The organism is Methylorubrum suomiense, assembly GCF_022179765.1.
GTDB lineage: Bacteria > Pseudomonadota > Alphaproteobacteria > Rhizobiales > Beijerinckiaceae > Methylobacterium > Methylobacterium suomiense.
Map to the genome: position 1 here is coordinate 277749 of NZ_BPRE01000002.1, position 54548 is coordinate 332296.

At 67.4% G+C, this 54548-nt stretch carries 59 protein-coding genes (2 of these 59 cut by a window edge); 26 read left to right on the forward strand and 33 right to left on the reverse strand.

All coding sequences use genetic code 11. The annotated features are described in order from the left end of the window. From flgK to MFF26_RS04675, 6 genes are all read right to left on the reverse strand, one after another. Positions 1–836: the 5' portion of a flagellar hook-associated protein FlgK gene (flgK, locus tag MFF26_RS04650; protein WP_238307654.1), read on the reverse strand. The gene continues 634 nt to the left of window position 1, outside the view; only the first 836 of its 1470 coding nucleotides appear in the window; its start codon is at positions 834–836; its stop codon lies beyond the left edge, outside the window. An 84-nt stretch (positions 837–920) separates the two neighbouring features. After that, the gene (locus tag MFF26_RS04655; protein ID WP_137830176.1) at positions 921–2144 is read right to left on the reverse strand and encodes a flagellar hook protein FlgE; all 1224 of its coding nucleotides are present in this window, start codon (positions 2142–2144) and stop codon (positions 921–923) included. 79 nt (positions 2145–2223) lie between these two features. Next, complete coding sequence (fliI, locus tag MFF26_RS04660) at positions 2224–3549, reverse strand: flagellar protein export ATPase FliI (RefSeq protein WP_238307655.1); 1326 nt, start codon at positions 3547–3549, stop codon at positions 2224–2226. A 4-nt stretch (positions 3550–3553) separates the two neighbouring features. After that, on the reverse strand, positions 3554–4279 hold the full coding sequence (gene flgF, locus MFF26_RS04665) for a flagellar basal-body rod protein FlgF (protein ID WP_137830178.1): 726 nt from the start codon (positions 4277–4279) through the stop codon (positions 3554–3556). 3 nt (positions 4280–4282) lie between these two features. Continuing rightward, entirely contained in the window at positions 4283–5545 is a 1263-nt protein-coding gene (locus MFF26_RS04670) for a DUF1217 domain-containing protein (RefSeq protein WP_137830179.1), read from the reverse strand. 105 nt (positions 5546–5650) lie between these two features. Continuing rightward, the gene (locus MFF26_RS04675) at positions 5651–6232 is read right to left on the reverse strand and encodes a hypothetical protein (RefSeq protein WP_238307657.1); all 582 of its coding nucleotides are present in this window, start codon (positions 6230–6232) and stop codon (positions 5651–5653) included. Between the two features lie 147 nt (positions 6233–6379). Here MFF26_RS04675 and MFF26_RS04680 point away from each other — a divergent pair, with 147 nt between their 5' ends. Further along, entirely contained in the window at positions 6380–6673 is a 294-nt protein-coding gene (locus tag MFF26_RS04680) for a PilZ domain-containing protein (protein ID WP_137830180.1), read from the forward strand. 406 nt (positions 6674–7079) lie between these two features. Continuing rightward, positions 7080–8483, forward strand: a complete 1404-nt coding sequence (locus MFF26_RS04685; protein ID WP_137830181.1) for a flagellin N-terminal helical domain-containing protein — start codon at positions 7080–7082, stop codon at positions 8481–8483. A gap of 354 nt (positions 8484–8837) precedes the next feature. On the opposite strand, the gene MFF26_RS04690 is transcribed toward MFF26_RS04685, so the two are convergent. Beyond that, a complete protein-coding gene (locus tag MFF26_RS04690; protein WP_137830182.1) occupies positions 8838–9518 on the reverse strand; it encodes a response regulator transcription factor in 681 nt (226 codons plus the stop codon). A gap of 389 nt (positions 9519–9907) precedes the next feature. Between MFF26_RS04690 and MFF26_RS04695 the strand changes: the two genes are divergently transcribed. Then, on the forward strand, positions 9908–11176 hold the full coding sequence (locus tag MFF26_RS04695; protein ID WP_137830183.1) for an aspartate aminotransferase type Ic: 1269 nt from the start codon (positions 9908–9910) through the stop codon (positions 11174–11176). A gap of 55 nt (positions 11177–11231) precedes the next feature. Here MFF26_RS04695 and MFF26_RS04700 read toward each other — a convergent pair whose 3' ends face one another. The 6 genes from MFF26_RS04700 to MFF26_RS04725 all read right to left on the reverse strand — a co-directional run bounded on the left by MFF26_RS04700 (position 11232) and on the right by MFF26_RS04725 (position 17412). After that, positions 11232–12353: an ATP-dependent DNA helicase gene (locus tag MFF26_RS04700; RefSeq protein ID WP_137830184.1), complete on the reverse strand. Its 1122-nt coding sequence runs from the start codon at positions 12351–12353 to the stop codon at positions 11232–11234. A gap of 12 nt (positions 12354–12365) precedes the next feature. Beyond that, positions 12366–13301, reverse strand: coding sequence for an oxygen-dependent coproporphyrinogen oxidase (gene hemF, locus MFF26_RS04705; protein ID WP_137830185.1), 936 nt, complete (start codon positions 13299–13301; stop codon positions 12366–12368). Between the two features lie 31 nt (positions 13302–13332). Beyond that, positions 13333–15039, reverse strand: a complete 1707-nt coding sequence (locus tag MFF26_RS04710) for a flotillin family protein (protein ID WP_137830186.1) — start codon at positions 15037–15039, stop codon at positions 13333–13335. A 43-nt stretch (positions 15040–15082) separates the two neighbouring features. Further along, a complete protein-coding gene (locus MFF26_RS04715; protein WP_238307658.1) occupies positions 15083–15721 on the reverse strand; it encodes an OB-fold-containig protein in 639 nt (212 codons plus the stop codon). Further along, on the reverse strand, positions 15718–16830 hold the full coding sequence (locus tag MFF26_RS04720) for a PspA/IM30 family protein (RefSeq protein ID WP_238307660.1): 1113 nt from the start codon (positions 16828–16830) through the stop codon (positions 15718–15720). Before MFF26_RS04720 ends, MFF26_RS04715 begins: the two co-directional genes overlap by 4 nt. A 132-nt stretch (positions 16831–16962) precedes the next feature. Beyond that, positions 16963–17412, reverse strand: coding sequence for a tRNA (cytidine(34)-2'-O)-methyltransferase (locus MFF26_RS04725; protein ID WP_137830189.1), 450 nt, complete (start codon positions 17410–17412; stop codon positions 16963–16965). 116 nt (positions 17413–17528) lie between these two features. On the opposite strand from MFF26_RS04725, the gene MFF26_RS04730 reads away from it, so the two are divergent. The 5 genes from MFF26_RS04730 to MFF26_RS04750 all read left to right on the forward strand — a co-directional run bounded on the left by MFF26_RS04730 (position 17529) and on the right by MFF26_RS04750 (position 23145). Beyond that, complete coding sequence (locus MFF26_RS04730; RefSeq protein WP_238307662.1) at positions 17529–19385, forward strand: ABC transporter ATP-binding protein; 1857 nt, start codon at positions 17529–17531, stop codon at positions 19383–19385. A gap of 207 nt (positions 19386–19592) precedes the next feature. Continuing rightward, positions 19593–20990 (forward strand): MATE family efflux transporter, encoded by a 1398-nt coding sequence (locus tag MFF26_RS04735; protein ID WP_238307664.1) that lies wholly within the window; start codon positions 19593–19595, stop codon positions 20988–20990. A gap of 83 nt (positions 20991–21073) precedes the next feature. Further along, entirely contained in the window at positions 21074–21421 is a 348-nt protein-coding gene (locus MFF26_RS04740) for a DUF3140 domain-containing protein (protein WP_137829040.1), read from the forward strand. A gap of 286 nt (positions 21422–21707) precedes the next feature. Next, entirely contained in the window at positions 21708–22253 is a 546-nt protein-coding gene (locus MFF26_RS04745) for a flavin reductase (RefSeq protein ID WP_238307665.1), read from the forward strand. Between the two features lie 130 nt (positions 22254–22383). Beyond that, positions 22384–23145, forward strand: a complete 762-nt coding sequence (locus tag MFF26_RS04750; protein WP_238307666.1) for a hypothetical protein — start codon at positions 22384–22386, stop codon at positions 23143–23145. Between the two features lie 144 nt (positions 23146–23289). On the opposite strand, the gene MFF26_RS04755 is transcribed toward MFF26_RS04750, so the two are convergent. Continuing rightward, positions 23290–23523, reverse strand: coding sequence for a hypothetical protein (locus MFF26_RS04755; protein WP_137829043.1), 234 nt, complete (start codon positions 23521–23523; stop codon positions 23290–23292). Positions 23524–23883: 360 nt separating this feature from the next. Between MFF26_RS04755 and MFF26_RS04760 the strand changes: the two genes are divergently transcribed. Together MFF26_RS04760 and MFF26_RS04765 are read left to right on the forward strand one after the other, a co-directional pair. Next, a complete protein-coding gene (locus MFF26_RS04760) occupies positions 23884–24897 on the forward strand; it encodes an NAD-dependent epimerase/dehydratase family protein (protein WP_137829044.1) in 1014 nt (337 codons plus the stop codon). A 194-nt stretch (positions 24898–25091) separates the two neighbouring features. Further along, positions 25092–26408, forward strand: a complete 1317-nt coding sequence (locus tag MFF26_RS04765; RefSeq protein WP_137829045.1) for a UDP-glucose dehydrogenase family protein — start codon at positions 25092–25094, stop codon at positions 26406–26408. A gap of 44 nt (positions 26409–26452) precedes the next feature. Here MFF26_RS04765 and MFF26_RS04770 read toward each other — a convergent pair whose 3' ends face one another. Further along, entirely contained in the window at positions 26453–26824 is a 372-nt protein-coding gene (locus MFF26_RS04770; protein WP_238307714.1) for a VanZ family protein, read from the reverse strand. 308 nt (positions 26825–27132) lie between these two features. Between MFF26_RS04770 and MFF26_RS04775 the strand changes: the two genes are divergently transcribed. Both MFF26_RS04775 and MFF26_RS04780 read left to right on the forward strand, forming a co-directional pair. After that, complete coding sequence (locus MFF26_RS04775; RefSeq protein ID WP_238307668.1) at positions 27133–27321, forward strand: hypothetical protein; 189 nt, start codon at positions 27133–27135, stop codon at positions 27319–27321. 411 nt (positions 27322–27732) lie between these two features. Continuing rightward, positions 27733–28002 (forward strand): hypothetical protein, encoded by a 270-nt coding sequence (locus MFF26_RS04780; protein ID WP_137829047.1) that lies wholly within the window; start codon positions 27733–27735, stop codon positions 28000–28002. Positions 28003–28255: 253 nt separating this feature from the next. Here the strand turns inward: MFF26_RS04780 and ilvA are convergent, their stop codons facing one another. Next, positions 28256–29779, reverse strand: a complete 1524-nt coding sequence (gene ilvA / locus MFF26_RS04785; protein ID WP_137829048.1) for a threonine ammonia-lyase, biosynthetic — start codon at positions 29777–29779, stop codon at positions 28256–28258. Positions 29780–30003: 224 nt separating this feature from the next. On the opposite strand from ilvA, the gene MFF26_RS04790 reads away from it, so the two are divergent. Beyond that, positions 30004–30222 carry a SlyX family protein gene (locus MFF26_RS04790; RefSeq protein WP_137829049.1) on the forward strand — a complete coding sequence of 73 codons (219 nt, stop codon included), beginning with the start codon at positions 30004–30006 and terminating at the stop codon, positions 30220–30222. Positions 30223–30364: 142 nt separating this feature from the next. Then, a complete protein-coding gene (locus tag MFF26_RS04795; protein ID WP_238307670.1) occupies positions 30365–30658 on the forward strand; it encodes a porin in 294 nt (97 codons plus the stop codon). A 33-nt stretch (positions 30659–30691) separates the two neighbouring features. Here MFF26_RS04795 and dksA read toward each other — a convergent pair whose 3' ends face one another. From dksA to MFF26_RS04810, 3 genes are all read right to left on the reverse strand, one after another. Further along, positions 30692–31111: an RNA polymerase-binding protein DksA gene (gene dksA / locus MFF26_RS04800; protein WP_137829051.1), complete on the reverse strand. Its 420-nt coding sequence runs from the start codon at positions 31109–31111 to the stop codon at positions 30692–30694. 154 nt (positions 31112–31265) lie between these two features. Continuing rightward, positions 31266–32306, reverse strand: a complete 1041-nt coding sequence (locus MFF26_RS04805; RefSeq protein ID WP_137829052.1) for a hypothetical protein — start codon at positions 32304–32306, stop codon at positions 31266–31268. A 2-nt stretch (positions 32307–32308) separates the two neighbouring features. Further along, entirely contained in the window at positions 32309–33682 is a 1374-nt protein-coding gene (locus tag MFF26_RS04810; RefSeq protein WP_137829053.1) for an MBOAT family O-acyltransferase, read from the reverse strand. 203 nt (positions 33683–33885) lie between these two features. Between MFF26_RS04810 and MFF26_RS04815 the strand changes: the two genes are divergently transcribed. Beyond that, on the forward strand, positions 33886–34212 hold the full coding sequence (locus MFF26_RS04815; protein ID WP_137829054.1) for a GCG_CRPN prefix-to-repeats domain-containing protein: 327 nt from the start codon (positions 33886–33888) through the stop codon (positions 34210–34212). Between the two features lie 39 nt (positions 34213–34251). Here the strand turns inward: MFF26_RS04815 and MFF26_RS04820 are convergent, their stop codons facing one another. After that, positions 34252–34686, reverse strand: a complete 435-nt coding sequence (locus MFF26_RS04820; protein ID WP_137829055.1) for a flagellar assembly protein FliX — start codon at positions 34684–34686, stop codon at positions 34252–34254. A 231-nt stretch (positions 34687–34917) separates the two neighbouring features. On the opposite strand from MFF26_RS04820, the gene MFF26_RS04825 reads away from it, so the two are divergent. The 4 genes from MFF26_RS04825 (at position 34918) to MFF26_RS04840 (ending at position 37301) form a co-directional block, all read left to right on the forward strand. Then, entirely contained in the window at positions 34918–36045 is a 1128-nt protein-coding gene (locus MFF26_RS04825) for a flagellar basal body P-ring protein FlgI (protein ID WP_137829056.1), read from the forward strand. Between the two features lie 26 nt (positions 36046–36071). Next, on the forward strand, positions 36072–36428 hold the full coding sequence (locus MFF26_RS04830) for a rod-binding protein (RefSeq protein ID WP_137829057.1): 357 nt from the start codon (positions 36072–36074) through the stop codon (positions 36426–36428). Continuing rightward, positions 36415–36894, forward strand: a complete 480-nt coding sequence (locus tag MFF26_RS04835) for a hypothetical protein (protein ID WP_238307671.1) — start codon at positions 36415–36417, stop codon at positions 36892–36894. Before MFF26_RS04830 ends, MFF26_RS04835 begins: the two co-directional genes overlap by 14 nt. Before the next feature lie 230 nt (positions 36895–37124). Beyond that, positions 37125–37301 carry a hypothetical protein gene (locus MFF26_RS04840; RefSeq protein WP_171015450.1) on the forward strand — a complete coding sequence of 59 codons (177 nt, stop codon included), beginning with the start codon at positions 37125–37127 and terminating at the stop codon, positions 37299–37301. Between the two features lie 84 nt (positions 37302–37385). On the opposite strand, the gene MFF26_RS04845 is transcribed toward MFF26_RS04840, so the two are convergent. From MFF26_RS04845 to MFF26_RS04865, 5 genes are all read right to left on the reverse strand, one after another. Further along, positions 37386–38261, reverse strand: a complete 876-nt coding sequence (locus MFF26_RS04845) for a 4-(cytidine 5'-diphospho)-2-C-methyl-D-erythritol kinase (RefSeq protein WP_137829059.1) — start codon at positions 38259–38261, stop codon at positions 37386–37388. 120 nt (positions 38262–38381) lie between these two features. Next, the gene (locus MFF26_RS04850; RefSeq protein WP_137829060.1) at positions 38382–38714 is read right to left on the reverse strand and encodes a GCG_CRPN prefix-to-repeats domain-containing protein; all 333 of its coding nucleotides are present in this window, start codon (positions 38712–38714) and stop codon (positions 38382–38384) included. Between the two features lie 703 nt (positions 38715–39417). Next, positions 39418–41307 carry a tetratricopeptide repeat protein gene (locus MFF26_RS04855; protein ID WP_137829061.1) on the reverse strand — a complete coding sequence of 630 codons (1890 nt, stop codon included), beginning with the start codon at positions 41305–41307 and terminating at the stop codon, positions 39418–39420. 142 nt (positions 41308–41449) lie between these two features. Further along, a complete protein-coding gene (locus tag MFF26_RS04860) occupies positions 41450–41752 on the reverse strand; it encodes a hypothetical protein (protein WP_137829062.1) in 303 nt (100 codons plus the stop codon). A 19-nt stretch (positions 41753–41771) separates the two neighbouring features. Continuing rightward, entirely contained in the window at positions 41772–41981 is a 210-nt protein-coding gene (locus MFF26_RS04865; protein ID WP_137829063.1) for a hypothetical protein, read from the reverse strand. Positions 41982–42334: 353 nt separating this feature from the next. Between MFF26_RS04865 and MFF26_RS04870 the strand changes: the two genes are divergently transcribed. Together MFF26_RS04870 and MFF26_RS04875 are read left to right on the forward strand one after the other, a co-directional pair. Beyond that, positions 42335–42577: a hypothetical protein gene (locus MFF26_RS04870; RefSeq protein ID WP_137829064.1), complete on the forward strand. Its 243-nt coding sequence runs from the start codon at positions 42335–42337 to the stop codon at positions 42575–42577. Positions 42578–42647: 70 nt separating this feature from the next. Beyond that, positions 42648–42971, forward strand: coding sequence for a hypothetical protein (locus MFF26_RS04875; RefSeq protein ID WP_137829065.1), 324 nt, complete (start codon positions 42648–42650; stop codon positions 42969–42971). Between the two features lie 7 nt (positions 42972–42978). Here MFF26_RS04875 and MFF26_RS04880 read toward each other — a convergent pair whose 3' ends face one another. Continuing rightward, complete coding sequence (locus MFF26_RS04880; RefSeq protein ID WP_238307715.1) at positions 42979–44274, reverse strand: LLM class flavin-dependent oxidoreductase; 1296 nt, start codon at positions 44272–44274, stop codon at positions 42979–42981. 299 nt (positions 44275–44573) lie between these two features. Beyond that, positions 44574–46637, reverse strand: a complete 2064-nt coding sequence (gene parE, locus MFF26_RS04885; RefSeq protein WP_137829067.1) for a DNA topoisomerase IV subunit B — start codon at positions 46635–46637, stop codon at positions 44574–44576. A 287-nt stretch (positions 46638–46924) separates the two neighbouring features. Between parE and MFF26_RS04890 the strand changes: the two genes are divergently transcribed. Continuing rightward, on the forward strand, positions 46925–47110 hold the full coding sequence (locus MFF26_RS04890) for a hypothetical protein (RefSeq protein WP_137829068.1): 186 nt from the start codon (positions 46925–46927) through the stop codon (positions 47108–47110). Between the two features lie 266 nt (positions 47111–47376). Here MFF26_RS04890 and MFF26_RS04895 read toward each other — a convergent pair whose 3' ends face one another. The 3 genes from MFF26_RS04895 to MFF26_RS04905 form a co-directional block, all read right to left on the reverse strand. After that, positions 47377–47730 (reverse strand): hypothetical protein, encoded by a 354-nt coding sequence (locus MFF26_RS04895; RefSeq protein WP_137829069.1) that lies wholly within the window; start codon positions 47728–47730, stop codon positions 47377–47379. A gap of 363 nt (positions 47731–48093) precedes the next feature. Then, a complete protein-coding gene (locus tag MFF26_RS04900) occupies positions 48094–48552 on the reverse strand; it encodes a hypothetical protein (protein ID WP_137829070.1) in 459 nt (152 codons plus the stop codon). Positions 48553–48653: 101 nt separating this feature from the next. Continuing rightward, positions 48654–49868, reverse strand: a complete 1215-nt coding sequence (locus MFF26_RS04905; protein ID WP_137829071.1) for a trans-sulfuration enzyme family protein — start codon at positions 49866–49868, stop codon at positions 48654–48656. A gap of 108 nt (positions 49869–49976) precedes the next feature. On the opposite strand from MFF26_RS04905, the gene MFF26_RS04910 reads away from it, so the two are divergent. Continuing rightward, complete coding sequence (locus MFF26_RS04910) at positions 49977–50492, forward strand: TspO/MBR family protein (protein WP_137829072.1); 516 nt, start codon at positions 49977–49979, stop codon at positions 50490–50492. A gap of 4 nt (positions 50493–50496) precedes the next feature. Here MFF26_RS04910 and MFF26_RS04915 read toward each other — a convergent pair whose 3' ends face one another. The 3 genes from MFF26_RS04915 to MFF26_RS04925 all read right to left on the reverse strand — a co-directional run bounded on the left by MFF26_RS04915 (position 50497) and on the right by MFF26_RS04925 (position 52438). Beyond that, complete coding sequence (locus MFF26_RS04915; protein ID WP_056243292.1) at positions 50497–50862, reverse strand: response regulator; 366 nt, start codon at positions 50860–50862, stop codon at positions 50497–50499. Between the two features lie 155 nt (positions 50863–51017). Beyond that, on the reverse strand, positions 51018–51587 hold the full coding sequence (hpt, locus tag MFF26_RS04920; RefSeq protein ID WP_137829073.1) for a hypoxanthine phosphoribosyltransferase: 570 nt from the start codon (positions 51585–51587) through the stop codon (positions 51018–51020). A gap of 98 nt (positions 51588–51685) precedes the next feature. Continuing rightward, the gene (locus MFF26_RS04925) at positions 51686–52438 is read right to left on the reverse strand and encodes a zinc-ribbon domain-containing protein (protein ID WP_137829074.1); all 753 of its coding nucleotides are present in this window, start codon (positions 52436–52438) and stop codon (positions 51686–51688) included. 174 nt (positions 52439–52612) lie between these two features. Between MFF26_RS04925 and ftsE the strand changes: the two genes are divergently transcribed. From ftsE to MFF26_RS04940, 3 genes are all read left to right on the forward strand, one after another. Then, positions 52613–53323, forward strand: coding sequence for a cell division ATP-binding protein FtsE (gene ftsE, locus MFF26_RS04930; RefSeq protein WP_137829075.1), 711 nt, complete (start codon positions 52613–52615; stop codon positions 53321–53323). Then, positions 53323–54285, forward strand: a complete 963-nt coding sequence (locus MFF26_RS04935) for a cell division protein FtsX (protein ID WP_137829076.1) — start codon at positions 53323–53325, stop codon at positions 54283–54285. The genes ftsE and MFF26_RS04935 overlap by 1 nt, the downstream gene beginning before the upstream one ends. A gap of 193 nt (positions 54286–54478) precedes the next feature. After that, positions 54479–54548, forward strand: partial view of a YdcF family protein gene (locus MFF26_RS04940; protein WP_137829077.1) — the beginning only. It continues 632 nt past the right edge of the window; the window shows 70 of its 702 coding nt (coding positions 1–70); the start codon lies at positions 54479–54481; the stop codon falls past the right edge of the window.

The following is a 54548-nucleotide window of genomic DNA, read 5'->3' on the forward strand; positions in this document are numbered from 1 at the left end:
AAAGCCGCGAGCCCGGCGAGCCGACCCGAGGCCAGCGGCATGGGCGAGCCGACCCCCGTCACCGCTACGCCGTCGATCACGACGACGGCACCGACCGTATCGGCGGCAAAGGTGTGGGTGGGGGAGAAGCTGACCGTGCGCGCGCCGCGGTCGTAGAGGGGCACGCCGCTATCGGTGTAGAGGGCGACGTCTCCGCCGTCACGGACGATGGCGGTGACGCCGATATCCGCCGACAGGGCGGGGAGGATGCGGTCGCGATCGTCCAGGGCATCGGTGGCGTCGGCACCGATGGCGAGATTCCGCCGGACCGCCGCGTTGGCACGGTCGAACTGGCCCAGGAGATCGTTGATGCGGCTGACCGCTTCCGCCATGCCGGCATCGGCCTGGGCCCGGGCCGCGTGTACGGTGTTCGCCGCCGCGTTCAGGCTGCCCGCTAGGGCCTTGGCGGCCTCGATGGCGGCGCGAGCGAGGGCGTCGGAATCCGGCTGATTGGCGGCCGCCTGCAGAGCCGCCTCCAGGCTCGCGAAGCGCGCGGCAGGCGAATCGGCGTCTTCCGTGTCGCCGATCGTGCGGGAGAGATTCGTCACGCCCTCGAGCAGGGCCTCGCCGCGGCCCGCGGCCGATTGGGCCGCCAAGGTCCGGGCGTAGAGCGCCGCATCGGTGGCGCGCGTGATGCTCACCGTCGCGCCGCCATTCCCGCTGGCCACGAGGGCGGCGATCTTGCGCGAGTACCCCGGATCGCTCGCGCCCGCGACGTTTCGGGCCGATACCGCGATCTGGGTCGACGTGGCAGCCAACGAGGCGCGCGCGGTGTTGAGGGCGAGGGAGAGACCCATCGGTCGTATCCGGATCGTTCTTCGGCAGGGGCGCGCGCCGCCGATCGCCGTCGGCGCGCTTCGTCAGCGGACGTGCGAGACCCGTCAGCGCTTGAGGTTCACCAAGGTCTCGATCATCTCGTTTCCGGTCATGAACACCTTGGAATTGGCAGTGTAGACCGTCTGCGATTCGATCATCGACGTCAGTTCGGCACCGACATCGACGTTCGACTGCTCAAGGGCGCGAGACTTAATGGTACCCCGGCCGCTCTGCCCGGCGAACCCGACTTGAATCTCGCCGGAATCGACGCTGGTGGTGAAGACGTTGCCGGCACGGGGACTGAGATTGTCCGGACTCGCGACGTCGGCGAGCGGTACTTTGAAGACCGCCTTCTTGGTGTTGTTGGAGTAGAGTGCGTAGACGGTGCCGTCGCTCCCGAAGGTGGTGCCGGTGACGGAGATCGGTGACGAGCCGTTGGCGGTGCCGGACAGGTTGAAATCGCCCGAGAGCTGGGTGATGCCCGACAGGTCGATTTTCATTGCTTGGCCGTTCGGGACGGTCACGGTGGCGATCGGCGTTCCCAAGGTCTGGCCCATGCTGTCGAATTTGACCGTCGTCGTCGTCAGCGGCGTGGCCGGGTAGGTCGCGGGGTTTGCCTGGTCGTAGAAGCTGACCGACCATTCCTTGGTGCCGGTCTTGGTCATCACGACGTCGAGGACCTTGGCTTGACCGACATTGTCGTAGACTTTGAGCGAACTCTTCTTGGAATAGGTCGCGACGGCGGGCGGTGCGCTGGCGGCCACCGGAGTCTCGTCGGAGAGGTTGCCCGAGACCGAGCCGGCGGAGGACGGCTGCGCTTCCTGCCCCATGCGTTTGATGTTGATGGTTTGAAGATCGGTGATGCCGTTGAGCATCGGGGCCGGCTCGCCGTCGGCGAGGCTGTAGCCCATCAGGGTGAAGCCGCCCTTATTGACGAGATTGCCGGTCGGACCGTCGATCATGAAGCTCCCGGCGCGTGTCAGGTACGGCAACCCGCCCTGATCTCGAACGACGAAGAAGCCGTTTCCGGTGATGGCGAGGTCGCTGTCCGATGACGTGCCGGCGTGCGCTCCGTTCTCGCTGATGGAGCGCCGGATCGTTGTTTCGACCGCGCCGGAATTGTACGCGCCGCGATCCGCGGATTCGAGGAGCAGCGACGAGAACTCCGTCGAGGTGCGCTTGTAGCCGGTGGTGCTGGCATTCTGGATGTTCTCCGCCACCGTCGCGATGCGGTTCGACTGGGCGTTCATTCCAGAGACGCTGGTGCGGAGCACGCCGTTGAGACTCATACGGACACCTCGGTGATCGATGCTGTTCGGTGCAGTTGACACCCGGTCGCTTGCGTGGGGCTGGACGGGCGGGCCGCGCTCATCCCCGCAGTGATTGGGCGAGTTCCAGGAAGGCGTCCCGGCTCGGCTCCTGACCGGGTTCCTGGCGCATCGCCTCGTAGATGCGCGGCACCAGGGTGATGGCCTGATCGAGTTCGGGATCGCTGCCGGCGCGGTAGCCGCCCATCAGCCGCAGATCCCGGGTCTCCTCGTACCGGGCCATCATGCCCTTGAGCTTGCGCACCAATTCGCGCTGATCCCCGGTCCAGACCTCGCCCGAGAGCCGGGAAATCGACGCGAGCAGGTCCATCGCCGGATAGCGGCCCTGCTCGGCGATGGCCCGGTCGAGCACGATGTGGCCGTCCAGCGTGCCGCGGATGGAATCGGCGACCGGATCGTTGTGATCGTCGCCATCGACGAGAACCGAGAAGATGCCGGTGATCGTTCCGGACCCCTCGGCGCCGGGACCGGCCCGCTCCAACAGCCGAGGGAGATCGGAGAAGACGCTCGGCGGGTAGCCGCGCGCCACCGCCGGTTCACCGGCCGCGAGGGCGACGTCGCGGGCGGCATGGGCGTAGCGGGTCACCGAATCGATGATCAGCAGCACCGATTCGCCCTGATCGCGGAACGCTTCGGCGACCGCGAGGGCGACTTTCGGGGCTTGGCGACGCATCATCGGGCTCTCGTCCCCGGTCGAGACGACGATGACGGCCCGGTCGCGGGCGGCGGCGATCGGCCCTTCGAGAAACTCGCGCACCTCGCGTCCGCGTTCGCCCACCAAAGCCACCACGACGCTGTCGAAGCCCTGGGCCCCGGCTAACATGGCGAGCAGGGTCGATTTGCCGACGCCGGACCCGGCGAAGATGCCAATGCGCTGCCCGGCGCAGAGCGGTGTGAACAGGTCCATCGCCCGAACCCCCGTGGGCAGGGACTTGTCCACCCGGGCGCGGGTCATCGCGGCGGGCGGATCGGCGTCGAGGGGCCGTTCGACGTCACCTTCGATGAGGGGGCCGCGCCCGTCAGCGGGCCGTCCGAGGGCGTCGATCATTCGGCCCTTCCACGCGGGCGAGGGCCGCAGGCGGGCGGCGCCGATGCGGTGGGCGCGGGCGCCGATGCCGACCGCGATGCGGGCCTCGAACGGCTTCACGGTCGCGTCCCCGGCGTCGATGCAGACGACCTCGCCGATCTGGGTACGACCCTCGGCGGTGAAGCCGACGCGGTCGCCGAGGCGCAGGAACGCCGAGATGCCGCAGACGCGCGCCGTGCTCGCGGTGATCTCGTGCACCGGCCCGCTGACTCGCGCCAGAGCGAGGTCGCGGCGGCCGGCCTCCATTGCCTGTTCCAGGCGCTCGATGGCGTTCGTCATCGGCTCAGCCCTGCGGCCCCAGCGTCTTGATCGCGCCGGTCAGGGTGTTCTCGGCCTCCGAGGTCTGGGTGGCGGCACTCTCGAAGGCGCGCTGGATCGCGATGAGGCGGGTCATCTCGAGGATCGGCTTGACGTTCGCGCCCTCGACGTAGCCCTGGACGATCCCGTGCCGGGTGAAATCCTGGACGGGCCGACCGGGGAGGCTCGACGCGACCGCGTTATCGGCCGCGCGCGAAATTTTCGCCTGCGGTTCGAGGGTGAAGAGGCCGAGTGCGCCGACCTGCTGGCGGTTCTGGGTAAGGCTGCCGTCGCGCCCGATCGTCGGTGGACCGGCCTGCGGGTCGAGGGTGACGGGGCCGCCGCCGGGATCGACCACGGCCCGTCCGGTGACGGTGCGCAACTGCCCGTTGGCATCCATCGTCAGCCGTCCGTCCCGCGTATAGGTGACGCCGTTCGGACCGGAGATTCCGAGCCACGCATCGCCCTGGATAGCCACGTCGAGGGGCGAATCGGTCTTCGTGATGGGGCCGGTCGCACGGGAGATCCCGGTCGTGCCCGGACTGACGAAGGCGACCTCGCCGCGGGTCGAGCGCGCCACGAGTTCGGCGAACTTCACCTCTTCGGCGCGGTAGCCCGCCGTCGCCATGTTGGCGACGTTGCTGGCCGTGGTGGTCAGACGCTTTTCGAGGGCGATCTGACTCGACAGGGAAACGTAGAGACTGCTCTGCATGGCCTATCGTCCGCGCCGCGTCGTCTGCATCTGGCCCAGCAGTTCCGCGTCGATCCCGCGCGAGGAGAAAAGGGCCAGCACCGGCGCGGTCTGCGTGTCGTTCTGCGCGTCCCAGATCGCCGCGAAGCGCTGCACGAAGGCGTCGACCTTCTTCGGGTCGCTGAAGCTCGCGAAGTCGATCTTCGCGGTGATCAGCTTCGCGCGCGCTGCCAGCGCGCCCTTGGTCGGCGCGCCGCTGGCGGGTGGCAGCCCGACGACCGTGTTGGCGACTTTGCTGAGCGCACGATCGCCGAGGATCTGGTAAGCGCTGGAAAGGGTCGGCGCCATGCGGGCGAAGTAGAGGGCGAGGCGGACGCCGGTATCCTCGCTGCCCGCGTCGTTCTCCAGCGTTTGCCGCAAATAGGCGGCGGTGACGATCTTGGCCGAGGCCTCGGGACCGAGATCCGTGCCGAATCCGACATTGACGGCGGTCCGGTCCGCCTCCGTAAGGGCAACGTTGCGGATCGCAATCGTCCGGTTCTTGCCTCCGGCATAGACGGTGATGTCGGCATTCCGCCCCGTGCCGCCGGGTACTTCGTCGGCCCCGAGGCTCTGGAAGGCCTTGGTCTCGAAGAAAAGGGTCTTGTTCACGCCGATGCCGACTTGGACTTTGTCCTTCAGGCCGGTATCGCCGGTGGCCGAGATCTGTGCGTTGATTGCCTGGGCGATCTCGTCTCGAGTGACCTTCTTGAGATCCGAGGCCGTGCCCGTGAGGGTCTTGGCGTTCAGCGTGATGGTGACGGATTTCACCGTGGTCGCGTCGATGCGCGATTCGATGACGAAGCGTGCTTCCCGCGATCCACTGAAATCCGTCGTTTCAGCCAATTCGGTTCGCGCGCTCAGTCTCGCCGGGACGGCGGCCTTGCCGAAGCTCTCCGGGTCGGTGCCCGCCGCCGAGAGGGCCGTGGCAAAGTTGAAGGCGCGGGCGATGGCGACGTAGCGGTCATCCGACAATCGGTTGGCGAAGCTCGTTCGGCTGCCCGCCCCCTCCGTCATGACCTTGCGCATGAAGGCCTTGGCGTAGGTCATGTCCTCCAGGCCGTAGGCCTTCATCGCGTAGGTGTAGAGCCGCCGGTCGGCCATCAGGTCGTCGACCGTGCGCACCTTGCCGATATTCGCCTCGTAATAGGCGGTGTCGCGGGAGACGGTGGGCTCGGCCGCCTTTCGCTTCAGGGAGTTGGGGAGATCCTGGACGATCAGGCGGTAGCGCGTGAGGGTGTCGGTCACGAGCGGACCTCTCGGGCGGGCCCGGCGATCCGGGGCCTCTCTGCATCCCGAGGCTTACGGCGTCTCGCTTGTCCCAGGCTTGCTCACCCGGACGAGAAGGACCGGTCAGAGCGCCTGGGGGCCGATGATCGTTTCGGTGGTGATCACGACCCAGCCTGCGGCGGTCCGCCGGATGGACAGCACGCGGCCGGCACCCGGCAGATTGCTGCCGATCCCGACCTGACGTGATCCGTCCCGGCTCTCCAGTGTGGCGATGCCGTCGGCGACCCGGCGCAGGAGGTAGCCGCTCGCCGCCGGCGGAGCCGGCCGCTCCATCGGGGCGGGCCCGCCAATCCGGGGCGGCACTGCCGGATCCGGCAGAGACCCCGTCGTGGACGGATCCAAATCGGCGCTGGCGACCCGACCCTCGGCCAAGGTCTTCTTCCAGGCGAAGGGGGCGGCGATCTCGGGCAGCACGGCGCGCACGTCGTAGGCGTGGCTGCCCGTGGCGATGCCGTAGCCGGCGAAGCCGCTGGCCGTGAGGGCGAAGAGGACGAGTCCGCCGAGCAACACCCGTTCCAGGGCCGCCTCCCGGGCGCGCCGCGCCATGATCACGCTGGCGAGGGCGCGTTCCGTGGGGGGAGCAACCGGCCGGGCCACGGGCCGGGCCATCGAGCGGGGAACGGGGCGCCGGGGGTCTGTCGTCATATCCGTCTCGCCAGCCTCATCCCGCGGGCGCGGGCCTGAGCCAGTCTAACAAAACGTCTGATCAGGGTGAATCAAATCTTAATCGGTCCATTCGAAATGACAGCCACGCGCAGGATTGTATAAGCCTCGCGACAGGGGGCGACGCCGATGGCCGATCTTCGGGATGACGTGCGGGAAGGGGGGAGCGATGCGCCGCCGGTCGCGCGGCTGGCCAAACGCCGCCGTGTCGCACAGCAGGGCCGGATCGTGCTGGGGCCCGAGCGGCTGGTCGGCTGCGAGGTCCGCGACCTGTCGCGGACCGGCGCCAAGCTCCGCGTGGCGCCGGAAATCGCGCTGCCGGAAACCTTCCCTCTCGTCATCGCCGCGCATGATCTGCGGACGCTCACGGTCCGCCTGCGCTGGCGCCGGGGGGACTTTGCGGGCGTGACCTTCGAGCCGTGAGTCGGCGCGCGGCGCGCCTTCCTCACAATCCGCATCCGCGAGGATCAGATGAGCGGGGCGCTGCGTCCGATCTGATCTGTTGAGCCTCTGCCTGTTCAAGCACCGCGCCGCCGCATCGGAAAACTGGACTGCTTAAGCATTTTGTAACGGATCGCCGCCATCCTCGGCACATCGAGAGGCGGCCCGGCCAGACCGCGGCGCCCTCCGATGACAGGCCGGTGGGTGGATCCTCGCGGATTCAGGGACATGATGTCCGTCCTGCCGATCCGGTGCGAGGCCGGAGGTGTGATGCGCGGCGCGGACGGGCCTTTCGGGCTCGCCCCGGTCCCTCCCGGACCGTCGAGGCCGCACCGGTGTGAGCCCGGTTCCACAAATCCTCCTGTTCTCTTTGATCGGAAGCCTCTCCGTGTCCAGCCTGCTGACCAACACCTCCGCCATGACGGCGCTCACGACGTTGAAGAGCATCAACGCCCAGCTCGACGCCACCTCCAACCGCGTCTCGACCGGCCAGCGCGTCTCCAGCGCCGCCGACAACGCCGCTTACTGGTCGATCGCCACCACCGTGCGCACGGACAACGCCTCGCTCGGCGCCGTGAAGGACTCCCTCGGCATCGGCGCCTCGGCGGTCGACACCGCCTATAACGGCCTGAACTCGATCCTGTCCGACATGCAGAACCTGCGCGCCAAGCTGCAGACCGCCCTGCAGCCGGGCGTCGACCGCGCCAAGGTTCAGGTCGAAATCAAAGCGATCCAGGACAAGATGAAGGCGACGGCCGATTCATCGACCTCGTCCGGCCAGAACTGGCTCTCGGTCAATTCCGCGGCGACCAACACGTCGTTTCAGTCAAAGCCGAACGTGGTCGCCGGCTTCTCGCGCGCGGCGGACGGCTTGGTGACGTTCTCGACCATCGCCATCGACGTGAACGCGATCAAGCTCTACGACCTCAACGAGTCCAGCATCACGACGGCGGCGACCGCCGGCCAAGTGTACGGCTCGACGTCGCTGACCGGTACGGCAGCATTCCGGCCAACCTCTGCCACCGACGCAGGAACCGCGGATTTCAGTGGCGCAAACGAGGTCAGCTTCTCCCTGACGCTGGGCGATGGCTCGACCGCAAAAATCCTCCTCAACAAGGATACCTTGTCCTCGGCGGCGGTGAACCTGAAGCGGGTGACGACGACTGAGCTCATTAATGCGATCAACAACCAGATCTCGGCAGACACGAGTGCCACGCCGCTCGCCGACAAGGTCAAGGCCTCGCTCGACAGCACGGGCCGCCTGACTTTCTCCACGACTGCTGCGACCAAGGGCGCTACGGGCCAAGTGACAATCGTGAACGAGCCACCAAGCACCGGCAACGTCTTGGTGGATATCGGTTTCGGCGTCGGTACCGCTACCACCGACGCCCGGGTCGGCAAGGGCACCGATGCAGGTACCGCGGCCGGTCGAGGCATCCTCGACACAAAAGACGGAACCTTCTCCATTTCGACGATCGATATTTCGAACTTAGTCGGTACGACGGGTGACACCGAACTGAGCAAGATTATCACTCAGGTGGAGCGGGCGCTCGCCAAGATCGCGGATGCCGGAACCAAGCTTGGCGCCAACAAGACGCAGATCGACGGTCAGAAGGCGTTCGTCGACACCCTGATGAAGGCCAACGACCGCACGATCGGCACCCTGGTGGATGCCGACATCGAGGAGGAATCGACGAAGCTGAAGGCGCTGCAGACGCAGCAGCAGCTGGCGGTGCAGTCGCTGTCGATCGCCAACTCGAACGGTCAGAACGTTCTCTCGCTGTTCCGCTAAGCCGATCCGGACCGGCCGCCCATGCGGCCGGTCTCCGCCTCGAACGAAGAAGGGCCGCTCCCATATCGGGGGCGGCCCTTCTTCCTGTCCGGGGACGCGGTCCGCGTCAGCGGAAGATCGAGGAGAACTCGACGCAGCTGAAGGCGCGGCAGACACGATGGCAACTGGTGGTCCCGTCGCGGTCGTTCGTCGACTCGCACGGTCAGAACGCCCTCTCGCTGTCGCGCGCAGACGATGGGGACAGACCACCAAATCGTCCCGTCCTCCGCGAGCCGTTGGCGTGGACCCTAAAGAAAGAAGGGCCGCACCCGACAATGGGTGCGGCCCTTCTTCGTGCCGTGGACGCGCTTTGGCTCAGCCGATGAAGGTGTAGCCGGCCATGCGCTTGGCCTCGATCGGGTCGTAGCCGAGCTGCGTCCGCAGCTTCTTGCGCAGCTTGCTGATATGGCCCTCGACCACGCTCTCTTCGACCTCGGTGTCGAGGTCGCCGTAGACGGCGGCGAAGATCTGGCCCTTGGTTACCTGCCGGCCGCGATGCTTGGCGAGATATTCGAGGATGTGGCGCTCGCGCCGCGGCAGGATCAGGCTCTTGCCATCGATCTCGGGATCGCGCCCATCAACGAAGACCGTGAGGCGGCCGTCCCGGTCGGGGGCCGGCGCCTTCTCGACGCCGCGATTCATCCGCCGCCGGATCGCGCTCGCCCGGGCGATGATCTCACGGACATGGACGGGCTTGCGCACCACGTCGTCGATCCCGACGGTGAACAGGTCCAGCGTCTGCTCCAGGGAGCGCGTCTCGTTGAGGGCGATGATCGGCGCCTGGGTGGCGGAACGGATCGCCACGGTGCAGGAGGCCCGGTCGTCGCAATCCCCGATCAGAACGCCCTCGATCGCCTCGACATCCTGACGCGACGCCGTGCCGAGCCAAAGCTGCATCGTCTCCGCCGTGACGAAACGGGCGGCGGCACCCTCCGCATCGAACCCGGCAACGTATTGGTCGGCGACGGACCGACGCTCATCGACGACGATATACACCTGCAATCTCCATGAAATGGCACAGTCCGTCCGCCGATGCGAAGCAGCTTCGCGCCGTGGTGGCCCGTGATTGATTTTCGGTCGGTGTGATGCCGATGAACTGTGCGAGAACTTGAACCGCGACCTTATGCGGGTGTTTCGCGCTGCGTCCGATGCATCATTTGTATGTTCTTAGCTTTTGGTCGTAATGGTTAACGAGTGGTTAACGGCGCACAAAAGTATCAAAAGATTGTTTGCCGGCCCGCTTCGTGAGTGCCATTTCGGCCACAGCCGGCTGGTGTCGGGCCGCGAATGACGGTTCGATCGAAGCCTGCTGCGCCGCAATACGGCGCTTGACCGCGGCGGCGCGGCAGGATCGAAGAAGGACGCGTCCCGGTACGAGGAAATCCATGCCGTCCCTGTCAAACCTGTCGCCGGAGCAACTGGCGGATCTGCGCTCCACCCTGCGCGACGAGTACGCGGCCCTGAAGGCCCGCGGCCTCAAGCTCGACATGACCCGCGGCAAGCCGGCCTCGGACCAGCTCGATCTGGCCGCCGAGATGCTGGCATTGCCCGGCAATCGCGACACGACCGCCGAGGACGGCACCGACGCGCGCAATTACGGCAATCTCCAGGGCCTGCCCGAGACCCGCGCCCTGTTCGCGCCCGTGCTCGGCGCGCCGCCGGATCAGATCGTGGTCGCCAACAATTCGAGCCTCGCGCTGATGCACGATGTGCTGGTCTACGCTCTGCTCAAGGGCGTGCCCGGCGGCGAGCGGCCCTGGAGCAAGCAGGAGCCGATCACGATCCTCTGCCCCGTTCCGGGCTACGACCGGCATTTCGCGCTCTGCGAGGGCTTCGGCATCCGCATGATCCCCGTACCGATGACCGGGGAGGGGCCGGACATGGCCGTGGTCGAGGAAGCCGTCGCCGATCCGTCGGTGAAGGGCATCTGGTGCGTGCCGCAATACTCCAACCCGAGCGGTGAAACCTATTCGGACGAGACCGTCCGTCGGCTCGCCGCGATGACGACGGCGGCGCCCGATTTCCGCATCCTGTGGGACAATGCCTACGTCGTGCATCACCTCGCCGATGCGCGCCCGGCGCTCCTCAACATCTTGGAAACCTGCGCCGGGGCCGGCCATGCCGACCGGCCAATCGTGTTCGCCTCGACCTCGAAGGTGACGCTGGCTGGAGCCGGGCTCGCGCTGCTGGCCGCTTCGCCGGCCAACGTCAAATGGTATCTCGCTCAGTCCGGCCGCCGCAGCATCGGGCCGGACAAGCTCAACCAGCTCCGGCATGTCCGCTTCCTGCGCGACGCGGCCGGCATCGACGCCCATATGGAGCGCCACCGCGCCCTGATCGCCCCGAAATTCGCGGCGGTGGAGGAGGCGTTCGCCGCCCGGCTCGACGGCTGGGATGTGGCCCGCTGGAGCCGCCCCCTCGGCGGCTACTTCATCACCCTCGACGTGACGGACGGCACCGCCGCGCAGGTCGTGCGCCTCGCGGGCGAGGCCGGAATCGCGTTGACCCCGGCCGGTGCGACGCATCCCTACGGCCAGGATCCGCACGACCGGACCCTGCGCATCGCCCCGACCTTCCCGAGCCTCGACGCCGTGCGCAAGGCCGCCGAGGCGGTCGCGCTCTGCACGCTGCTGGCGGCGGCGGAGGCGCGCTGACGACCCCGCGTTCCCCCTCTCGACAGAGGGAGGGGGACCATTCGGGCGGGCCCGCCTACATCACAACAGTGATGGCCTGCGCCGCCCGGGTCAGGCCCGTATAGAGCCAGCGCGACCGGTGCTCCCGGAAGGCGTAGGATTCGTCGAACAGGACGACCTTGTCCCATTGCGAGCCCTGCGCCTTGTGGACCGTCAGGGCGTAGCCGTAGGTGAATTCGTCGGTCTCACGCTTCAGGAAAAGCGGGATCTCCTCCTCCGAACCCTCGATCACCTGCCGCAGCACCTTGATGTCGACCGCGCGGCGGCGCACGGCCGGATCGTCCTCCGGCACCACGTCGAGGCGGATCGTGTCGGGCCGCGGCGGAGCGCGGAGCGCCTGCACCGTCCAAGTGGAGCCGTTGAGCAGGCCCTTGGTCCGGTCGTTGCGCAGGCAGACCAGCTTCTCGCCGACGGAGGGCATCGGATCGGTATGCCCGGCGAGCTCCCGCAGACGGTTGTTGTAGAGACGGCGCGTGCGGTTGAGGCCGACCAAGACTTGGTCGCAATCGAGCACCTGCGCCGGGTCGATGTCGCGACGGCGCACCACCCGGCTCTCGCCGTACTCACCGACCTCGAGCCGTCCGCCCTCGCGGATCGTCATCGCCATGCGCACGATCGGGTCGTCGGCGGCCTGACGGTGAACCTCGGTCAGCATCACGTCGGGTTCGGCCTCGGTGAAGAAGCCGCCGCCGCGCACCGGCGGCAATTGGGCCGGATCGCCCAGCACCAGCACCGGCTTCTCGAAGGACAGGAGATCGTTGCCGAGATCGGAATCGACCATCGAGCACTCGTCGATGACGATAAGATCGGCCTTGGCCGCAGGGCCGGAGCGGTTGAGGGTGAAGGTCGGCCCGCCCTCGTCACCCTCCTTGGTGCGGTAGATTAGCGAGTGGATCGTCGCGGCGTCGTGGCAGCCCTTCTGCCGCATCACCGAGGCCGCCTTGCCGGTGAAGGCGCCGAAGGCGACCGAACCGTCGACATCGTCGGCGATGCGTCGGGCCAACGTGGTCTTGCCGGTGCCGGCATAGCCGAACAGGCGGAACACCTGGGAGCCGCCGTCCCGCCGCCACGCGGCGATGGCCTTCAGCGCGGCGTCCTGCTGCGGGGCGAAGCGCGTGGGAAGCGAGGTCTCGGCCATCTCGACTCGGTCTTAAGGCCAGCGCACGGTCGGGGGCAGCGACGACAGGATCGAGGCGACGTTGCCGCCGGTCTTGAGGCCGAAGATGGTGCCACGGTCGTAGAGCAGGTTGAACTCGACGTAGCGGCCCCGCCGCACCTGCTGTTCCAGCCGGTCGGCCTCGGTCCAGTCTTGGGCGAGATTGCGCCAGACGATCTCGGGATAGGCTTTCAGGAAGGCCTCGCCCACATCGCGGGTGAAGGCGAGGTCCGCCTTCGGATCGCCGGTCCAGTGATAATCGTAGAAGATCCCGCCGATGCCGCGGGGCTCGTTGCGGTGCTTGAGGTGGAAATACTCGTCGCACCACGCCTTGTACTTATCGTAGTTCGCGGCCGGCGCATGCGCCTCGCACGCCTCCCGCAAACAGGCGTGGAAATGCTGCGTGTCCGGGTCTTCCTGAGTGCGGCGCCGGTCGAGCACCGGGGTCAGGTCGGCGCCGCCGCCGAACCACGCCTTCGTCGTTACGACGAAGCGGGTGTTCATGTGCACCGTCGGCACGTTCGGGTTCCAGGGATGGGCGATCAGCGAGATGCCCGTGGCGAAGAAGCGCGGATCCTCGGCCGCGCCCGGCATCTGCGTCCGGAATTCGGGGGCGAACTCGCCATGAACGGTGGAGATATGGACGCCGGCCTTCTCGAACACGCGCCCTTTGAGCATCGCCATCACACCGCCGCCGCCCGGCACGCCGCTGTGGTCGGTGCGCTGCCACGGCGTCTTCACGAAGGTGCCGGCCTCCGCCGGGGCATCCGGATGGAACGGGCCGGCGGCCTGATCCTCCAGGGTCTCCAGGGCGGTGACGATCTTGTCGCGCAGCGTCGCGAACCAGCTCTGCGCCTCGGCCTTCAGCGCGGCGAGATCGTCGGGGGCGGGCAGGGTCGAGGGCGGGGGGGAGGCGGACGCATCGCTCATGCGAAGGCTTTCCCACCCGCGTGCGGTTCCGTCAATTCGGTCCGGCGGGCCGGGCTGTTCCGGTCGCGGAAGAGGACGCCCCCTGATTGCGAAGGCCGCCAACCAGCCTGTCGAGGCTGCCATGCCCCTCGCCGAATCCCGCCTCCGCCAGCAGCGCTCCGAGGATCGGACTGTTGTATTGGTAGCGCAGGAGATGGCCGGACAGGTTGTCGCCGAGGTTGGCCGTGTTCGGTCCGGCTCCGTTGGCGCCGATCATTCCACCCGCGTCGAAGATCTTGATCGAGTCGATCTTCTCCACCGCCTTCATGCTCTCGCGGAGCGCTTCGGGAATCATGGCGAGACGGCGCAGGTCGGCCTCGTAGGCGCGCGCCTCCACCGAGAGCGCGTTGCGGGCCTGGTTCATCATGGTCTCGCTCTCGGCTTCGGCCTGGCCGAGCTTGACGATGGCCTCGGCCTTGGAGGCGGCCGCGACCGCCTCGGCTTCTGCCAGCGTGGTGATGGCCTGGGCCCGGTCTTCCGCCGCACGGCGCTCGGCTTCCGCCGTGACGGTGATGCCGGTCGCCTCCCGTTCCGCCTCCCGCTTGGCCGCGATCACTGTCACTTCGCGCTCACGCTCGGCGATCTCCTTGGCCTTGGCCGTGGCGACGCGCTCTTCGGCGGCGACCGCCAGCGCCTCTGCCGCCTTGGCCGCGGCGCGCGCCTCCGATTCCTTCTGCGACCGCTCGGCGATCCGGATGGCGTTGTCCTGCATCATCAGCTGGCGCTCGCGCTCGGATTCGGCATTGCGCTGGGCGATGGCGAGATCGGCCTCGATCCGGGCGGTCTCGGAGTTCTTGCGCGCCTCTGCCTCGCGCAGGCGCACCGCCTGTTCGCGCTCGATGCGGGCGGTCTCTTCGCTCTGCTGGGCGCGCTGGACGGCCTGCGCCGTCTCGGCGCGGGTCTCGGCGGTCTTGTTGGCGATATCGCGCTCCTGCGCCAGTTCGGCCTCGCGGGTGGCGCGGTGGATTTCGAGCTGCTTCAGGGCCGTCTCGCGATCCTTCTCAGCCACCGCGACCTCGGCGTCGCGCACCGTGGCGTTGCGCTCCTTCCGCCGCTGCTCGGTGATCTCCTTGAGCCGCGCGAGGCCTTCGGCGTCGAACGAGTTGTCCGGATTGAAATGCTCGATCGAGGTCTGGTCGAGGCGTGTGAGCGAGGCGGATTCGAGTTCGAGGCCGTTATGGCGCAGATCGCCGGAGACCGCCTCCTGAACCCCCTTCACGAAGGTGGCGCGCTGCTCCTGAAGATCGGGCAAGGTCATGCCGGCGGCAACCGCGCGCAGGGCATCGACGAATTTCGCCTCGATCAGCTCGCGCAGCGACATGGCATCGTTGGTGCGGTCGCCCAGCGTCTGCGCCGCGAGCGCGATCGATTCCTCCTTCGGCTCGACCCGCACGTAGAACTCGACCGTGATATCGGCGCGCAGGCGATCCTTGGTGATCAGCGATTCGTTGCCCGAGCGCTTCACCTCGAGCCGAAGGGTGTTGAGGTTCACCATGGCGATGGAATGGAACACCGGCAGCAGCACCGCGCCGCCATCGACGACGACCTTGCGGCCACCGAGACCGGTGCGCACGAAAGCGGTGTCGCGGGTGGTGCGCCGATAGAGCCGGCTGAACACGAAGCCGATACCGAGCAGGGCGACGACGATGACGCCGGCAATGACAAATAAACTGATGAGGCCGGAACTGATCATATCCATTGTTGCGAAACATCCTTCGTCTGGATGAGGCGATCAAAGAAACTCAAAGGTCGGCGGGGGCCGGGATCGCGACGTAGACGGCCTCCACCTGGTCCACGAGCAGCACCCGGGTGCCAGTCGCCATCGGCGGCGCGTCGGCGGCGGCCCGGGCGCGCAGGGAATGGAGGTTGCCGTGCCGATCCCGCACGCGGACCTGACCCGGAAGCCCTTGGTCGAGGGGGCCGAGCGTCACCTCCGCGGTCGCGCCGACCAACTCGTCGGTGGTGACGGCGTAGCTCTCGTCCCGCGGAATGAGGCGCGCGACCGCTCCGCTCATGAGCCGCAGAGCCGGCAGGCTCGCCAGGGCCGCGAGCGGGACGGCGGCCGGGGCGGGAAGCGGCGCGATCAGCGCCGTGGCGAGCCCCTGCAGGACGAAGCCTGCCAGGGCGAAGAAGGCGAGCCCGAGGATGAGCAGGACCAGGAACGGCACGCGGCCGAGATTGATCCAGGACAGCAGGGCCGCCGGGGAGAGCCCGTCGGGGGGCTCGACGGCATCGATCCCGTCATGCCCCAACGCGCCATCGAGCAACGCCGAGGCCGATTGTCCGGCGAGCAGCGACAGGGCCTCGACGAGGACGAGGCCTCCCATCACCGCCGCGGCCAGGGAGAACGGGAAGAGGGCGGGGGCGACCAGCGCGCTCAAGAGGGTCGGCCCTGCTTCAGCGCCGCCAATCGCATCTCGATGGTGTGGTCGCGGTGCAGGCGGTCGAGATCCTCGATCGAGGGATCGGCCGCGGCGGAGGCCGTCCCGGTGAGCCGGTCGACGGCCCGCAGCGACCGGTCGAGCCGACCGGCGCGCTCCGCATCCTCGCGACCGTAGCCGTCGAGCGGGTCGGCGGTCTTCGGGGCGGGGCGGCGCAGAAGGGCGATCCGATGTTCGGCATCGCGCCGCGCCGCCTGGGCCGCCTGGATCGCCTTGGCGGTCGCGGCGTGGCGTTCGGAGACCTCGGCGAGGCTCGAATCGATGGCCTCGATCTGGCTCTCCAGATCGAGCTGGCGTGCGATGCCGGAGCGGGCGAGATCCTCGCGCCCGGTCGAGAGGGCGATGGTCAGCTTCTCCGGCAGGGCCGTCAGTTCGCCGTCGAGTTGGTTGCGGCGCGCATTCAGCCGATGCTCTTCCGCCTTGATCTTTCCGAGATCGAGCCGGATCTCGTCGACGACTTGATCGACCTCGCGCAGGGCCTGCTCGGCGACGGCGAGGCCGTTGCGATCCTCCATCGCGCCGAGGGCGGCGTTGGAGAGTCCGCCGATGATCCGGCCGACACGGGTGAGGATGGTCTCGGGCATGGTTCGGGCTTCCTCCTTCGGAACGGTGACGGTCACGCCCACCTGAATGGTGAGCACGTCGCCCGCGATGGTGAGGCGGGCGGGGGAGGTGTCGCGCCAGGGGCCGTCATAGCCTTCGACGCGGTAGGGCATGGTGCGGCGGCCACCGAGCGTCGTGAGTGCGATCTCGGACGCGCTCTTCACGCTGAACAGCTTGTCGTCGAGCGGCATCGCCGTGACCGTCTCGGGGTCGAAATCGCTCGGCATCTGCGCGAAATCGCGGATGCCGAGCGTCACCAATCGGGCCGGCAACCCGGTCTCGTCGCGCACGCGCTGGTAGCCATGCTCGATCAGGGCGACGACGTTCGACCGCAAGCCGTGGCTCCGTCGGATCTCCGCGAGGATCGCCAGCATGCGCCGGTAGGCGGCGAGCAGCGCACGAACCGCGTCGAGATCCGCCGTTTCGGGCAGGAGTCGATAGGTCAATCTGGACGGGAGTGATTCGGATCGCGGCACGGCCTAGGTGTAAGACACCAGACCGGTGTTTTCAATCGAAATGCACGCAGGGGATGTGATGGTGGAGGGCGATTGTCAGCCGATCGCGCACAGTTCGACCGGTCAGCCTCCTTGCCGCAGCGCCTCGCCCATGATCATCGCCGCGGAGACCGCGACGTTGAGCGAGCGCATCCCCGCCCGCATCGGGACGAACACCCGGGCGTCGGCGGCTGCATGGACCGCTTCGGGCACGCCCGCCGACTCGCGCCCCATCATCACGCAATCGCCGTCGCGGAAGGCGAACTCGGTGTAGGGCAGGGCACCCGTTGTGGTCGCGAGCACGAGACGAATGCGGTGCTCCTGCCGCCACGCCTCGAAGGCGTTCCACGAGCGGTGGCGGGTGATCGGCACGTGGTCCAGATAGTCGAGGCCGGAGCGGCGCAGATGCCGGTCGGACACGTCGAACCCCGCCGGCTCGATGATCTCGACCGCGAGCCCGAGGCACGCCGCCATGCGCAGGAGGGTACCGGTGTTCTGGGGAATGTCGGGCTGGTAGAGGGCGAGGCGCAGCATCGGAAATGAGGTCGTCCGCAGGGCTGGGGCGGGCATGCCGCATGGAGGGCGGGGTTGGCCCCGGGCTTTGCGGCCTTACCTCAGGCCGGCACCCACCGCTCGGTTGACTGTTACAGATGTTCCTCGATTGGCTCGAGCGCCGCATCGACCCGTTCGCGCCCTTCGACGAACGACGCATGCCGCCCAACACCGTCCTCGGCTTCGCCGCCTTCTACCTGCGGCCGATCCGCGGCGCGCTGTTCTTCCTGTTCATCGTCGCCGTGATCGCGGGCAGCATCGAAGCCTCGCTCTATCTCCTGATGCGCTGGTTCATCGATCTGATGAACACCGCGGACCGGGCGAGCGTCGTCTCCGATCACGCGCTGCCGCTGGCCCTTGCCGGAGGGCTGCTGCTGGTCGTGCGCCCATTCACGATCTGGCTGCACGAGATCGCCTCGAACCAGCTCGTGGTGCCGCAATCGACCAACCAAATCCGCTGGCGCACGCATCTCTACACGCTGGGTCACTCGCTCTCGTATTTCCAGGCCGACTTCGCCGGGCGGCTGGCCAATCGCGTGGTGCAGGTCGGGCCGGCGGTGCGCGAACTCGCGGTCGTGTTCATCGACACGCTCCTCTACGTGGCGATCTACGCGGTGACGGCGATCGGCCTGTTCTCGTCGATCTCGCCCTGGCTGGCCTTACCGGTGGTGGTGTGGGTCGCGGGCTATGCCGGGCTCACGGCGTGGTTCGTGCCCCGCGCCCGCACCCGCTCGCACCGCACCGCCGAGACCCGCTCGGCCCTGATCGGCCGCGTGGTCGACAGCTACACCAACATCCAGACCGTGAAGCTCTTCGCCCGAGACCGCGAGGAGCGGGCGGCGGTGCGCGACTCGGTCGATACCCACACCAAGGCCTATCTGCACCAGTTCCGCCTCACCACGCTGACGACCAGCCTGCTCGGCGGATTGAACTCCTTGCTGATCCTTTCCACCGCGACTGCGTGCCTGATGCTCTGGCAGCGGGGCGCGATGACGACCGGCGAGGCCTCCGCCGGTCTCGCCCTGATCCTGCGCCTGATGGCGATGTCGGGGTGGGTGATGCAGACCGTGCGCGGGGTGTTCGAGAATGTCGGCGTGATCCAGGAAAGCATGCAGACCATCGCCCGCCCGCACGGGCTGGTCGATGCGCCGGATGCCAAGATGCTGGTTGTCCGCGGCGGCGAGGTCGCCTTCGAGGATGTCGATTTCCACTACGGGCGCGGCGATGCCAGCATCATCGAGGCGCTCAACTTCCGCATCCGTCCGGGCGAGAAGGTCGGCCTCGTCGGGGTCAGCGGCGCGGGCAAGAGCACCATCGTCTCGCTCCTCCTGCGTCTGCACGACGTCGAGGGCGGGCGCATTCTCGTCGATGGCCAGGACATTGCCGGCGTCACGCAGGACTCGCTGCGCCAGAGCATCGCCATGGTCAGCCAGGATACCTCGCTGCTGCATCGCTCGATCCGGGACAACATCGCCTATGGCCGGCCCGACGCGACGCAGGAGGAGATCGAGGCGGCGGCCCGCCGGGCGCACGCGCACGACTTCATCCTCGATCTCGTCGACCATAGGGGGCGGCGCGGCTACGAGGCCCATGTCGGCGAGCGGGGCGTGAAGCTGTCCGGCGGCCAGCGCCAGCGTATCGCCATCGCCCGCGTCATCCTCAAGGATGCGCCGATCCTGATCCTCGACGAGGCGACCAGCGCCCTGGACTCGCAGGTCGAGGCGGCGATCCAGGAGGCGCTCGACGCGCTGATGGGCGACAAGACGGTGCTCGCCATCGCCCACCGCCTCTCGACCATCGCGGCGCTCGACCGGCTGATCGTGATCGACCGGGGTCGGATCGTGGAGGAGGGCACCCACGCCGAACTGATCCGCCGCGGCGGCCTCTATGCCGATTTGTGGCGGCGCCAATCCGGTGGCTTTCTGGGGGACAGGGCGGAGGCGCCGGTCTCGTAGGCACCATTCCGAAGGGAGTGCCCTTATTCGGCGAGCGTTTCGCCACGAGGGCACGCACAGACCCCTGCAAAAGAGGGAGCCGGTTGGCGTCGACACTCCTCCGTAATCCCCTCGCAGACATTCGCGCCGCCTCACGGGGTCCATTGGCAGGGGGTGACGTGCGAGGGCGGCCCGCCCGGCTCCGACAGGTTTGAAGGAACAGCGACCGTGATCCGCCCGAGCGGACTTGCCGAGACGGCCTCACCTCCGCAGCCGGCCTCGCCCTGGTGGGACGAAGTGCGGGCGACCTTGCGCCTGTCCGCACCGCTCGTCCTCATCAACCTCGCTCAGCACGGGCTCGTCGCCTCGAATGCAGTGCTGCTGGGGCGCCTGGGCGCCGAGCCGGTCGCCGCCGGCGCCCTGGCGACCAGCCTCTACCTGCTTCTCTTCATCGGTGGGATCGGGCTCACCTCCGCGGTGGCACCCCTGGTGGCGGAAGCGGCGGGCAGCGGCCGCGCCGGCGGGGAGGGCGCCGTGCGCCGCATCGTCCGGGCCGGTCTGTGGTTGGGCTTCCTCCTCGGGGCGGCCTTGATGCCCCTTCTGTGGCACATGGAGGCGCTGCTGGCGCCGCTCGGCCAGGATCCGTCGGTTTTGCGCGATGCCGGCACCTATATGCGGGTGTTGCAATGGTGGATGCTGCCCGCGCTCGCCTTCATGGTCTTGAAGGGTACACTCGCCGCGCTCCAGCGGCCCGCCGCTCCCCTCGTTGTGAGCGTCGGCGCTCTACCGCTCAACATCGCCCTCGGCGCGTTCTTCGCCTTCGGACTGCCGAAACTCGGCATCGTCGGCGTGGCACTCGGCACGGTTCTCACCGAATGCTTGGCGCTCGTCGGTCTGGTGATCGTCATCGGACGCGATCCGGTGCTGCGCCGTCATCGCTTCTTCACTAGTCTCTGGCGCTTCGACGCCGAGACGCTTGTTCGGATCCTGAGGGTCGGCGCGCCGATGGGCGTCGCGGGTGTCGCGGAGGCCGGCCTGTTCGAGGCGGCGACGGTGGCGATGGGCACCTTCGGGACCGTGCCGCTCGCCGCCCACGCGGTCACGCTTCAGATTGCTGCGACCTGTTTCATGGTCCCCAACGGCATCGGGCAGGCCGCGACGGTGCGCGTCGGGCGCGCACTCGGCGCAAGGGACACCGCCGGATTGAGACGGGCCGGTGCCGTGGCGATCGGGCTCGGCTTCACCTTCATGGCGGCCTGCGCCGTCCTCCAGCTCGCCGCGCCACGCTCGCTGATCGGCCTGTTCCTCGACGCGGAGGCTCCCGGTGCCGCCGACGTGCTGCCGGTCGCTGTCGGGTTCCTTGCCTTCTCGGCGCTGTTCGCGATGTCGGACGGTGTGCAATCGGTGGCGCTGGGCGCGCTACGCGGCCTGCAGGACACCGCCGTGCCGATGGTCATCGCCCTCACGGGCTATTGGGGCATCGGTGTGCCCCTCGGGGCAGCCCTCGCCTGGGGAGCCGGATGGGGCGGGCAAGGCATCTGGGCCGGATTCTGCGCCGGACTGCTCACCGTCTCGATCCTGCTCGTGACCCGCTGGCTGCGGTTGAGCGCGCGACCCCGCGTCTGAACCGCGCAGCATCTGCGCGCGCGGAACCGGGCCGGTGCCATCCGGTTCCGAACCGGACCCATTTCTGACAGCGGCAGGACGCGATGGCGGGCAAGGACGATCACGCAGAAATCTGGACGGAGTTCAAGGAAGCCGTGAACATGACGGCCTCGTCCCTGGAGAAGTTTCTGGAAAGCGACGAGAGCCAATCCGTCGGCCAGAAGAAGGGGGGCGGCGAGGCAACCGGCCACAAAGAGGGAAGGCGGATCGTCGAGATCCTTCACAAGAAGAAGGCCGATCTCTCCGATGACGACTATTCTCATATGAAGAAGGTCGTCGGCTATATCCACCGCCACCTGAAACAGGGCGGGCCGGACGAGAAGGAAAAGGTCAAGGACTCGCCCTGGCGTCTGTCGCTGATGAATTGGGGTCACGATCCGCTGAAGGATTGATGGCGGTCATCGAACGCTGCGCCGGAGGCACGGCGTTGCGTTCCGACTGATCGCGGTCTTGAGCGGCGGCCTTGCCCCGTTCGTCGGTCGTTTCCCCCCATGACGGCATCCGAGACAAGCGGATGCCGCTTCCGTGCAAGGCGGATGCGCCATCGGCGGGCAAGCTTGCCGCGTCTTTGCGTTGCTCGGCCTTGCCTCGGAGGACCGGCGCGCTCACAGCTTCGCCGATCTGAGGAGGCGTTCCGACATGTCCTTCTCCCGACTATCGGCCGAGAGGCGCCCGTCCATGATCTCACCCGAGCCCGCGATCGATGCGGCGGCCTATCGCGAGGCGATGGCACAGGTCGCGAGCGCGGTGCATCTCGTGACCAGCGATGGACCGGGCGGGAGGTCCGGTTTCACGGCGACGGCCGTGTGCAGTGTGAGCGACGCGCCCCCGACCCTCTTGGTGTGTCTCAACCGGTCCGCTTCCGCCTATCCGGTGTTTCAGGCGAATGACAGCTTGTGCGTCAACACGCTGGCGGCATCGCAGCAACCCCTGGCCGAAGCCTTCGGCGGCGCCCTGCCGCGCTCGGAGCGGTTCTCCGTCGCGCGCTGGGATCGCCTCGTTACAGGCGCGCCAGTGCTGTCAGGAGCGCTCGCCGCCTTCGATTGCCGCATCGCCGATCGCTCGATCGTCGGCACCCACGAAATCCTGATCTGCGAGGTCGTCGCCTTGACGATCGCGCCGGCCCACGATGAGCCGGACGGCAGCCTGCTCTATGCCGGACGACGCTATCGCATCATGCCGCCGGCAGCGGACGCGGACGATGTCACCCCGGGGCGGGCGTGAGGAACGGTCTCGAGGCGGTGTTTCCCGTGGACGGCGCGCCGGTTCGGGGTTAATTTTTCGGTCGCTTCATCGCAGGACCATAGGGCCGTCACCGACGGATTCCGTTCTTCCGCCAGTCAGGGGCGTGTCCATGTCGATCGGCCGCCTCACACGACTCGCCGTCTTCGGCTTTGTGCTGACCTGCGGACCGAGCTGGGCCCAAGAGCCGGCTGGCGGCGAGGCCTCGAGCTGGACCGACCCACCGGCTCGTACAGCACCGTCGGAGCCCGCCAGGACATCGGCCCCCTCGCCGGAGCCGCCGCGGAGCGAGCCTCGACAAGCCGAGCAGCGCCAGACTGCACCGGTCCGCGCCAATCCTGTTCCGTCCAAGGCCGACCCGGCAATCTCGGAGAGGGCGACACCGCCGGCCGAGCCGACAGCGGCCGAACTGCGCCAGGACGCGATCCGCCGTGCGGTGGCACGCTCGACCGCGCAACGCGAAGCCGAGGCGGCGGCCAGGGACGCGAGAGCCGCCCGCGTTGCACGACGCAGCGTCGTCGAGCGTGCGGAACCGAAGCGGCGTTCGGCCGAGCCATCGCAGCGTTTCAGCGATCGGTTGGCCCCGCGCCCATACGAGCGTCGGACTTCGTTCGCCCGGAGCATGCGCCGTCCCGTTTACGGCTACGCCGATCCCGTGCCGTATGATCCCGGCTATGGGCGTTCCGAGGGCAGGGCCGCGATGCGGTCTTCGCCAATCTGGCAGGGCGAAGGAGAATTCGATGACAGGGCGCGCCGCCTCGCCCAGGCTCGGTCGGCGGGCTACCTCGTCATGCGCTCGCGGAGTTACGCTTATCCGGACGGCACCGTGGTCCGCCGGCTCGCGCCGATCGACGGCGACGATTTCGACGATTGATACCGAATGGTCGCCCTACGAGGCGTTCCGGATTCTAGATCCTGAACGATACGCTCGAGGTTTCGCGCACGAAAAAGGGTGCCGCGAGAGGACGCAGCACCCTGGATTGTTATTCGGGTCGTCAGATCGCGCCGTGACGGATCTTCAGCGGATACGGCCCGGCCGGCTCGGCTCGAACACGATGCGGCGGTGATAGGCGCACCAGCTCTTGCCGTCGGCCACCGGCGCGCCGCAGCACACCGCTTGGTCGCTCGGCTCGCCGATGATGAACTTGCAGACGAAGGCGCCGGACTGCGCGAAGGGCACCCGGAACTCGGCCGAGGGCTCCGCAATCGGATTGGCCTCGCCGACCTGCGGCAGGCGGAAGAGTTGGTTCATCGGTTCGACACTCGAAATTTCAGTCTCGCTGACGTCGGTGCGAGGGCGGGGCGGTGCCCGCGGGAGGGGAAGATCAGGTCCGACCCGGCTTTTCCGCTACACCGGGGCCCGCAGGCCATGGGCCGGGACCGCGCAATCGCGGAGGAAGCGAAGAATCAGGTCGGCCGTTGATCGATCGTAAGTAATCCGCTTTGCGCAACAGGCAAGCCCCGCGTCAGTCGCAGGCCCCCTGCACACAGAGCAAATGTCGAAAACCACGCCTTTTAACGATCATGGAGTGATGGCCAGCAGGCCCGTTTCCTTGTGACCCTGAGAGTGCAATGGTGTCGGCTCTCCCTAGAACAAGGTCACCGGCTCGGTATGCACGCTCTCATCACCGGCTCGGCAGGCTTCATCGGTCACGCTCTCAGCCGTCGCTTGCTGGCCCAGGGGCATCGCGTGACCGGCTTCGACGCCATGTCGGATTACTACGACGTCGAACTGAAGCGAGCCCGCCACCGCGATCTCGCGCAATACTCGGGCTTCACCGCGGTCGAGGCGCGGCTCGAGACGCCGGGTGCGGTGCGCGATGTGATGGAAGCGGCCAAGCCCGACATCGTGTTCCACCTCGCTGCGCAGGCGGGCGTCCGCTACAGCCTCGTCAATCCACAGGCCTATGTCGACGCCAATCTCGTCGGTGTCGCCAATATCCTCGAAGCGGTGCGGGCGCATCCGGTGCGGCACCTGATGCTGGCATCGACCAGTTCGGCCTATGGCGGCAATATCAGCCTTCCCTTCCGCGAAACCGACCGTGCCGTCACGCCCCTGACGTTGTACGCCGCGTCGAAGATCGCGGGGGAGGCCATGGCGCATTCCTACGCACATCTCTTCTCGGTGCCGACCACGGCGTTCCGGTTCTTCACGGTCTACGGACCCTGGGGGCGGCCGGACATGGCGCTGTTCTTGTTTACCCGTAAGATTTTGTCGGGGGAGCCGATCGAAGTCTTCGGCGAGGGGGCGGCCGAGCGCGACTTCACCTATATCGACGATCTGGTCGATGCCATCGTGCGGCTCTCGGATCATCCCCCGCCGCTCCCGTCCGAAGGCGGGCCGGTCTCGGACGCCGATACGCTCAGCAACGTGGCGCCCTACCGCCTGGTGAACATCGGCGGCGGTCGTCCGGTGCGGCTCGATGCGATGATCGGTGCTCTGGAGGCCGCCTTAGGTCGGGAGGCTTTACGGATCCTCAAGCCCCTCCCGCCGGGCGATGTCATTCGCACCCATGCCAGCACCGCCCTGCTCGATGCGCTGATCGGTAAGGTTCCGGAAACTCCGTTGGAGGTCGGTATTCCGGCTTTCGTCGAGTGGTATCGCTCTTACTACCCCGACGCATGATCGGGATTCGATCTTGTTGCGCTCCTATTGATGTGGAGTTCCGGTTCGGAAACCCCGGTATACGTAGAACGGTGTTCGCATGTGCGAAAAGTGTTTGATAGAACGGTCTGACTCGAGACGTCACTGATCGCACCCGGCTGCGGTCGGCTCAGGGCCCGTCACGGGCTCGACGGACACGCCAGAGAGGGTATTCGATGCGGATTGCGATGATTGGTTCAGGCTATGTCGGCCTGGTGTCGGGTGCCTGCTTCGCCGATTTCGGCCATGACGTGGTGTGCGTCGACAACGATCCGAAGAAGATCGAAGCTCTGGAAGCCGGCCGTATGCCGATCTACGAGCCGGGTCTGGAAGCCTTGGTGGCCGACAATGTGCGCCAGAAGCGCCTCTCCTTCACCACCGATCTCAAGCCCGCCGTCGCGGGCGCGGACGCCGTTTTCATCGCGGTCGGCACGCCCTCGCGCCGTGGTGATGGCTTCGCCGATCTTTCCTACGTCTACGCCGCCGCCCGCGAAATCGCCCAAGCGGTGACCGGCTACACGGTCGTGGTGACCAAATCCACGGTGCCGGTTGGCACCGGTGATGAAGTCGAGCGCATCATCCGCGAAGCCCGGCCCGACGCCGAAGTGGGGGTTGCCTCCAACCCCGAATTCCTGCGCGAGGGCGCCGCCATCGGCGACTTCAAGCGTCCCGACCGCATCGTCATCGGCGCCGAGGATGAGCGCGCGGCCGCCGTCATGCAGGAGGTCTACCGCCCGCTCTATCTCAATGCCGCGCCGATCATCGTCACGGGCCGCCGCACGGCGGAACTGACCAAGTACGCCGCCAACGCATTCCTGGCGACCAAGATCACCTTCATCAACGAGATCGCGGATCTCTGCGAGCGGGTCGGCGCGAATGTTCAGGAGGTCGCGCGCGGTATCGGCCTCGATAACCGCATCGGCTCGAAGTTCCTGCATGCAGGCCCCGGCTACGGTGGCTCCTGCTTCCCCAAGGACACGCTCGCCCTGGTTAAGACGGCTCAGGATTACGCGACGCCGATCCGGATCGTGGAAACGGTGGTCTCGGTCAACGATCAGCGCAAGCGCGCCATGGCGCGCAAGGTCGTGGCGGCGGCGGGAGGCTCGGTACGCGGCAAGACCGTGGCCTTGCTCGGCCTGACGTTCAAGCCGGACACGGACGACATGCGCGATGCGCCGTCGCTCTCGATCATCGCCGGACTACAGGATGGGGGCGCCAAAGTGGTGGCCTACGATCCCGAGGGTATCGAACAGGCGCGTCCGCTTCTCGAAGGCGTGACCTATGCCGACGACGCTTATAGCTGCGCCTCCGGCGCCGACATCCTGGTCATCGTGACGGAGTGGAGCGCGTTCCGCGCCCTCGACCTGCCGCGTCTGAAGACCCTGATGAACGCCCCCGTGCTCGTCGATCTGCGCAATGTCTACTCGCCGACCGACGCCGTGAAGCACGGTTTCCAATATGTGGGCATCGGCACCACACCGTCCAACGGCTGATGTGATTCCCGTCCCGGATCGGATCCGGGGCGGGACCTTCGCTGTCAGCGGGCGGTTCGGCGAGACAGCATGGTATAGAGCACTTGGGCGGCGATCACGCCCAGCACCGCCGCGGTCCCCTTGACCGAGAAATCGAACATCCTTCCGTGCCGACTCACGGTGAGGCCCTGCGCGATTTCGAGAAGTCCCGCCATGGCGACGCTTCCCACCATCGCCAGCAACCAACGGCGGGGATAGGACGTGGCGAGCAGGAAGCCGAACAAGGCATAGGCGATCGCACGCTCGAGATGCGGCGAGGCGATGACCGGGCGTGCCTCGATCGGCGAGAGCGTCACGAAAACGAGGATCGCCGCGACGGTCCAGGCTGCGAAGCGTACGAGGATCAGCATCGCTTTGTCGTCGCCCAGCCATGGCACGACGGTCAAGCTCCGTTTCCGGATAGGCTGACGCGCCGCGAATGCACACCTCGCCGTATTGATCCGGCGGCCCAATGCGGCCTCCAAATCTGAGGATGCACAATCTTCGCAAAAATTGTCGTCTGAAACGCTGATCGATTTGTGGCGGACATACCCAATTTGGAGGATGCATCGTCGCAGCCCGCGATGCCTCTTGTTCCTATCGTTCAAGTTGCCACAGCGCGGCATCCGCTGAACGGCCACGGACGCATTGGGTTCGTGGCGGACGATGACGAGGGGGACAGATAATGATTCGAGAAAGCGAGGGGTTGCCCCGCTGGCTCCAGCGCCGGGAAAATCGACGCTCCGGTCGCTACGACGGCGACAAGGTCGTGCGTTGGATCGCGCGAAGAAACCTCAAGATGCGCGATCCGGCTTCGCCCGGCGAGGTTGCCGCGCCGGCCGAATGGTCACGCCTGTCGAATTACAACGGACTTCGTCTGGTCTCTGACAACTGAAGTTCGGCCGGAATGGTCGAGCCGTCGGGATCGAGCGTCTCGGGGGACGGACGCCCGCGATCGGACGAGAACGCCACGGATCCGGGACCTCTGACCTAGCCACGCGACCGGCATGCTGATCGGCCGCGTGGTCTATCGCGAAGATCTCAAATCGATTTCGGATCTGGCCTACAGCATGGCACTCAGCGCTGGCGGATATCGGTGATGATCCAGCAGCCCAAATGCTGTGCCGGCGCCGGTCGAAAACGGCCTTGGACGGGTGGATAACAGGCGAGACGAATGCTCGTCCTCAAAGATCATGAACGACTGTCTTGATGAGGCCGGTCAAACAACTTGGCATGGCCTCCGGGCAGGTTCATGATCGATCCCGATAAGCCGCCCGATCACGCGGCGGCGTCGGAGGGTCGTCCCATGCTTGCCGCCAATCGCCTCGTCAAAGCTGCCTGGATCGCCGTCGATGTCACCAAGGAGCGGGCCGAGCGCGTGCTCGTGGTCGAAGCCTACATTGCCGTGAGCCCGCTGGAGAAGAACTACGACGCGGAGCGCTACGAGCGGGTGGTGGAAGATGTGCGGCGTGTGCTGGCCGCTCACCCTGAAATCGATCGTGCTTCGATCCTCAGCATGCATCGCGACACGGGATGCGCCGCCCTGTTCCGCGCGAAGCCGGCCACGGCGGCCTGAGGTCGGTTCCGGCAGGCTATGGCAGTCAAGGGGCACTGCGGCTGGATTCGCGGGATAATCCAGATTCCGCGCGCTTGGACCGGGTACCCGGCGGCGTGACCGATCCGACCGCCCGCCGGAAGTCCCCGTTACCTCACGGAACGCGGATTGACGGCTCGACGGCATCGCCACGTCGAATCTCTGCCGGCTGGTGCCGCCGGCCCACGAGCAGAAGCGATCGCTCTGAAGGTTTCGGATCGATCCCGGAGCGGATTCAATCCTGGCCGCCATTCTCCAGGAACAGTCGGTAGGCCGGGTTGTCGGTCTCGTCGATGCAGGGATAGCCGAGCGCGTCGAGGACGGCGTCGAACCGGTCGCGCTCGGCCGGAGGCACCTCGATACCGGCGAGCACCCGGCCGTAATCGGCCCCGTGATTGCGGTAGTGGAAGAGGCTGATGTTGAACCCGTCACCGAGGGCATCGAGAAACTTCATCAGGGCGCCCGGCCGCTCCGGGAACTGGAAGCGGTACAGCCGCTCGTGCGGGAGGCCGGTGGCCCGCCCGCCGACCATGTAGCGGACATGGACCTTGGCCATCTCATTGTCGCTCATGTCGGTGACGGCGTAGCCGTCCTTCTCCAAAGCGGCGATCAGATCGCGCTTTTCCGGCAGGCCGCCGGGGAGGTTGACGCCCACAAAGATGCGCGCCTCCGAACCCTTGGCATAGCGATAGTTGAATTCCGTGATGGCCCGCGGGCCCAAGGCCGCGATGAAGGCCCGATAGGCGCCCGCCCGCTCGGGAATGGTGACGCCGAGCAGCACCTCTCGCTGCTCGCCGATTTCCGCCCGCTCGGCGATATGGCGCAATCGATCGAAATTGAGATTGGCGCCGGACGAGATCGCCACCAGCGTGCCCGCCCCGGGATTTTGTGCGGCCCAGGCCTTCGCGCCCGCGAGGCTCAGCGCGCCGGAGGGTTCGGACACGGCGCGGGTGTCATCGAACACGTCCTTCACGGCCGCGCACATCGCATCGGTGTCGACCGTGATCACCCCATCGAGATGCTCGCGGCAGAGCCGGAACGTTTCTTCTCCCGCTTGCCGCACGGCGACGCCATCGGCGAACAGGCCGACGGTGGGGAGGGTCACGCGCTCGCCCGCCTCGAGGGCGGCGGCCATACAGGCGGCGTCGTCCGGTTCGACGCCGATCACCTTGGTCTCGGGCCTCAGATATTTCACGTAGACCGCGATGCCCGCGGCCAAGCCGCCGCCGCCGATCGGTACGAAGATCGCCTCGATCGGCCCGGAATGCTGATGCAGGATCTCCATCCCGATGGTGCCCTGGCCGGCGATGACCTCCGGGTCGTCGAACGGATGCAGGAAGGTCAGGCCCCATTGCGTTTCGAGGCGGCGGGCCTCGGTCAGGGCCTCGTCGAAGGCGTCGCCGTGCAGCACGACCTCCGCCCCCCGGGCCCGGCAGGCATCGACCTTGATGGCCGGTGTCGTGCGCGGCATCACGATCACCGCGCGGACCCCGAGCTTGGCTGCGGCCAGGGCCACGCCCTGCGCGTGATTGCCGGCGGAGGCACAGATCACCCCCCGAGCCAGCTGGTCGGCGGGGAGCGATGCCATCTTGTTGTAGGCGCCGCGCAATTTGAATGAGAAGACGGGCTGGAGATCCTCGCGCTTGAGCAGCACCGAGCGACCCAACCGCTGGGTGAGCCGCGGCATCGGAAGGAGCGGGCTCTCGATCGCCACGTCGTAGACGCGGGCGGACAGGATCTTCTTGACGTAATCGGTCACGGGGCAGGCATCCGGCCGCAGCTGCGGGCCGAAGAGGATCTCCGGCCCTCTGATCGCGTGAGCGCGTCTGCCGAGAGACCGTCGAACGCGCGATGGGGAAGGACGTCGGTTTAGCCTGTTGCGTTGCGGGAGGCGAGGGGATCGGGGACGCAGGTCGCTCTTGCGCCTCGCCCCGTGCAGGTGGCTCTTGTCAGGCCTCGCGGGCGGTGGGCATGGTTTCCGGCATGAACGATGTGCCTTCCGAGATCGAGCGCTTGGCGCGCCTCGAGATCCGCCTCACCGAGCAGGAAGCGGTGATCGACGATCTGAATGCGACCATCACGGCGCAATGGAAAGTGATCGATCGGCTGACCCGGCAGCTGTCACGCCTGCAGGAACAGGTCGAGGAGAGTGCCTTCCGGACCGCCAGCGGCGGCCCTGAACCGCCCCCGCCGCATTACTGAGACAGGTTTCGGATGCGATATTCCGCCCGTCGTGTTGGCGGCCGCTCGCCCTTCGGGATGAGCCGATTCAAGATCTTGCGGGGCCGGTGATGCCGGACTCAGATTCGGGGACGGGTACGCCATGAAGGGTTCGGTTCGGCGTATGCCCCTGGCCGTTGCCCTCGCTCTCACGTCGAGCGCGGCACTCGCCTTGGATCGCGCGGCGCTGCCGTCCGAAGCGCCGATGGAGGCGTGCCCTGAGCAGGGTGCGGGATTCGCGCGGATTCCCGGGACCTCGACCTGCCTGCGCGTTTCAGGGCGCGTCGCCGCTGGAATCGATGCGGGAACACACGGAAGCGCGGCACCGGTGCGGGGTCGCTTCTCGGTCGATACGCGCTCCGACACCGATCTCGGGCCGGTGCGCTCGTTCCTCCGGCTCGACGCGGGACGCCACTGAGGGTTTGCCCGGCAAGCCGCCCGATAGTTCGGACTAATCGTCGCGATACACCCGCTCACGGCGCTCGTGACGCTCCTGCGCTTCGAGCGAGAGCGTGGCGATAGGGCGGGCATCGAGGCGCTTGAGGGAAATCGGCTCGCCGGTTTCCTCGCAGAAGCCGTAGGAGCCGTCCTCCAGGCGGGCAAGCGCCGAGTCGATCTTGCTGGTCAGCTTGCGTTGCCGGTCGCGGGCTCTGAGCTCGATGGCGCGATCCGTTTCCGAGGAAGCGCGGTCGGCGATATCGGGATGGTTCTCGTTCTCGCTTTGGAGCGCACTGAGGGTATCCTGCGCTTCGCGCAAGATTTCGCTCTTCCAGTTGAGCAGCTTGCGCCGGAAATACTCCCGTTGCCGCTCGTTCATGAAGGGCTCGTCGTCGGAGGGCCTGTAGCCGTCCTCGATCGTGACCTTCGCCATCGTATTCGCCCTCGCGCTCCCTGCCGGTCAGCGGCGATCTCGGCAGGGCTATAATCGAGCCGAGCAAGCTCCACAACGCACGGAGGCCGCCTCATGCACCGCGACGTGCATTGGCTGTGCCGTTGCGGCAAACACGTCACGGTGTTGATGGATCTCAGGGTGCGGAGGGGCGATCCCGGCGCTCAAGAAGCCCATTCAGAGTTGCGGCGATCTCGTCGGCGAGCGGCCGCGCCAGGTTGTGGCGGTAATGCGTGTGGTCGAAAAACAGGGTCGGATCGTGCGAGGCCGGGCGGTCGCGACGCGCATCGACGACGCGACCGAGAGGATGGCGCGCCAGAGCCCCGATCATCGCGGCGCGGCAAGCATTTTCGGCCTTCGCTCGTTCGGTGCCCGCCCGCCCTGTGCCAGCGACATAGACGGGCGGAAAGACCATCACGACCGGTACCTCGGCCGGCAGAGCCGCCAAGAAGGCGGCAAGGCGGTCGGCAGCGGGAAAGCCGGGGCCAGAGGTGGCGGGGTCGGGATCGTCCGGGACCGGTGTCTCCCGTACCCTGGTCAGGAACGCGGCATCCCTCTCGCCGAGCCGGATGTACTCGGGCTCGTAATCCCAGAAGCCATCCGCCCGCGCGACCTTGCGGTTCCTGGAACGCAGCCAGCCGATGCGACCGACGACCTCCTGGGCCACCGGCCAGCGCAGCAGGCCGCGCAGATAGGACAGGATGTCGGGGCTATAGAGCCAGAACGGGAACGGCTTGTCGTTGGGAAGAGCCGGGTCGCCGACGCACCAGAAATCGTCGATGCCGAGCACCAGCGCCTCGGGCTTGGGATGATGGCGCAGGAACCAGCCCATCAGGGCGAGCTGCTCCGCCGGGCGGGTCGCCGTGACCGACAGCTGCACGAACGGGATGTTGGTCGCCGCACTGAGCCGTGTCGGCTCGATCAGTTGAATGCGCGAATTGCCGAAGATCGCTCCGGTGAAGGCGGGATCGCGTCCGCGCGAGGCGGCGGCCGTGCGCGGGCCCTGCGGGCGAACCGCGCCCACCGAGAACAGGGTCGACCGCCCGCTGTCGTAAGGATCGATCAGGTAGGCCAGCGCGAGGAAACCGGCGAAGAGGCCGAGGGCGACGTGTAGGAACAGGCGGGCGAACCCTGCCCAATCGCCCACCCTTGCCCGGTCGGATGCGGAACTCCTCATGATCAGAACCGGAAGTAGATGAACTCGTAGTTCGCGTCGTCCCCGATCTTGAGAAGGACGACGACGAACAGGACGGCGAAGAGGGCGGCGAGCCGGCGGCGCGGCGAAAGCCGGTGTACGGCGGCCCAGGCGCTCGGACCCAGGGTCGCGACTGCGGCGGCCATCAGAAGCGTGCGCCATTTGAAGCCCGAGCCGAGCTCGCCGAGGCCGAAGAGCCCCGCATAGATCGCCCCCGCCGCCGTAAACGAGGTCGCGCGGAACAGCACCCAGGTCAGCATGACGAACAGGGTCGTGAGCGCCCAGCCGAGCAGGATCGGCATCGGCCATCCCGCGCGCCGCCACAGGACGCCCGCGCCAAGGCCGATGCCGTGCGCGGCGCCCCAGGCGACGAAGGTCAGTCCCGCGCCATGCCACAGGCCGCCGAGCGTCATGGTGGTGAACAGGGCGCCGACTTGCATCGCGAGGCCGCGGCGGTTCCCACCGAGGGGGATGTAGAGATAGTCGCGCAGGAAGCGCGAGAGCGTCATGTGCCAGCGACGCCAGAAATCGCGCAGGGAGCCCGCGCGATACGGAACGTCGAAATTCTGCGGCAACACCACGCCGAACAGGAGCGCGATACCGAGCGCCATGTCAGTATAGCCGGAGAAGTCGAAATAGATCTGAAGGCCGAAGCCGAGCGTCGCCTGCCACGCCTGCGCCGTCGTCACCGCCGCGCCGTCGGCGGCGGCCTGGAACACCGGGTTGACCATCGCCGCCAGCGGATCACCCAGGAGAACCTTCTTGGCGAGCCCAACGGTGAGCAGCATCAGACCGCGCCCGATCCGCTCGGCGGCGTCGGGCCGCTGGTAAGGACGCTCGTCGAACTGATGCACGATCTCGCTCCAGCGCACGAGCGGGCCGGCGAGAACTTGCGGGAAGAAGGCGATGTAGAGCGCGTATTTGGTGAACCCGAGGCAGGGCGCGCGCCCCGCCCTCAGGTCGGTCAGGTACATGATGTGGTGGAAGGTGAAGAACGAGATTCCGAGCGGCAGCACCAGATCGAGATGCGGTGGGCTGAGGCCGGGGATCAGAGCGGCCACATCGGCGAAAAATCCTAGATATTTGAAGGCGGCGAGAAGAGCGAGATTGGCAGCGATGGCGGCCGGGAACAGCCAGGGATACGGCCGCTTCGCCAGAATGCGCGCGATCAGCCAATTGAGCGTGATGGAAGCGCCGAGCAGCGGCAGGAAGCGCCAGTCCCACCAGCCGTAGAACACGAGGGAGAGGCCGAGCAGCAGGGGCAGCCGCAGCGCGGGCCGGTAGCGCTCGATGGCCGCGTGCAGCAGGAATGCCGCGGGTAGAAAAGCCAGAAGGAAAACGAAGGAATTGAACAGCATCGCGGGCGGGTGAGATCGTCTCTCCTGGCGAGACCGGTGTGTCCGCTCACGGGCGCCGCGTTGTCATGGATCGCTACGGGACCGTCAATGGTGGCGACGACTTCCGGGTCGATCCCGATCACGTCAGCCACCGTTCACCTTGCCCGTTCTAAGCCTTGCTGTACGAGCGGGCCGAGCGGCCCGAACGGAGAGGATATCGTACGATGATGCACGCGAAGGCGTTCGCATTGGCTGCGGTGGTCGCCGGCAGCCTCGGATGGGCGGGAAGCGCCCAGGCCCTACCGCTTACCCCCGCGCCGCTCGGCGCCGGGGAGGGGGCGTTGGTGGAGCGCACGGCCGGGGGCTGCGGTCCCGGTTTCCATCCGAACCCCTGGGGCATCTGCCGCCCGAACCTGTACGGCCCTCGGCCGTATTGGGGGCGCCCGGTCTATGGCGGGCCCTACGGCTATTATCGCCCCCGGCCGGTCTACCGGCCCTACGACTATGACGGCCCGCGGCCGTTCTACCGTCCGCGCCCTGACTATTATTGAGACGATGGCGGCATCCGGTCCCTCGGCCGGGTGCCGCCCTCAGGCGCTCCGCGCCATATCCAGCTTGGCGAGTTCCACCGCCGCCCGCACTTCGATCTCGGCCAGGAGCCCATCGAGGCGCGGATCGCCGCTCTCGGGAGTCCGCTCCGCGAGGCGCCCGGCAATGGCACGCAGATCCGACGTTGCCACCCTGCCGCCGATCAGCGCCGCCTTGAGCCGATCGAGCCCGTCGAGGAGGTCGTGACCGCGTTGCACCGAGCGACGACGGCGCTCCTGCGGGGTATCAGAACCATCCTGCCCCTGAAGCGTCAGGATCGCGTCGAGTCCGGCGAGCATGCCGGTCTGCGCCGTGCCGGCCGTGCTCGCGCGTTGCGGTTCGGTCTCTCCCGCCGTGAAGCCGCCCGGCGCGGTGGCGCGGCGCGAGCCCGACACGGAGCCCGCGGCGGCGGCGGCAAAGCGTGGGTCGACGCGCATCAATCCGGCCCTTGAAAAAGAGGGGCGAGAATCGGCCGCCACGGTTAAGCGCCGGTAAACGTCCCGGCAGTTCCTGCCGCCCCGGCAGAAAGCCGCCCGGTCCTGGAGTGGTGCTGCCGTCGCGTCGCTCTGAAATAAATCAAATCGAACAACAGCTTAGTGCGAGGTTCCGGCTGGCATGATCCTGGCTGTGCAGAGGGCATGACGCCGAACCCGGTCGAAGTCCCTCCGATGCCGCTCCCGAAGCGCCTCCTGCCGTTCCGCCTGCTGGCCGTTCTGGCCTGCCTGCTCACGGCCATTCCTGGAGGAGCCTTGGCCCTGTCGCGGGTCAAGGACCTTGCTTCCATCGAGGGTGTGCGCGCGAACCAGCTCGTCGGCTACGGCATCGTCGTGGGCCTCAACGGCACCGGCGATACGCTCAACAACATACCCTTCACCAAGCAATCCCTGCAGGCGATGCTGGAGCGCCTGGGCGTCAACACCCGCGGCGCCACGATGCGCACGCAGAACCTCGCCGCCGTGATGGTGACCGCGAGCCTTCCGCCTTTCGCGACCCAGGGCACCCATATCGATGTGACGGTGTCCTCCCTGGGTGACGCGAAATCCCTGCAGGGCGGGACCCTGTTGGTGACGCCGTTGCTCGGGGCCGACGGAGAGGTCTACGCCCTGGCCCAGGGCTCGGTCGCCATTGCGGGCTTCTCCGCGGAAGGCGAGGCCGCCAAGATCACCCGCGGCGTGCCGACCAATGGGCGCATCTCCAACGGAGCCCTGATCGAGCGCGAAATGGCGTTCAAGCTTAATGAGGCGCGCACGCTCCGCCTGTCGCTGCGAAACCCGGACTTCACCACATCGAAGCGGATCGCTGCGGCCATCAACGATTTCATGGGGGCCGACACCGCCGAGCCGATCGATCCGGCCACCATCACCCTTCAGATTCCCGCCAAGTATCGCGGCAACATGATCCGCCTCATCACCGAGGTGGAGCAGTTGAGGGTCGAACCGGACCAGACCGCCCGCGTGGTGGTGGACGAGCGCTCCGGCATCATCGTGATGGGCCGCGACGTGCGGGTCTCCACCGTGGCCATCGCCCAGGGCAACCTCACGGTCACGATCACCGAGCAGCCAATGGTGAGCCAGCCCGGCCCGCTCTCGAACGGACAGACGGCGGTGGTGCCACGGACCGGCGTGAAGGTCGATACGGGTGACGGCAACAAGCTGGCCCTGGTGAAGGAAGGCGTGACCCTGCGCGAACTGGTGGACGGCCTCAATGCCCTCGGCGTCGGCCCCCGCGACCTGATCTCGATCCTTCAGGCGATCAAGACCGCCGGCGCGCTCCAGGCCGATATCGAACTGATGTGACCCCGACATTTCGGAGGACCGAAGTCATGTTCCCCCTCGCGACCTTCGCGGCCTCGGCGGCCGTCGGTGTGGGCAAGAACCTGCTGCAATCGCTGTCGAAGACCGACACCGACACGATGGACACGTCCAAGGCGGCGGTCAAAGCTCGCAAGACCGCCGACGATTTCGAGAAGATGTTCCTGGAGGATAGCCTGGAACGTCTCACACAGAGCGAGGGCACGGAAGGCCCCCTTGGCGAGAACGGCTCGGGCGGCGGGGTCTGGCGCTCGATGCTGACCAAGGAATACGCCAATGCCATCGTGAAGAGCGGTGGCGTCGGGATCAGCAACCAAGTCTATTCCGAGATGATGCGGATGCAGGAGGCCGGTCGTGGCGGCAAGTGAGACCCCCCTCCGCCTCAGCGACCGTGCCGGAGCGCAGGCCTTCGTCCAGAACCTGCTCGCCGTGATGAGCGAGCTCGAATCGGCGCTTGGCCGTGAGAGCGACGGCGTGCGTGCCGGGCGCATCGCCGAGGCAATGACGGGCGCCGCCGCCAAGGCGGACCTGGCCGCCGCCTACACGACCGGGCTGGAGACCGCGAAGGCCAATGCCATCGCGCTGGCCCGTTTCGCACCGGAAGGATTGGAGGCGCTGAAGACGGCTCAGCGACGCTTCGCGGCCGTGCTGGAGACCAATCAGCAGGTTCTGGCCACCGCCCGCACCGTGTCCGAAGAGCTCATCAAGGCGCTCGCCGAAGAAGTCGGGAAAGCCCACACGCCCACCGTCTATGGTCGCCCCTCGCACAGTCCCTCGCCCTATGGCCGGGCTGGCGCCAACAGCGGACCGCTGATCCTCTCACGCAGCCTGTGACCCGGGGCGGGTCGCTCGCATGACCGATACTTCGATGATCGCGGATCGACCACCCTTGGGCGAAGGGCTGGGTGCGACAAACCAAACCTCGGCGATCGCTTGTGCCCGATATCACGCAGCGTGCGGTAGCGAAATCTGAACACATTGTATCTTGTTGCGGCTGCCAAGCCTGCGGAACCTTCGCCATCTGTATCGCTTGCCCCCGAACACAATCTTCGGAGGTAGCGCCCATGTCCAACGACGTGCTGATTCCATTGCTCGCCGTTTTCACGATCGTCGCGGTCGCGGGGTTCGCGGTCTGGCAGCGGGGCCGGGTCGCCCAGTCCAAGAAGGATCCGCAACGCTCGAGCTTCACCCAGGCTCACGGAGAAGCACCGCGCCCGAACCGGCCGGGCACGGAACACTGACGGTTCGTCCCATCAGAGCGATCGGTCTCTCGCATCCATCGTCCGAGACGATCAGGCGAGCCGAACGACGAGACGCGGACTGCGTTACGCGAGGTGGGTCGGCTCGACCCACCAACCCGGTTGTGCGGAACGCACCGCACGCGTCGCCGTCTCGGCGCATTCCCCATCGGTGAACAGAGCGAACACCGTCGCGCCCGAGCCCGACATCCGGGCCAGGCGGCAGCCGGGCTGAGCCCGCAACAGTTCCAGAGCGTCCCCGACGACAGGGGCCACGGTGAGGGCCGGCTTTTCGAGATCGTTGCGGGCCGGGGTGATGGCCGCGAGCACGCTGTCGGCATCGAGACCGGCGGCGATGGAGGGATGTTTTTCCCCGTCCAGAGATTGGCCGATCGCCAGCCCGAGAGCTTTGAAGACCGGTGCGGTCGCGACGGGAACGCCGGGATTGACCAGAACCGCAGGGAGGGCGGCAAGATTGAGGACAGGGCCGACGGCTTCGCCCGCGCCCGTCATCATTCGGGCGCGCGGATCGAGGCAAACCGGTACATCGGCACCCGTGGCCCGCGCCGCCGCCATGATTGCGGGGTGGTCCAAAGGCAGGCCGTTCCGTTCCGCCAGCAACCGCAGGGCTGCAGCGGCGTCCGAGGAGCCGCCTCCAATACCGGCTGCCACCGGCAATTCCTTGTGCAGATGGAAGGCCCCGGCCGTCAGATCCGGTAGGCCGGCCAGGAGATGGCGGGCGGCACGCAAGACGAGATTGTCGTCGAGGGGTCCCGCCGGTCCGGCGGTCGGACCAGAGATGTCGAGGGTCAGACCTGGTCCAGGATCGAGCGAGAGAGTGTCCGCAACATCGGCGAAGGCCACGAGACTTTCGAGCACGTGGTAGCCGTCCTCGGGCCGACGGCCGAGCACGTGCAGAGTCAGGTTGATCTTGGCCGGAGCACGGGTGGTAAGGCGGGACACGGGCTCTCGGCCGGACGGAAGACGATGACGCCTGCCTTAGGGGTGACGGGCGGTGCGGGCAAGCCGTCGCTCGTGCGAAGGGCCCGGCGCGGGTGCGTGACCCACGCCGAAGCCGTTCCGTCACCAGCGGTGATGCCAGCCCGCGCGGTGCCAGCCCCAGCCGCCGTGATGGCCCCAGGGGCGATGCCAGCCGACATGGCGATACCCCCACGGACGGCCCCAGCCGACATGGCGGTAACCCCAAGGGCGCCGCCAACCATAGCCGTAGCCGTACACGACCGGGCGGGCGTAATAGACCGGACGGTAGGCGTAGGGCCGCCAGTTCGGCTTGCACCAACCGGACCAGCCGCGGTGGAAACCGGGTCCGCACCCGTCGCGGGCTTCGGCGGTCGTCGCCGTGGCGGCGATGGTGCCGAGGGTGAGCAGCGTTGCCGCGGCAAGCTTCAATCGCATGATTGTCCTCCTTCGGTCATGGGTGACGCTCCGGAACGACGTCGAGAAAGCGATCGTTGCTGGATTACGAAAGTTTAATATTCCGGCCGGAACAATACAGCGAGTCGTGAAGTGCCGATCGCGTTCTGTTGCTGGTCTATGTCTGAGTCGCTTGAGTCGGATCAAGATATGGTGAGATCTCGGGACTCGCGGTCGTGATCCATGCGCCGCCGTCCCAAGGCCCATTGTTCTCGTCAAACCAGCCCGATCTTGTTTTGTGAGACTTCGCGCAATGGCGTGTTCGGGCGCGGCATCGCGCCGGTCAAGTGCTTCCAGCGGCCGTCCGAGTGGCAGAGAATGGCGCGCACCGTCGTGCGGATAGGCCCGACATCCCTGCGGCCTGGGTGATCGACCCTCGGGAGCGATCCGGGGGGAGGAATGCGGGCATTCGTCGGTACGGACCTGAGCCATGGCTCGACACCCGCCACAGTCAAGGCGCTGCGCGGAAGAAAGGGTCTGAGTTGGGATATACTGTCGGCCGACCCCGGACGGCCGGCCGGATCTCCCGCTTTGGACGGGAATAGCGGGGAAAGCCTAGAGGCGGTCCACGGACCACCACACGCTCTCTTGCGAGAACCGATATCGCCTAGCCGCGCACCCGAATTCCGGATGCGCGCGCCTGAGTCCGTCGCTGCGCTTGCAGGATGTCCGTCCGAAGACGGTCCTAACCGCCCGGCTTCTTATCGGCCGAGCCCGGCGCATCCCCCGGCGCGGGAGCCCCCTTGGGCAGTTCCGGGTTCGCCGGATTGTGCGGGGCGGCCACGGGTGCGGGGACTTGTTCCGCCGGGGCGGGCGGGTTCTCGGCGGTGGCGGTCGGCTTGTCCGGCTCGGGCAGGCCATCCTTGAGCTTCGCGTTGATCTTTTCGAGATCATCCGGCTCGGGATTGAGGTCCTTGGCATGCTGCCACTGGAACTTTCCCTCCAGCCGCCGCCCGGTGCGCCAATACGCATCGCCGAGATGGTCGTTGATGGTCGGATCGCCGGGCTTCAGCTCGACGGCCTTCTCCAGCTCGCGCACCGCGTCGTCCCAGCGGCCGAGGCGGAAATAGGCCCAGCCGAGCGAGTCGATGATCATGCCGTCGCGGGGCGAGAGATCGACGGCCTGCTTCAGCATCTTGAAGCTTTCGTCGATGTTCATGTTCCGATCGACCCAGGAATAGGCGAGGTAATTGAGAACCTGCGCCTTGGCGTTGGGCTGGGTCGGGGGGAGCAGGGTCAGGGCCTTCTTCAGGTCGGCCTCCGCCTCGTTCCACTTGCCGGCCCGCTCGTAGGCGGTGCCGCGGAAGTAGAACAGCGTCCAGTGATTGGCCTCGACGCCCGCCGGGATCAGCTTGATCGCGCGGGTATAGGTCTCGGCAGCTTCGGCGAACTTCTTGCGCGAGCGCTGCACGTTGCCGACGGCGGAGATGACGTCGATGTTGTCGGGGTTGGCCTTGAGCACGGTGTTGAGATGCTCGAGTGCCTCGTCGCCCCGGCCCATCTGCTCGAGGTTGAGGCCGATCTGGATATCGGCATTGAGCTTGAGCGGGGAGCTCGCCGGGATCTGGGCGTAGGCCTCGTTCGACCGCTCGGTCTGCTTCATCCGATCGAGAGTGTCGGCGAGCGTCAGGCGCGCGACCGCGTGCTCGGGGGCGAGGTAAAGGGCCAAGCGAAGATAGACGACGGCGGGCAGTTCGTCGCCCTGCGTCGAGCCGGCGGAGCCGAGGCCGTACAGCACCTCCGCCGCACCTTCCTGCGCCGAGGCGATCAGCGGCGGCAACGGCTTGCCGGCCTTGAGCTTGTCCAACGCATCCACCACCATCGGGTGACGCGGCATCGTCTTCTCGAACTGGCTATAGGCGTCGATCGCGAGATCGGTGCGGCCGATACCCGCCTCGAAGCGCGCATAGGCATCGACGATGCGCAGGGTGCTCTGATCGGCGTCGAAGGCCGCTTTCAACTTGCGCTCCGCCTCGGCCTTATCGCCCACGAGGGCTGCGATCAGCCCGGCATGGTAGTCGCGGAAGACGTTGAAGTAGCGCTCGCCGCGCAGGCGGTTCAGCGTTTCGTTGGCGCGCTTGCCGTCACCCGCGCCGGCATAGGCCCAGGCAGTCAGGAGCGTGGCGGTCAGGTCGGCGGCGGCACCCTTGCCGCTGCGGGCGAAGCTCTGACGCGCAGGTCCGTACTGCCCGGCTTTCAGCTGACGCACACCCAGCGCCAGCTGGGCAAGCCCGTTCGAGCCTTCGCGGGTCGCGAGCCGCTCGGCGGCGCGGAACGCGTCGGTCATGGCGCCGTCGGCCAGGAGCGAGACGAAGGCGCGCTCCAGGAGTTCGGCGTTGCGCGGATCACCCTTCACCGCCTCACGGTAAAAGCTGGCCGCGGCGGCGGTGTCCTTCGAGGCGCCGGCGATATAGGCGGAGAGGAAGTTGCCCTCCAGCGATTCCGCCGGCTCGTATTCGGAGATCGGCGAGGATTCCCGCGGCTGCAGCGCGGCGGCCGGCAGAGTGCCGGCCACGGAGCCCAAGAGCATCAGGGCGAGCGCGGCAGCGCTCCGGCGGGCGGTGGTTCCGTTCATGATCACCAGACGCGGCTCCATGCGGCGCCGCGCGAGGGTTGCCCCTCTTGTCGACCGGCACCGGTTCGGCGGGGGACACTGAACTCCTTCCGCCATGACCGCAAGGCGAAAGGATGGCGCGGGGGAGAGGCGTTTTGGCCGTTCAAGAATCCCCCGCGATCTCCGCCTTGGCGTCCTCGACGAGCCCCGCAAGGCCGGCATCGACCTCGGAGCCGAGCAGCGCCCGCTCCGCATTCGTGAGATCCTTGGCCCAGGCGCCGCCCCCGAAACCCTCACGGCAGCGGGCGCGCTCGGACTCGATGGCGGCTTCGGTTCCGGCCGGGTCCGCCCGCATCGCAGCGACGAAACCGAACCATGCCGCGCGTTCCACCACCGCGAGGCGGGCGCGCAAGCGCATCTCCACCGCGCGGGCCGGATCGACCGCTCCCTCGTCGTTTTCGGCCATCGTGGATCCCCGTTTCGCCTCAGCGGCGCTGCTCGCAGCGCGTCTTCACGTAGGTCTTGGAGTCGGTTTCGGTATGCCCTGCACTGGCAGCGAGAACCGGCCCTTGGATCAGGCATTCCTGAAGGGTGTGCGCCGGGCCGACGATCACGTCCAGCGCCGTCTCGCGCGAGCAATCGGGCACCTGAACCGTGGAAGCGCAGACGAGGGCAACGACGAGGATCGGGTTCATGCGGGTCCGGCCTCCGATGGGGTCCGACCGGCAGCGATCGGGCTCGGAAGTTAGAACGGCCCGGCGGCCCGACGCTCCCGAAAAATCCCGTGATCCGGCTGCGTCACAGTCGCACGCGGACGCGCACGCGTCGTCCCGCCGATGGGATGTCCGCCGGAAGCCTAGGAACGATGCCCCGGCTCGGTTGCGCCGGGACCTGGGGGCATCGAAATCCCGACGTCGGCATCTCAAAACGCTCAGAGGCCGCGACCGGCAAGGGGTGCGCTCAAGGCCCGTCCGCGTTCTGCCCCAAAAAAGTCGCAACAGAGGCCTGTCTTCCGCGCCTCCGGACGGGGTCGTTGCGAGGAGGCGACATGTCTTTCGACGTCATCCTGACGAGATCAGCCCAGGAACTCGGCGAGAGTCGTGGTGTCTTGCCAGATCTCGAAGAGCGGGCGCGGGGCGAGATCGCAGATCTTCCCGGCGATGGCCTGGAAGAATTGGAGCGGCGGCTGTTTCATGCCTTCGCCCTCGATGACGGTACCGCAGTGATCTGCTCGCTCACCGCGGACGGGGCCGTGCGCGTCGATGCCTGCGAGGCGGACGCCGCAGCCTGAACGCGATCCGGAACCCACGCGACGAGAGCTGGATTCCTCCTCCCGATCAACGACCCGTCGAGGAGGAACCATGTCCCATGATACCGTCGGCATTGAGGCCGACTTCGCCACCCGCGAATCCGCCCACGCGGCCAAGAACCGCCTCGTGCGGGCGGGCTTTGCCCGCAACAGCATCGACATCTTCCGCGACGGCGACGGCTTCGTCGTCCGTCTGCCGATCCGCGAGGAGAACCGGGCGCGCGCCGCCCGCCTGCTGAAGGGCACCGCGTTGGTCGAGCGCGCCAAGCACAGCGGCTGGGCCGCCGCCGACCGGGTCGGCAGCCAACCGCTTCTGGCGCTGGGCATCGCGGCGCTGGCGGGCTTCGCGATCTACGGGCTGACCAACCGGCGCTGAGTCCGCTTCAGCCTTTCTCGAAGTAGCGGTTGCCCGGCCGCTTCAGCCCGAGATGGTCACGCAGCGTCGTGCCTTCATACTCGGTGCGGAAGAGGCCGCGGCGCTGCAATTCGGGCACGACCCCGCGGCAGACATCGTCGAGTCCCTCGGGCACGAAGGGGAACATGACGTTGAAGCCGTCGCAGCCCTCGCCGTGAAGCCATTCGGCCATCCGGTCGGCGATCTGCTCCGGCGTGCCGACGAAGGTCAGCCCGCTATAGCCGCCGACCTTCTGCGCGAGTTCGCGGACGGTCGCGCCGGTACGGCGGGCATAGTCGACGATCTGCGCCTGCCCGCTCTTGCTGGCGTTCGATTCCGGAATCTCCGGCAGCGGCGCGTCGAGCTCGAAACCCGAGGCGTCGGTGCCGAGCCGGACCGAGAGATTGGCGAGGCCGCTTTCGACCGGCACCAGGGCGTCGAGCCGCGCCTTCTTCGCCTTCGCCTCCTCCTCGGTGCCACCGACCACCACGAAGGCACCGGGCAGGATCTTCAGGGCGTCCGGGTCGCGGCCCGCCGCCCGCATCCGGCCCTTCACGTCGGCATAGAACCTTTGGCCGGCCTCGAGCGTCGAGGATGAGCCGAACACCACCTCGGCGGTCTCCGCCGCGATCTGCCGGCCCGCCTCCGAAGCGCCCGCCTGCACGATCACCGGCCAACCCTGGACCGGCCGAGCCACGTTCAGCGGGCCCTTCACCTTCAAGAACTCCCCCCTGTGGTTCAGGGTGTGCAGCTTGTCGGGATCGAAGAACAGACCGGCTTCGACATCGCGCACGAAGGCATCGTCCGCCCAGGAATCCCAGAGTCCGGTGACGACTTCGTAGAACTCGCGGGCCCGCGCATAGCGGGTGGCGTGGTCGAGATGGGCGTCGCGCCCGAAATTCAGGGCCTCGTCGGGATTGCCCGACGTGACGAGATTCCAGGCCGCCCGACCCTTGGAGATGTGGTCGAGCGAGGCGAATTTTCGGGCGACGTGATAGGGCTCGTTATAGGTGGTCGAGGCGGTGGCGATCAGCCCGATCCGTTCCGTCACCATGGCGAGCGCCGGAAGCAGGGTCAGCGGATCGAACGAGGTGACGGTGGCCGAGCGCTTGAGCGCCTCCATCGGCATGTTCATCACCGCCAGATGATCGGCCATGAAGAAAGCGTCGAACTTCGCCGCCTCCAGCGTGCGGATGAAGCGTACGAGGTGATCGAGATTGAAGTTCGCATCCGGAAAGCCGCCCGGATAGCGCCACCACGCGGTGTGAATGCCGATGGGGCGCATGAACGCGCCGAGGTGGAGTTTTTTGCTGGTCGCGTTCCCCATGCCTGCCTCCGGCTCGAGCCTGTCGCCCCGCACGATATGGCGTGGATCGCCCATCGCCGCATCGTCGGACTCGCGGATGGGGACAGGTAGGCCGAGCCGGACCCGATTGACTGCACCGTGATCCGGGAGAACCGCCGCGTTCGCGACGTCAGCCTGCCGGCGTCAGCAATGCTTTCCGCAGCACTTCGGGGAAGTTCTCCCAGACGCTTACCCGTTCGTGGAACTCGTCCCTCAAGACGATGAGGTCCCTCTCCCAATCAGATGTCCAACTCGGCCCCATCGGCGAAGGCCGCACGCTCCGTGATGAACGCGAAGCGCGCTTCCGGCTTGTTGCCCATCAGCCGTTCCACGGTGTCCCCGGTCGATTCCCGCGCCTCGTCGAGCACCGCGACGCGCAGGAGCGTGCGCTTGCGCGGGTCCATCGTGGTCTCCTTCAACTGCGCCGGCATCATCTCGCCGAGACCTTTGAAGCGGCCGATCTCGACCTTGCCGTTCTTGAACACGGTCTTGATGACCCGCTCCTTGTCGGCATCGTCGCGGGCATAGGCCGATTTGGCGCCCTGGCTGATCCGATAGAGCGGCGGGATCGCCAGATACAGGTGGCCCTTGTCGATGAGCTTGGGCATCTGCCGATAGAAGAAGGTGATCAGGAGCGAGGCGATGTGGGCGCCGTCCACGTCCGCGTCGGTCATGATGATGACCTTGTCGTAGCGAAGGTCGCCCTCGCGAAAATTCGCGCCGGTGCCGCAGCCCAGCGCCAGCGTCAGGTCCGAGATGAGCTGGTTGGCGCCGAGCTTGTCGCGGCTGGCCGAGGCTACGTTCAGGATCTTGCCCCGCAGGGGGAGCACGGCCTGCGTGGCGCGGTCGCGCGCCTGCTTGGCCGAGCCGCCGGCCGAGTCGCCCTCGACGATGAAGATCTCGGACCCCGCAGTGCCGGCCGCCGAGCAATCGGCGAGCTTGCCGGGAAGCCGCAGCTTGCGCGTGGCGGATTTGCGGGCGACCTCCTTCTCCTGGCGGCGGCGCAGGCGCTCTTCGGCCCGGTCGATCACCCAGTCGAGCAGCTTATTGGCCTGGGCCGGCGAAGCGGCGAGCCAGTGATCGAAGGCGTCGCGCACCGCCGTCTCGACGATGCGGGAAGCCTCCACCGTGGCGAGCTTGTCCTTGGTCTGTCCCTGGAATTCCGGCTCGCGGATGAAGACCGACAGCATGGAGGCACAGGTCGCCATCACGTCGTCGGTGGTCACCGCCGTCATGCGCTTGGCCTGATTCACCCGCTCGGCATGCTCGCGCAGGCCGCGCAGCAGCGCGACGCGCAGGCCCGATTCGTGGGTGCCGCCCTCCGGCGTCGGGATGGTGTTGCAGTAGGAATGCGAGACGCCGTCATCGGCCACCGTCCAGGCCACCGCCCATTCGAGCGAGCCGTGGGAGCCGGGCTTCGTCACCTTGCCGGAGAACATCGCGTCGAGGACGAGCTCTTTCCCCTCGATGTCGCGGGCGAGATAATCAGACAGGCCGCCGGGGAAGCGATGTACGGCCTCCGCCGGAACATCTTCCATGCCTTCGAGGAGAGAGGGCGCGCAGCGCCAGCGGATCTCGACGCCGCCGAAGAGATAGGCCTTGGAGCGGGCCATCTTGAACAGGCGCCGCGGGTCGAATTTCAGCGAGCCGAAGATCTGCGCGTCGGGATGGAAGCGCACCCGCGTGCCGCGCCGGTTCTGCACGCGCCCGACCGTCTCCAGCGAACCCTGCGCGTGACCGCGCGAGAAGGTCTGGCGGTAGAGGGTCTGATTGCGGGCGACTTCGACCTCCAGAACGTCGGACAGCGCGTTGACCACCGAGATGCCGACGCCGTGCAGGCCGCCGGAGGTCTCGTAGACCTTCGAATCGAACTTTCCGCCCGCGTGCAGCGTGGTCATGATGACCTCGAGCGCGGATTTGCCCGGGAATTTCGGATGCGGATCGACCGGGATGCCGCGGCCATTGTCGGTGATGACGAGAGACCCGGTCTCTTCAAGCTCGACCTCGATGAAGCTCGCATGGCCCGCGACGGCCTCGTCCATCGAATTGTCGATCACCTCGGCGAAGAGGTGGTGCAGAGCCCGCTCATCGGTGCCGCCGATATACATGCCGGGCCGGCGCCGGACCGGCTCCAGACCTTCCAGGACCTCGATCGCCGACGCGTCGTAGCCGGCCTCCGCCGTCTCCGGCACGGCTGTCGGCACCGCCGCGAGGCGACGGCGCTCCGCTTCCGCGCGCACCGGCTTGGCCTCGGACGGAGGCTTCGCACCCGGACCGAACAGATCGCGCGCCGGATCGCTCACGCGACGACTCCTCGAGTCGGGACGGAGACGGGCTGCATGGCTCTTCATACCTTCTTGATACAGGAACAAACAGGAAACAAAAAGCGTCCTGTCGGCCCTCCGGCGCCGCAGCATCGCATGCCGTCGGCGGCCCGTTCAATTCGTGGGACCGCCCATCGTAGGCCGGATCCTGTCACGACAGTGATGCAAGGGGATGGTTAAGGAGTGCCTTCGGGGCCGGAGGGAACCGATGTGCGTTGGCGCACGTTGTCCCGGAAACGTCAGCTTGACCATTGGGAGATCCGCCGATGACCGCTGCTGCGCAGGCCCGCCACCTCTCCCTCGCGCGCCTGGAACGGGTGGCCGGTCAGGCCTTCGGCTACGCGGAAGACATCGAGCCGGTGGCGCCGCGATATCTCCTCTCCGCCTCGTCGAGCATCGCGCTGGCGACCGTTGCGACGGCTCTGGCGGCGACCTTCAGCTACTTCGTCTAAGGTCTTTACCCGCGTAGTCCTAAAGTGAGGGGCGGGACGAAACGAGGCGGTTTGTTCCGAGCGCCGCTTTGGCCCTGCCTGTGGTCGTCGGAAGGTCTTCGGGTCGAACAGACCTTGCGCTGCGACCCGTCATTGGTCCCGGAAGGCGTGTCTGGATCCGTTGGACGATGGCTTGAGACGCCATTGATGGTTCGACCGAGAAGGGTCATCAACGCCATTTGGCAAGCAGGACCGAGCGCTATCCTTCGGTCCTGCCCGACCGACCCCTAGATGACGAAGAAGGCCTCGACCTTCTCGCGCAGTCCGCGGGGTGATGTCCTCAGCCTGATATTCGTCGGGACTGGCGCGGCGCGTTTCACCAGCCGCAGAAACGTCTCGTAGGCCGACCGGAGATTGTTCGAGTTCGGCTCGACATCGGCTTTGACCAAGGCGCCGGCCGCCGATTTCCAGAGTTGCGATTGCGGCCCGTGCAGGGCTTCCTCGAGCCCATGGCGATGCAGGGCCGACAAGGCGTCGGGCACGTTGTCGACGAGTTTCACGCCGAAATCCGGACGTTGCGGATCGAGCCAGACAACCACCGTTTCAGGGAAATTGTTCGACGTCACGATCGAAGCTCCCATGGCTATTCGTGTTCATGCAATGCGCATTATAACACCAAGTTGCATGCGAATGCTTTGGGTTGCCTATCGTGGTAAAGGTTCGGTAACCTTCTCCCGCATAATTATATAAGTTGAGAGGAATTAACTGCTCTCGCCTGGACGTTGTGGGTCGTTTTTCGCGACAACAGAGGCTCCGCGCCCCCCTTACGGTGAGCACGCCGGTCCAAGTCATTCTGCTCATTGCAGGAGGTTAAGCCGATGCGGCTCAGCGACAGGCTCCCGCCGCATCGGCTCGGTCGCGGGGGCCGTGGGCAGGGCGACGAACAGTCCCGGTTCGATCGTGTGAACCGTGACGGCGACGCAGCGACGCTCGCGACGGAAGCCTTACTTATCCTTCAGCACATCGATCGGGTTCGTGCGCTGGGCGGGCGAGGGCTCTCGGGTCAGCCCCGTGCCGCTACGTCCCTCGACAGGCGCGCGGCCGCCACCGACGGCACTCTCCGCACCTTGATCCTTGCCCTGCGACGGCACGGTACCGCTCGCGAGCTCGAGGCAGGTCACCAGCTCGACATAGGAGGGCGATCCGCCCGCCTTGAATTGTTGTGAGCACTGAGTCTTGGCGGCTTCGGGGAACTTGCCCCAGTTCTTCTTCAACTCGTCATGGGCGCCGCGTTCGGAGCGGAGGCAGCCATCGAGGCTCGCATTCTCGCTGATGCTCACCTGCGCCCGCTGAGCCGACTTGCAGGTGGATTCGACGTCGAGCCGGGGCGGCCCATCCTCCGCAAGAGCCGGCCCGGACAGCACGGCGAAACCTAGGGCGGCGAGAAGGATGCGTGTCGTCATGACGGCTCGTGCGAGGTTCGCGGGAGGGCAGGTCGTTCGCAACGACAACGCACCGGAAGCGACGTCGGACGTGGCCGAGCGCAAAAATCCCGCCGCTATCGTCAGGACGAAGCCGCGCCGTGCAGCGCCTCGTCGAGATCGCGAAACAGGTCTTCCGGATCCTCGATCCCCACCGAGAGGCGCAGCAGGTCGGGCGGGCAGGGGGTGCCGGTGCCCTCGACCGAGGCGCGGTGTTCGATCAGGCTCTCGACGCCGCCGAGTGAGGTCGCCCTTTTCCACAATCGTACCCGCGCCGCGGTCGCGATCGCTGCGGCCTCACCGCCAGCGACGCGGATCGACAGCATGAAGCCGAAGCCTCCCTGCATCTGCCGCGCCGCCACCGCGTGGCCCGGATGGTCCGCAAGGCCGGGATAGAGCACGGTTCCCACCAAGGGATGACCCGACAGGCGCTCGGCGAGATGCAGCGCTCCGGCGCTCTGGGCGCTCACCCGGAGGGGAAGGGTGCGCAGGCCCCGCATCAGCAGATAGGCCTCGAACGGGCCGAGGATCGCCCCCCATGTCGCCCGGATGGCGATCAGGCGCTCCCAGAAGGCATCGGGCCGCGCGGCGGCCAGCACCCCGGCCACCACGTCCGAATGACCGTTCAGGATCTTGGTGGCCGAATGCATCACGAGGTCGGCCCCGTGCTCCAGCGGCCGGGTGAGGATCGGACTCGACGCGGTGGAATCGACGACGAGCCGCGCACTGGCCGCATGCGCCAGCTCCGCGATAGCGGCGAGGTCGACGATGGTGCAGAGCGGGTTGCCCGGGGTCTCGGCCCAGACAAGGCGGGTGCGGCCGGGTACGAAAGCGGCGCGGACGGCGTCGCGATTGTCCATCGCCACGAAATCGACCGTGAGGCCGAGCCGGGGCGCTTCCTGCCGCAGCCAGCGCTTCAGGCCCCAATACATCACCTCCGGCGCGATCACGTGGTCGCCCGGAGCGAGCGCACTGAACACCGCCGCCGCCGCCGCCATGCCGGAGCCGAACAACAGCGCGCCGGCCTCCGCCCCTTCCAGCGCGGCGATGACGCCTTCGGCCTCGCGGATCGTGGCGTTGTCGGGCCGGGCATAGGAGAAGCCCGAACGGTAGCCGTTGTCGGCGTCGCGGAGATAGGTGGTCGAGAGGTGGAGCGGCGGCACCACCGCGCGGGTCACGGGATCGATATGCCCCATTGCCTGCGCGGCGAGCGTGCGCTGTGACCAGTCGGCGACGTTCAACGCACCGCGTGCATGTCCCGCATCCGGATCGGTCTCGGGCGCGTTGGTCCGGCTCATGGCATCCTCGTCCGGTGCGGCTGGTTGGGGAATCCGTGCCTGCCGCCTTGAGGGAAACCCCGCTTCCGGGCAAGGCAGATCATCGATGGACGGAGCATCGCACGGCGCATGACCACCCTTGAGGTTCCCGAGCGGCCGGCCCTGCCGCCGCTGCCCCGCATCGCTGCCGCGATCCTGCCGGTGGTGCTGACCGCGGCGATCGGCTCGTTGGCCACCGGCTCGAATATCGAGACGTGGTACGAGACGATCCGGAAGCCCGCCTTCAACCCGCCGAACTGGCTGTTCCCAGTGGCGTGGACGGTGCTCTACGCGATGATCGCCGTCTCGCTCTGGCGGCTCCTCGGGGCGCGGCCAGTGGTGGGGCCGTCGCGGCGGGCCTGGTGGCTGACGCTCGCCGCGTTCGGGGGCCAACTCGCCCTCAACGCCGCCTGGACCCCGATCTTTTTCGCTGCCCACGAACTCGGGCTCGCCCTCGTCGTGGCGCTGGCGATGCTCGCCATGATCCTCTGGACGATCCGCCTCTCCTGGCGGTTCGACCGTGCCGCCGCCCTGCTGCTCGTGCCCTACGCCGCCTGGGTCAGCTTCGCCTGCCTGTTGAACGGCGTCATCTGGCAGATGAACTGACGGGTCAGGCCGCCAGCGCCCGCGACACCGTGGAGCGCAGATCGGCGAGCGAGAACGGCTTGGTCAGCACGTCGGTGACGATGGCGTCCAGGCCGCGGGCGCGCTCACGCTGGTCGGCGAAGCCGGTCATCAGCAGGATCGTCAGATCGGGGTAGTCGCGCTTGGCCGCGAGCGCCAGGGCAATGCCGTCCATCAGCGGCATACGGATATCGGTGAGCATCAGGTCGAACCCGCCGCCCGCCTCACTCAGGCGATCGAGACCGTCGCTTCCGTCGATGGCAGTCACGACGGAATGACCGTCGAGCTCGAGACCCCTTTTGAGGAAGCCGCGCAGCGTGTCCTCGTCATCCACGAGTAGGATGCGCGCCATGATCGGCTGTCCTCTGCCCTTCCTCGGATCGTCGTCGCGTTTCCCGACTGATCAAGCGCGACCGTGGCCTGTCAAGCCCTTGCACGCGTTCAGGTTCCCTCCGCATCCCTTATGAGCGGAAGTGTCGCTGATTTGTCGGGATAATTCAGACGTCGTCAGGCGCCGCCGAAGAGATCCGGATCGGTGCTCTCGTAATCGACCAGTCCGACGAAGGGGAGTTGGCGGAAGGCATGGGCCGCGTCCATGCCGTAGCCCACCACGAATACATCGGGGCAGGTGAAACCGACGAAATCCGCGTCGATCGTCACCGCTCGCTTGCCGGGCTTCTCCAGCAGCACCGCGGTAAGGACCCGACGGGCCCCGCGGGCCATCAGCAGATCCTTGGCGAAGACGATCGTGCGGCCCGATTCGAGGATGTCGTCGACGAGGAGGACGTCGCGGCCGCGCACCTCGCTCTGCACATCGCGCAGGATCTCGACCTGCCCCGACGAGACGGTGGAGGTGCGATAGCTCGACAGGTGCACGAACTCGACCTGCGGCGACAAACCGGCCCGGTGCAGCGCCCGCAGCAGGTCGGCGGCGAACATGAAGCTGCCCTTGAGCACGGCCACGACCAGCAGATTGTCGGGCTTGGCCGCGACGATATCGCTCGCGAGCTCATCGTTCCTCTGGGCGATCGTAGCCTCATCGAACAGGACGCGGACGCGTTTGGATGCAGTGCTCATGCGGACGGAAGAACCTGGGACGCTTGCGGCTGCCGCGGATGGGCGACGTTGCAGAGCAACATAGCATGTGTGGCCCGCTCCGCCACATTCCGGTTCGGTCAGTGATCCGCGGTGGGGGCTGCCGCACTCGCTTCGGCGAAGTGCACCTCGACGCTTCGGCCCTGCGCCGGAGGCGCCGACAGGCTCGCCTTGAAGCGGGCGCGCTCGCCGGGCTCCAGGGCGACGCGGGGGCCGGGGACCGTCCAGCGATAGAGCGATTGTCCGTGCTCGTCGCGAATCTCGACTTCGACCGGCGGGACCGCGACGCGGGTGCGGGCCACGGCGACGAGATCACCCTCCACCACGAGCTGGGCCGGATTGGCGCCGTCGGCCGCGGTCTGGAAGGTGGCGACATCCGAGAAATCGATGCCGCGCAGGTTCACCGCCAAGCCGATACCGGCATAGAGCGCCGCCGTCTGAGGCATGGCCCGCACCACCGTCGCTCGCCCGAGGAGCGCCAGCGGCAGCAGCGCGGCAACGGCCAGACCCGCCGCTAGCGCGGGCGAGAGTCGGCGTGGGCCCGCGGGTCTCGCCGGGCGTGAGGGCTTCGGTGGCGGGCGTCGGCGCGGTGCCGGCTCCTCGGCTCGCGCCGCGTCGGCGGGTGGCTCGGGAGCGGGCTGTTCGGCGACCGTAGCCGGTTCGACGGATTCGGCTGCGGGCGACAACTCGGCCAGTATCGCAGCGGCGACGTCGTCGGGACCGATGAACCACGTCTCGCGGCACGCGGCGCAGCGGACGGAGCGGCCGGATGCGCCGACCCGATCGGTATCGATGCGGTACTCGCTGGCGCAGGCCGGGCAGACGATCAGCATGGGATAACGCTCGAGGCCGGGGCGGCGGGTTGCCGCGCGCTCGAAAAGGACACAAACGTTCTCCCCCAGTAGGGTTAACCGGCCATGAAGCCGATTTGGGGCACCCCGCCTCGTCCGTCCCGGGCGAACCATCTCGGGACGATCCGTGACAACATTCGGTGGAGCGTGCGCGCCTTGTCGGCTGGGAAGAACACGGGCAGCCTGCTGTCCGGCGCGGAGGAGCCCGTCGTCCGGTTCGAGAGTGTCGGCATGCGCTACGGTCTCGGACCGGAGGTGCTCTCCGATGTGAGCTTCGAGATCGCCCCCCATTCCTTCCAGTTTCTCACCGGTCCATCGGGCGCGGGCAAGACCACGCTCCTGCGGCTGATCCTGCTCTCGGTGAAGCCGACCCGGGGCCTCGTCTCGGTCTTCGGCGAGGAAGTGAGCGGCATCTCGAACGAAGCCCTGACCGGTCTTCGGCGCCGGATGGGTGTGGTCTTCCAGGATTTTCGCCTGCTCGATCACCTGACCACCTACGAGAATGTGGCTTTGCCCCTGCGGGTGCAGGAGCGGGCCGAGGCGAGCTACCGGGCCGAGGTCGTCGAATTGCTGCGCTGGGTGGGACTCGGCGAGCGCATGCATGTGCTGCCGCCGCTCCTGTCGGGCGGTGAGAAGCAGCGCGCCGCCATCGCCCGTGCGCTGATCGCCCGGCCCGAGCTGCTGCTCGCCGACGAACCGACCGGCAACGTCGATCCGAGCCTTGCCCGCCGCCTCCTTCGCCTGTTCATGGAGTTGAATCGGCTGGGCACCTCGGTGCTGATAGCCACCCACGATTACGGCCTGATGGACCTCGTCGATGCGCGCCGCATGGTGCTCGGCGAGGGCCGCCTGCGGATCGAGAACTGATGAACGAGGCCCGCCCCCCCGCGTCCTCGCGCCCGGCCGAGGCCGCCGAGCCCCCGTTGCCGGCGAATCTCCGGCGCAACGCTCCCCTGGTGCCGACCGATTCCGCGGCGAGTCGTGCGCTCGCCGCCGTCATCGCCATCCTGACCTTCCTCGCCGCCCTCTGCGCGGGAGCCGCCGAGATCGCCGTTTCGAGTGCGGGGCAGTGGCAGGGCAGCGTCGCCCAGGAGGTGACAATTCAGGTCCGTCCGAGCGCCGGCCGCGACATCGAGGCGGATGTGAAGCGCGCCGAGGCGATCGCCCGCGCCCATACAGGCATCGTCGGCGCCCGCGTTTTCTCCAAGACGGAGTCCGAGCGGCTGCTCGAGCCCTGGCTCGGCAGCGGGCTCGACCTGTCGGATCTGCCGGTGCCGCGCCTGATCGCGCTGACGCTTCCGCCGGATGCGCGTCCCGACCTCGCGACACTGAGGAGCGCGCTGACCGAGGCTCTGCCCGGCGTGGCGAGCCTCGACGACCATGCTCTCTGGCTTCAACGACTGTCCGTCATGGCCAACACGCTGGCGGGGATCGGCATCGGCGTCGTCGCCCTGGTGTTGATCGCCACCGGTCTCGCCGTCGTTTTCGCCACCCGCGGCGCCATGGCCGGAAATCGAGAGGTGGTCGAGGTGCTGCACTTCGTCGGCGCCGACGATGCCTATATCGCCAAGGCTTTCCAGAGCCGCTTCTTTCGCCTGGGCCTTCGTGGCGGTGCGCTCGGGGCGGGCGCGGCGCTTCTCGTCTGCGGGGCGGCCGGACTCGCGGCCCGCATGTGGCGCTCCGGCCCGGCGGGAGAGGAGATCGCGGCCCTGTTCGGCACGTTCCAGATCGGTTGGCAGGGCTACGCCGTCATCGTGATGATCGGTGCCATCGCGTCCGTCGTCACCGCGCTCGTCTCGCGGGTGACGGTGCGGCACTTCCTGCGCTGATCAGACCGATGGCATTAACCTTTCGTCAAGCATTGAGGGTCGAATCTCCGTCACCGTGATACCGCAATGAGACGTTGTCCTATCGCCCATGTCCGCGCGAACGCCACGTCCGACGTCGGCCGACGCCCTGGTCCTGAAACCCCGGGACGCTCTCGGCTGGTCTTGGTCGCCGCCAGCGCCGGCCGCGAAGCGGATGTCTGACGCGCGCAAACCGGCTTGGCGCCGTGTCCTCCTGCGGCTGACACTGGGGCTCGGTTTTCTGG

What these genes read in the sequence shown, in the direction of transcription:
- MFF26_RS04655 (WP_137830176.1), bottom strand. Translation starts at nt 2,144, where the DNA reads ATGAGTCTCAACGGCGTGCTCCGCACCAGCGTCTCTGGAATGAACGCC.
- fliI (WP_238307655.1), bottom strand. Translation starts at nt 3,549, where the DNA reads ATGACGAACGCCATCGAGCGCCTGGAACAGGCAATGGAGGCCGGCCGC.
- flgF (WP_137830178.1), bottom strand. Translation starts at nt 4,279, where the DNA reads ATGCAGAGCAGTCTCTACGTTTCCCTGTCGAGTCAGATCGCCCTCGAA.
- MFF26_RS04675 (WP_238307657.1), bottom strand. Translation starts at nt 6,232, where the DNA reads ATGACGACAGACCCCCGGCGCCCCGTTCCCCGCTCGATGGCCCGGCCC.
- MFF26_RS04680 (WP_137830180.1), top strand. Translation starts at nt 6,380, where the DNA reads ATGGCCGATCTTCGGGATGACGTGCGGGAAGGGGGGAGCGATGCGCCG.
- MFF26_RS04695 (WP_137830183.1), top strand. Translation starts at nt 9,908, where the DNA reads ATGCCGTCCCTGTCAAACCTGTCGCCGGAGCAACTGGCGGATCTGCGC.
- MFF26_RS04700 (WP_137830184.1), bottom strand. Translation starts at nt 12,353, where the DNA reads ATGGCCGAGACCTCGCTTCCCACGCGCTTCGCCCCGCAGCAGGACGCC.
- hemF (WP_137830185.1), bottom strand. Translation starts at nt 13,301, where the DNA reads ATGAGCGATGCGTCCGCCTCCCCCCCGCCCTCGACCCTGCCCGCCCCC.
- MFF26_RS04710 (WP_137830186.1), bottom strand. Translation starts at nt 15,039, where the DNA reads ATGGATATGATCAGTTCCGGCCTCATCAGTTTATTTGTCATTGCCGGC.
- MFF26_RS04725 (WP_137830189.1), bottom strand. Translation starts at nt 17,412, where the DNA reads ATGCTGCGCCTCGCCCTCTACCAGCCCGACATTCCCCAGAACACCGGT.
- MFF26_RS04730 (WP_238307662.1), top strand. Translation starts at nt 17,529, where the DNA reads ATGTTCCTCGATTGGCTCGAGCGCCGCATCGACCCGTTCGCGCCCTTC.
- MFF26_RS04740 (WP_137829040.1), top strand. Translation starts at nt 21,074, where the DNA reads ATGGCGGGCAAGGACGATCACGCAGAAATCTGGACGGAGTTCAAGGAA.
- MFF26_RS04745 (WP_238307665.1), top strand. Translation starts at nt 21,708, where the DNA reads ATGATCTCACCCGAGCCCGCGATCGATGCGGCGGCCTATCGCGAGGCG.
- MFF26_RS04750 (WP_238307666.1), top strand. Translation starts at nt 22,384, where the DNA reads ATGTCGATCGGCCGCCTCACACGACTCGCCGTCTTCGGCTTTGTGCTG.
- MFF26_RS04755 (WP_137829043.1), bottom strand. Translation starts at nt 23,523, where the DNA reads ATGAACCAACTCTTCCGCCTGCCGCAGGTCGGCGAGGCCAATCCGATT.
- MFF26_RS04760 (WP_137829044.1), top strand. Translation starts at nt 23,884, where the DNA reads ATGCACGCTCTCATCACCGGCTCGGCAGGCTTCATCGGTCACGCTCTC.
- MFF26_RS04765 (WP_137829045.1), top strand. Translation starts at nt 25,092, where the DNA reads ATGCGGATTGCGATGATTGGTTCAGGCTATGTCGGCCTGGTGTCGGGT.
- MFF26_RS04780 (WP_137829047.1), top strand. Translation starts at nt 27,733, where the DNA reads ATGCTTGCCGCCAATCGCCTCGTCAAAGCTGCCTGGATCGCCGTCGAT.
- MFF26_RS04790 (WP_137829049.1), top strand. Translation starts at nt 30,004, where the DNA reads ATGAACGATGTGCCTTCCGAGATCGAGCGCTTGGCGCGCCTCGAGATC.
- MFF26_RS04795 (WP_238307670.1), top strand. Translation starts at nt 30,365, where the DNA reads ATGCCCCTGGCCGTTGCCCTCGCTCTCACGTCGAGCGCGGCACTCGCC.
- dksA (WP_137829051.1), bottom strand. Translation starts at nt 31,111, where the DNA reads ATGGCGAAGGTCACGATCGAGGACGGCTACAGGCCCTCCGACGACGAG.
- MFF26_RS04805 (WP_137829052.1), bottom strand. Translation starts at nt 32,306, where the DNA reads ATGAGGAGTTCCGCATCCGACCGGGCAAGGGTGGGCGATTGGGCAGGG.
- MFF26_RS04810 (WP_137829053.1), bottom strand. Translation starts at nt 33,682, where the DNA reads ATGCTGTTCAATTCCTTCGTTTTCCTTCTGGCTTTTCTACCCGCGGCA.
- MFF26_RS04815 (WP_137829054.1), top strand. Translation starts at nt 33,886, where the DNA reads ATGATGCACGCGAAGGCGTTCGCATTGGCTGCGGTGGTCGCCGGCAGC.
- MFF26_RS04820 (WP_137829055.1), bottom strand. Translation starts at nt 34,686, where the DNA reads ATGCGCGTCGACCCACGCTTTGCCGCCGCCGCCGCGGGCTCCGTGTCG.
- MFF26_RS04825 (WP_137829056.1), top strand. Translation starts at nt 34,918, where the DNA reads ATGCCGCTCCCGAAGCGCCTCCTGCCGTTCCGCCTGCTGGCCGTTCTG.
- MFF26_RS04830 (WP_137829057.1), top strand. Translation starts at nt 36,072, where the DNA reads ATGTTCCCCCTCGCGACCTTCGCGGCCTCGGCGGCCGTCGGTGTGGGC.
- MFF26_RS04840 (WP_171015450.1), top strand. Translation starts at nt 37,125, where the DNA reads ATGTCCAACGACGTGCTGATTCCATTGCTCGCCGTTTTCACGATCGTC.
- MFF26_RS04850 (WP_137829060.1), bottom strand. Translation starts at nt 38,714, where the DNA reads ATGCGATTGAAGCTTGCCGCGGCAACGCTGCTCACCCTCGGCACCATC.
- MFF26_RS04855 (WP_137829061.1), bottom strand. Translation starts at nt 41,307, where the DNA reads ATGAACGGAACCACCGCCCGCCGGAGCGCTGCCGCGCTCGCCCTGATG.
- MFF26_RS04860 (WP_137829062.1), bottom strand. Translation starts at nt 41,752, where the DNA reads ATGGCCGAAAACGACGAGGGAGCGGTCGATCCGGCCCGCGCGGTGGAG.
- MFF26_RS04865 (WP_137829063.1), bottom strand. Translation starts at nt 41,981, where the DNA reads ATGAACCCGATCCTCGTCGTTGCCCTCGTCTGCGCTTCCACGGTTCAG.
- MFF26_RS04870 (WP_137829064.1), top strand. Translation starts at nt 42,335, where the DNA reads ATGTCTTTCGACGTCATCCTGACGAGATCAGCCCAGGAACTCGGCGAG.
- MFF26_RS04875 (WP_137829065.1), top strand. Translation starts at nt 42,648, where the DNA reads ATGTCCCATGATACCGTCGGCATTGAGGCCGACTTCGCCACCCGCGAA.
- MFF26_RS04880 (WP_238307715.1), bottom strand. Translation starts at nt 44,274, where the DNA reads ATGCGCCCCATCGGCATTCACACCGCGTGGTGGCGCTATCCGGGCGGC.
- MFF26_RS04890 (WP_137829068.1), top strand. Translation starts at nt 46,925, where the DNA reads ATGACCGCTGCTGCGCAGGCCCGCCACCTCTCCCTCGCGCGCCTGGAA.
- MFF26_RS04895 (WP_137829069.1), bottom strand. Translation starts at nt 47,730, where the DNA reads ATGGGAGCTTCGATCGTGACGTCGAACAATTTCCCTGAAACGGTGGTT.
- MFF26_RS04900 (WP_137829070.1), bottom strand. Translation starts at nt 48,552, where the DNA reads ATGACGACACGCATCCTTCTCGCCGCCCTAGGTTTCGCCGTGCTGTCC.
- MFF26_RS04905 (WP_137829071.1), bottom strand. Translation starts at nt 49,868, where the DNA reads ATGAGCCGGACCAACGCGCCCGAGACCGATCCGGATGCGGGACATGCA.
- MFF26_RS04910 (WP_137829072.1), top strand. Translation starts at nt 49,977, where the DNA reads ATGACCACCCTTGAGGTTCCCGAGCGGCCGGCCCTGCCGCCGCTGCCC.
- MFF26_RS04915 (WP_056243292.1), bottom strand. Translation starts at nt 50,862, where the DNA reads ATGGCGCGCATCCTACTCGTGGATGACGAGGACACGCTGCGCGGCTTC.
- hpt (WP_137829073.1), bottom strand. Translation starts at nt 51,587, where the DNA reads ATGAGCACTGCATCCAAACGCGTCCGCGTCCTGTTCGATGAGGCTACG.
- MFF26_RS04925 (WP_137829074.1), bottom strand. Translation starts at nt 52,438, where the DNA reads ATGCTGATCGTCTGCCCGGCCTGCGCCAGCGAGTACCGCATCGATACC.
- MFF26_RS04935 (WP_137829076.1), top strand. Translation starts at nt 53,323, where the DNA reads ATGAACGAGGCCCGCCCCCCCGCGTCCTCGCGCCCGGCCGAGGCCGCC.